Raw genomic sequence first — 57173 nt, forward strand, 5'->3', positions numbered from 1 at the left:
GAAGCCGTCCAAATGGCCGCCCATTTTGCCGTCTCGTTCCAAGCCAACACCTCCGACGTTCATGCGCACGGAGATTGGCCCGTTCAGATCACCAGCGGCAGGAGGGGATCAGCGTCGCGCTTACAGATGATCGGCGCATCGCCCACGCCAAAGACCATCACCGCAATCGGCATCCATGACAGCGGCGAGATCATGCGCAGGAACTGAAAGGCGGGGGTGGTGGCGGCCTCGGCCCGGCGCGAGGCCCCGACCAGCAGGCCCAAGGGCACGCCCACCGCCAGCGCCACCGCAAGCCCGATCAGCACCCGCTTCAGGCTGACCACGACATGCGGCCAAAGCGCACCCGACAGCATCAGGGTCCACAGCGCCGGCAGCGCGGCCGTGGGGGAAAAGCGATGCGCAAAGCTGGTCTTGGCCACCATCAGATCGGTCGCCGCCCACCACAGCGCCAGCAGCACCAGCAGGCCGGAAAGCCCATAGGCCAGCCCCGCCAGCCGATGCGGCGCGCCGCGCCCGGCCTCGCGGGTGCGGCCCTTGGGAATGGATTGATCGCTCACGCCTGCAGCACTTCCTCGCGGGTCCATGCGTCGGGCAGGCCAAAGGCAGCCAGCCCGCCGATGTCCTGCAGCGCCTTGCGCACGAAACGGTCATCGACCAGATCCTGCGCGGCAAAGGCCGGGTCCAGCGCATCTAGGAAAGCGCGGTCGCCCGCGACCTCGGTTTCCTTGAGCAGCCGCACCAGCTCCTCGGTATAGGAGGGGAAGGGATAGGGCTGAAAGTCGATCCGCCGCTCGCGCCATTCCGGGTGCCGGATCGCGCCCGAGGCGACATAGGCCGCCTCGTCGGCTTCGGCCGGGGTCAGCACGCGGGCCAGGATTTCCGGCGAATGCGGGGTGTATTTCTGCGGATTGGCCGAGGACAGCAGCTCGGCCGTCTCGGCGCGGTTGTCGCGGGTCCAAAGCTGGGCCTTGACCATCGCATTGACCACCTTTTGCGACCATTCGGGGCGGTTGTTCAGATCGTCCTCTTGCATGAAGACCAGACAGCAGGCGTGATCCTTCCAGACATCGCCGGTAAAGCGCAGCACCTTGCCGACCTGATTGACCTCGGCGGCGGCATTGAAGGGTTCGGCCACGATATATCCCGCGATCTGGCCCGAGGCGAGCGCCGGCACCATGTCCGAGGGCGACATCAGCACCAGATTGACCTCATCGGCCGCAGGCGTGCCCGAGGTCACCACCTTCAGCCCGTTTTCGCGCAGAAGCTTTTGCAGCACCGCGTTGTGGATCGAATACCAATAGGGGATGGCGACGGTCTTGCCGCCCAGTTCCTTGACCGAGCCGATGTCATTGGCCGCCGTCAGCCCCGAGCCCGAGGTGTGGTTCCAGGCGACGACCTTGGCCGGAACCTTGCTGCCATAGCGCGCCCAGACGGTGATCGGCGACAGCAGATGCACGACATTGACCTGTCCGGCCAGAAACGCCTCGACGATCTGCGACCAGCCCCGGAACAGCACCGGTTTTTCGACCTGCAGGCCCTCGGCCTCGAAAAAGCCCTTGCCATGCGCGACCAGCAGCGGCGTGGCATCGGTGATCGGCAGATAGCCGATCCGCACCGGCGCGTCGGGCTCGGCGGCCCGGGCCGCGCGGGCATTCAGCAGCGGCAGCGCGCCGCCCGCGCCCAGCAGGGCGGCAAGCCGCATCACGTCGCGGCGGGAAAACAGGCTGTCCTCGGTGGGCATGGGGGATACCTTCGCTTATGCGGTCTTTGACAGGGGGCGGATGGCCGCGCGCAGGCGGGCCACGATGTCGATGCGGATGCGGCCCAGTTCGGCCACCAGATCGTCGCGGGGGCGGGGCAGGGTGATCTGCCATTCGCCGATGCAGGCCGCGGGCGTGCCGCCCAGCAGCAGCACGCGGTCCGAGACCAGCAGCGCCTCGTCGATGTCATGGGTGACCAGCACGGCGGCGGTGCCGTAATCGGCCACGACCTTGACCAGCAGGGCCTGCATTTCGGCGCGGGTGACCTCGTCCAGCGCGCCAAAGGGTTCGTCCAGCAGCAGGACGCGGGGCTGGCGCGCCAGACAGCGGGCCAGGGCCGCGCGCTGCGCCATGCCGCCCGACAGCGCATCGGGGCGCAACCGGCGGGCATGGGTCAGGCCGACCTCGGCCATGGCGCGCGCCACCCGGTCGTGGCGCGTGGCGGCGTCCAGCCGGGGCTGGCTGCGGAAATCAAGGCCGAAGGCGATATTGCGTTCGACATCCAGCCAGGGCAGCAGGCCCGGCTGCTGGAAGGCCATCGCCAGTCGCGGATGCACCCCGGCCAGCGGCGCGCCCTGAAAGGCGATCTGGCCGGCATCGGCGCGTTGCAGCCCGGCCAGAACCCGCAACAGGCTGGATTTCCCGACGCCGCTGGGGCCAAGGATCGAAACGATCTCGCCCGCGCGCAGATCAAGGTCAAAGCCGCGCAGCACCGGCCGCGCCGCGCCGGGATAGCGCAGCGCGTTGGCCTTGGCCGTCAGGATCGGTCCGTCGCTCATGCCGCCATCTTGGCCGCCGCCAGCGCCGCGCGCAACTGCACGATGCTGGGGGTGATGACCGGGATAAAGGCCGACTCGCGCCAGCGGCGGGCAAATTCGCGCCCCGGCCCGGCAAGATAGCAGCGCCCGCCCCCGGCCTGCAGCTCCAGCGCCAGTGCCTGTGCGACCAGATCGGCCAGACGGATGCGCAACCGGAACAGCTCGGCCGGGGCGGTGACGAAACGGCGCTCGCGCAGGCCGCTGGCGATTGCCGCCGCCGCCTCGGCCAGATCGGTGCGGCGTGCGGCCAGATCGGCGGCCAGCACCGTGCGACCGGCGCCGCCGCTGGCCTCGGCCTCGTCCAGCGCCCGCTCGGCCAGCCCCAGCGCCATGCCGCATTGCAGGGCGATGAACACCGGGCGCACCCCGGGCAGCCAAGCCGGCGCATCCTCGGCGATGATGCGGTCGCGGCCGATGCGGATGCCCGCCAGATCCACCGCCGCCGTATCCGAGGAACGCATCCCCAAAAGCTCAAGATCGGCGCTGCGCGTCAGCCCGGCATCGTCCGAGGACAGGGCGATGACCCGCGCCGGCCCGCCTTCGGCCGGATCTGCCGCCGCCGCGACCCAGAACCCCTCGGGGCGCAGGTTGGTGACCCAGGGCAGCTTGCCATCCACCAACAGCGCCGCGCCCTGATCGCGCGTCCGCACCTGCAGCGGCTCCAGCCCGGCAAGATGTTTCATCGCATTGGACAGCGCCGAGGCCCCGGCCACCCGCGCCGCCAGCACATCGGGCAATTGCCGTTCGCGCAGCGCGGGATTGCTGCTTTGGACCAGAAACTCGACATAGCAGCGATGACCCCAGAGCACGAAGGCCGCGGCAAGGCTTTCACGCGCGACCCCGGCCACGGCGGCCATGGCATCGGCAGTGTCGCCGCCGGCGCCGCCCATGGTTTCGGGCACGCCGATCCGCGTCACCCCGGCCTTGGTCAGCTGCGGCAGGATGCCGGCGGCCGGGACGGCGCCCTGATCGATGGCGCAGGCATTGGCCGCAAGCCAGCCGCGCAGCCCGGCGTCCAGCCCCGCGCTCATGCCCCTGCGGTGGCCGGGGCCACCCCTTCCCATGCAAAGGGCGCAAGTTCGGGGTTCAGCTCGGACTGGCCGAGGTTGTTGGCAAAGTTGCACAGCGTCGCCAGACTGACGCCCAGCACGACCTCAAGCGCGGCCTGCTGCGTGAAACCGGCGGCCAGAAAGGCATCCAGATCGGCATCGGCGACATTGCCGCGCGTGGCGATCACCGCCTTGGTGAACTGCGCCACCGCATCAAGCCGCGCATCGGGGATGGTGCCGGTGGCGCGGATCGCCTTGACCACGGCGGCATCCAGCTGCGCCTTTTTCGTGGCGATGGCGGTATGGCCGGCCACGCAAAAGCCGCAGCCGTGGATGGCGGCGGCGGTGATCTGCACCACCTCGCGCTCGGCCAGCGTCAGCGAGGCGCGGGCATTGATCGCCGAAACCGTCTGATAGGTTTCCAGCGCGACCGGGGCATTGGCGAGCACGCGCACGAGGTTGGGAAGAAAGCCATTGTTCTGCAAGGCGGTCTGAAGGCGGGGACGGGCCTCTTCGGGGGCGTCTTCGATCGAGCGCAGCGGCAGCCGGGACATCGGGCAAACTCCTGAAACGGGGCCCGGACGATGGATCCCGCAGGGGGGCCGGGCCGAATGACGCGCCAAGACTATGCCAGATTTGCCTGACATACAATTGGACATACATCCTTTACCTGCGGGCCATGCAGTTTACGATTTCCCTGAAAGGGCGCGGTCTGTGGAACGGTGGTCTCTTTCGAAAGGTGGCCGGGTATGAGTGGGAAGGTGATTCGGATTCGGCTGCTGAGGGGATGCATACAATTTGGAATGAATGTATGTATAATCTCGGCAGCCCGAAGGGCGCGGATGCCCGCCGGCACCCGCACCCCCGGATGCCGGCTCAGAAACGTCCGCGCAGGGTCAGCGTCGCATTCCGGGGCTCGCCATACCAGTTGCCGCCGGTGGGGGTGCCAAGTGCGGCGTAATAATCCTTGTCAAAGAGGTTGTTCACGTTCAGGTCCATCTGCCAGCGGTCGTCGATGCGATAGCCGACATGTGCGTCCCAGACCGCATAGCCGCCCTGCCGGATGTCATAGGCTTGGGTCGTGCCCGCAATCCGCGCCGTGCCGGTGCTGGCCTGTGCGCTTTTCACCGTCACCCCGGCGCCAAGGCTCCATTTCGACCAGTCGCCGGGCAGGGTGTATTCGGTCCAGAGCTTCAGCATGTGGCGCGGGGTCAGGGCGCTGAACACCACGTCGTCGCGGGTATTCTTGTTGTGGTTCCAGGTATAGCCCGCGAACAGCTGCCAGTCCGGCGCGATCTCGCCCGACAGTTCCAGATCCAGACCCTCGCTGATGATGCGCCCTTGCGCGACATAGCAGCAGGACAGGCCGCTGTTGTCGCTGTCGGGCCATGCCGGGTCCAGCACCGCCTCGCCCTTGCGTTCGATGCGGTAAAGCGCGGCCGAGGCGTTCAGCGCGCCGCCAAGCAGGCTGGCCTTGGCGCCCAGTTCGTAATTGCGGCCGGTGATCGGGTCCAGCGGCCGGGCGCGCCCGGGCGGGCCCGACAGGTAATTCGCCTTCGGCTTGTAGATCTCGGTCAGGCTGGCATAAAGGCTGACATCGGGGCTGAGGTCATAAATCGCGGCGGCATAGGGGGTGAAGATGCCGGTATCCTTGAATCCGGTCTTGCTGGAGGACAGCAGCGCCCCCGTCTCGCTGTCGTAATAGTCATTGAGCGAACTGTAGTCGTAATTTCCGTAACGCCCGCCGACGATGATGTGCAGCCGGTCGGTGGCCTCGATCTGCAAGCGCCCGTAAAGCCCCTTTTGCGTGGCGCCATAGGCCGGAAAGGTGAACCACGGGAACAGCACATCGGGGCGGGCGCCGTTCAGCTGGTCGAAATCATCCAGCCCGATGGTGTCGGGGGCATGGACCTCGCTCAGCACATACATGTTCTGATGCGCGTCGCTTTTGCGCCAGTCCGCGCCGACCAGCAGCTTGTGCTCGCGGCCCCACAGGTTGAACCGGCTCTCCAGATTCAGGTCCGCCGCCTTGGAATGGTTGCCGGTTTCCTCAAAGCGCGAAAACACATCGGCAAAGGTGCCGGTCTCGCGCGAAATCGGGCCGGTCGGGTTGATGCGCAGCGTGTCGGAATCGAATTTCTGCCGCATGGCCGAGAATTTCAGCGTCCAGTCCGCGCCCAGCCGATGCTCGACCGAGGCAAAGACATCGGTGATCTTGCGGTTGGCATAGGCCCAGTCGGTGTTCAGCGCCCGGCCGCGATCAATGTCGAGCAGCCGGAAATCATCCCAGGTCGGCAGGCCCATGAACCATGTATTGCCCTTTTGCCGCTGCTGGCTGATTCCGGCGCTGATGGTCGTGTCGGGCGTCAGGTCATATTCCAGCACGCCGTAAAGCACCTGCTTGTCCTGATGGGCCGGGGCATAGAAGAAATCGCGCTTTTGCCATGCACCGACCAGACGACCGCGCAGGGCGCCGTCGCGGGTCAGGGGGCCGCTGATGTCGGCCTCGATGCGGCGGTTGTTCCAGCTGCCATAGGACAGGGCGACGCCGGACTGGAACTGCGAGGTCGGGCGCTTGCGCGCCAGATTGACGCTGCCCCCCGGCTCGCCCGCGCCCGAAAACAGCCCCTCGGCGCCGCGCAGCACCTCGACGCGGTCATAGATCGCCATGTCGAAATCGGGGCGGAACGAGGATTCATAGGCGGTGCCCAGACCATCGATCTGGTAATTGTTGATTTTGAAGCCGCGGGCATAGAAATTCGGCGCGCTGGTGGATTCGCGGTTGGCGACGATGCCGGGGGTGCGCGACATCGCCTGTTCCATCGTGGTCAGGTTCTGGTCGTCCAGCGTCTGGCGGGTCAGCACGGTCACCGATTGCGGCACCTCTTTCAGGCTGTCCGCGCCACGGGTGATGCTGGCCACGCCCGAGGTGTATGAGCCGCTGCCCTCGGTCGCGGCGCCGGCGGTCAGCACCACCGTATCCAGCACCACGCTGCCCTCGGCGGCGGCAGGTGTCGCGTCCGCGCCTGTGACCGAGATGGTGATGCCGTTTTCACCCACGCGCCGGGCCGAGGCGCCGGTGCCGGCCAGCATCCGCGCTAGCGCCTGATCGACGGAATAGCTGCCGCTGAGCGGGTTCGAGGTCAGGCGATAGGCGGCCTCGCCGCCATAGAACAGCTGCACGCCGGTTTGCCGCGACAGCGCCTCAAGCGCGCGTGGCAGGGGCTGGGCCGGGATCGACAGCCGGTATTGCCGCGCGTTTTGGGTCTGGGCTTGCGCGGGCGCGGCCAGCATCGCGGCCAAGGGCAGGGTGGTGCCGGTCAGCAGCACCGCCAGCAGGGGAATTCGGGAAGGAAACATCCGGGGCTCTCCAATGAAACTGGCCCTACGGCTGGCGGCGCGCTTGCGATGCGGGGTCTTATCGAACAGGACGCAGCCGGCGCGGCTTTCCCCCATCTGCGAGGTGAAGAAATCTGCGGTCCAGCCTGCGTCAGCGGATCACGGTCAGCGCGCCGGCCAGATGATGGGTCGAAAGGCCCAGCGTTTCGGCAATCAGACGGATCGCAGCATCGGGATCTGCGGTCGAAAAGGCGCCCGTTACCGGCAGCTCTGCCACCCGGTCGTTCAAAAGCAGGATCGGCCCGCGCCGATAGCGGGCAAGTTCGGCCACGACCTGCGACAGCGGCGTGCGGTAAAACACCATCCGGCCCTGACGCCATGCGGTGCGGCTGTCGGCGTCGAAGCTGCCGGGCGGGCTGATCCCGGCGTCGCGCAATTCGGCCTGTTGGCCCGGTGCCAGCGTCACCCCGGCGCCGCCGTGGCCCGGCAGCAGCCGGACCGAGCCCTCGACCAGCGCCACCCGGTCGCCCTCGGGCGTCAGGTCGATGTCGAAACTGGTGCCGGTCACGCGCAGGGCGCCATTCGGCATCTCGACCACGAAGGGATGGGCGGCATCATGGGCGACCTGAAAGAAGGCCTCGCCGCGCAGCAGCCGCACCCGGCGCTCGGCAGGGGTGAAATCGACCGCCAGCGCCGCGCCGCTGTTCAGATCGACCCGGGTGCCATCCGCCAGCGTGACCTGCCGGCGCTGCCCGGTCCAGGCGATATGATCGGCGCGCAGGCTGTCCCAGAGATCGGGCCCCTGCCACAGGCCCAGCCCGGCCAGCAGCGCCAGCACCAAGGGCAGCACGGCGCGGCGCGCGCGCCGGGGCCGCGCCTCGGCCAGCAGGGCGGCGATGGCTGCGGGATCGGGCAGAGCGGCGGGCGGCGCCAGCGCCTGCCACAGCGCCTGTGCCCGGTCAAAGGCGGGCAGGTGGCGCGGATCGGCGGCGATCCACCGCATGAAGGCGTCATGCGCGTCGGCCTCGGCCTCACGCAGGCGCAGGTGCCAGCGCGCGGCCTCGGCAAAGATGCGGTCGGCTTCGTCACGGTCGGATGTCATCGGCACTTCCCCTTGCGGACGGTCCCGACAGGGGGACGCGCGCCGGGGGGGCATCTCCCCATCCGCGCGCTCAAAATTCGCGCCCCGCTGCTTGCAGCGCCGCCCGGCAGCGCAGCATCGCCTTGAGCAGATGTTTCTCGACCGTGCTTTCCGAGACGCCCATCTGGCCGGCGATCTCGCGCATGCTCAGGCCGTGGTCGCGCGACAGCAGAAAGGCCACGCGGCATTTCGGCGGCAATCCGGCGATGGCGGCGCGCAGGATCGCAAGCTCGTGGCGCGATTGCAGGATCGTTTCGACCGGCGGCTGCGGGGCCGGGGCCTGATGCGCGGGGTCAAGCCCGGTCTGCACCACCGCCTCGCGCACGCGCTTGCGCCGCAGGTGATCCAGCGCCGCATTGGTCGCCGCCCGCGTCAGATAGTTGCGCGGTTGCTGGATTTGCGGCGCATCGCGGCGCAGCAGGTTCACAAAGACGTCCTGCACCAGATCCTCGGCATCGGTCTGGCTTTTCAGCACGATGCCGACCCGGCGCAGCAGCCGGCCGCGCTCGCTGCGAAACAGGGCGCCGATCTGAAGAGACAAGGGGACCATGACATGCCGATGCGGAAACTGCGCGCTGCATATCCCGAGAGATTTTGTAAAGCAATCGGCTGGCGGCCAGATCCGGGGCGCGCGCCGGCTCAGCCGAATTCCGCGCCCGCCTTCTCGCGCCAGCGGAAATCGGGGCGATAGATCAGTTCCAGCTGGGCGCGGGCATTGGCGCTGAGATCGGCGGGCGACAGTTTCGGGCCGCCGCGCTGCTCATGCGGCAATTGCAGGGTGCGGCCGGTGCGCTGGTTCAGCTCGGCCAGCATGCGTTCCAGCCCGTCCATGGGAAAGATGCGGTGGAAATAGCCCGGATCGCGGCCCAGAAAGCTGATCTGCGGTGCGCAATGGTGCCGGATCGAGGCCGAGAATTCGCGATAGATCTCGATCCGCTCGACAAAGGTTTCTAGATCCGGGTCTGGGATCGCCCCGGCCTTGCGCGCCTGTGCCGACAGCGCCTTTTCCGACAGCTCGCGGTGATGCAGCACGCGGTTGGAATAGCAGGACAGAAAACGCGCAATGGGATCGCGATAGATGGCAAAGCGCCAGAACCCCTCCAGCGGCCCTTGATCGACCCGGCCAAAGGGCACGGTGCCGTAGAAATTATGAATATGGAACATCTGCCCATGCCGGACCAGCGGCCTGAACGGCACCCCGTTCTCGATCTGGAAGAACAGGCTTTTGATCGAGGTGCAGGCCGATTTCGGCACCGGGAAATAGGCGATGCGCTGCTGGGGAAGGATGACGGGCATCAAGGGGGTTCCTTGCTCCCGGCATTGCTGCCGGGAGCGTGTGGTTCAGGCGACTTCGCGCTGCGCATCCACCGCGCCGCCGGCGGCGATATCGGCAAGATAGGCGGCGGGCTTGAGGCCGGTGCCGGTCAGGAATTCGATGTAGCGGGCGCATTTCATCGCCCGGAACTCGTCGTATTTCTGGCCGTCAAAGGGCAGCAGCTCGCGCAGCTTGGTCCGGGTCAGCGGTTGCGTCAGATCCGATGCGCGCAGGAAGGGCACGCCGGTTTCGTTGCACATTTCCTCGGTGCGGGTGTCGATGGTGACGGTGCAGGCCATGCGCTCGGCCTGAATGGCCAGCTGCGCGCCATGGAAACGCGGCCCGATCAGCAGGTCATAGCGGCGCAGCTCGTCCATCCAGGTGGCGACATCGTAATACGAGCGGGCGTAGTTCAGCGCCCAGTCCTTGAACTGCTCGGGCGTGTAATGCGGCACGGTGTGCTTGTGCAGGCGTTCCAGCGCCTCGGGCTCGATCTCGTCGAATGCGCCGCGCGACAGCTTGATCATGTTGCCCATGGACTGGACGATATAGACGCCCGGGAACTGCGGATCCATCATCATGCTGATGAGCTGCTGTTCGATATCGCGGGTGTTGCGCCAGGCTTCGTGACCGCCGGCGACCGCGATCCGCTGCGGCAGCGGATGCGCCTCCCAGTTCTTCTGGATGCGGCGTCCCAGATCGGGCCGCGGGTTGATGAAATGCGACGGGCAGCCATTCGCCACCGTCTGGGCGCCGGTCAGCTTTTCGATCTGCTCCGAGGTGTAGGGGCCACGGGTATAGATGTTCTGGATATTATGCTGACGACCGTTTTCGATCAGGACATCCAGCCACGCCCGGGTGCCTTCGGTCAATTCGACATCGGCTCCGAATTCCTTGGCCTGCGCGCCCAGCCCGATGGCGACGATCGGTTTGGTCACTTGCTGCAGGTTCTTGGCCAGACCGCCCAGATCCGTATGTTTGCCAAGCTGGTTGGCACAGGGGATCACAACGAAATCGACATTCTTGTTCAGAACTTCCGGCCGGACATGCCAGGGGTAATAATGAATCTCCGCGTCGATCTGACTGCGGACGGCATGCACGAATGCAAGGTTGCCGTTATTATGTCCGACCTTGCGATAAAGCGTCTCGAAATCGGAGTTCGAATAAAGTCCGCAGTTTTCACTTTCCCACAAAAGCCCGATTTTCATTCCCATTTCCCCTTGATTGGATGGTATCTGTCAAATTGAATTCAAGATCAGCCGACCTTTTTCAGGTCGCGCTCCTTTTTCAGATCCCGCTCGGCTGCAGGGGTGCAAACCCGCTCCCACTCGGCTTGGAAACCCGCCAGATCCAGCGGCGGTGTGATCCGGGCCTTGTGTTCCGCCAGAAGCTCGGCGTCGCCGTGGACCGACAGGATGGCGGCGGCCAAGGCGGCGGCGTCTCCGGTGCGGAACTGGATGCCCCAGCCGGCGGTCTTTTCCGCCATGCCGCCGATGTCCGAGGCGATCATCGGCGTGCCCGCCGCGCGGGCCTCCTGGATCACCACCGGAGAGTTCTCCCACCAGACCGAGGGGATGATGATCCAGCCATAGCCGCGCATGATGTCGACGCAGTCCTGCGGGCGATAACGGCCACGAAAGCGCACGCAGTCGGGCAGCTCCAGATCCGGCCACAGCCGGGCAAAGCCGGCCTTGTCGACGCCGTGGATTTCAATGTCCAGCGGCACCTCGCTTTCGGGAACCTGCGCCTCGATCAGGGCGGCGGCGCGGATCAGCACGTCCAGCCCCTTGGTCGGCGTGGCCTGCCCGAAGAAGGCAAAGCGGCCGCTTTTGCGCATCAGCTCTTGCGGCGTTTCGGCGGTGGCGGCGTCGGCATGGTCCAGCCCGTTCTCGATCACTGCGATACGGCCGGGCGCGACGCCCCAGTCCTCGAAGCGCAGGCGCAAGAATTCGCTGGGCGACAGCAGCTGGTCAAAGCCCTCCAGCATCTCCAGCATTCGCGCGCGGCGCAGCACGAAATCGACCGGCGGCCGCGCAAGGCAGGCGGCGCAGGCGACCTCGCTGGAACTGTAGCACAGCTCGCCCGAGCGTTTCACCATCTGGCCGTGATTGGCGCAGATCGCGGTCAGCTCGTGCAGGGTGCAGATGAAGCGCGCCTTGGGCAGGGCCGCACGCAGCCGGCGGATGGTGCCGGCGCCGATGTTCCAGAAATGGTGGAAATGATAGACATCGGCGCGAAAGGCCAACAGGAACTCGACCAGCCAATCCTCATCGGCGATGCGCGGCTGGTCCATGGTAAAGCTGTCCATGCCGCGCCCCTGCAGGCAGAAATCGCGCGGGCTGAAGCTGAGAACCTGCTGACTGCGGCCAAAGAACTTGTCGCTGTCCTCGGGGCCGATGGTCGAGCCGACGAAATAGGCGTCCTCTCCCAGGCTCAGCAGGTGCTGGAACTGGCGATAGGCCGCGACCTCGCCGCCGCCATAGCGCAGGTTGGGGTGGGAATGCGAGACGATGACGATGCGGGTCATGCGGCCAGAGCCTCCATCAGCTTGCGGCTTTCGGCATCGTAAAGATGCAGGTCCATGCCGCCGGGCAGCAGCCGGGCACAGGGCCCGCTGCGGCCGGTGAAATGCAGCGTGCCGGGCAGGGCCTCGGCCTCGGTCAGCCCGGCTTGCAGCAGGCGCTCGGCGACATGGCGCAGCCGCGCCTCTTCGGTCAGATAGGGGCGCGGGGCCTGGGCCAGCAGGGCCAGCAGGCTGGCGGTCGGGCCCAGCAGCGCAAAGGGCAACAGATCGCGCTGGAACCGTGCCGCCAGATCGCCGGGCGCGCCGCCGATGGCGCCGATGGCGTCCAGCGCGCACAGGTGGAAGGGCTGCGGCCCAAGCGGCTGGAACACTCCGGCCAAAGCCGGCAGCTGGAACAGGGTCGAGCTGCGGCCAAAAAGCAGCGTCTCGGCCCCGGCGCCGGGCAGGTCCAGCCCGGGCGCCGCACCACGCAGCCGCAGGCCATGCGGCAATTCGCGCGTCGCGCCCTCGATCGCCTCGACCAGCGGCCGGCTGAGTGCTTCGCGCAGCAGGAACAGCTCAATCGGGCGCTGCAGGCGCTGGCCGATGCGGCGCAGCACGTCGCGCAGGTCGTGATCGGCCAGATCATGGTCCAGAACCAGCAGCACCGACCCGCCGGGGCGCGCGGAGGGCAGGGACGCGGGCGGCTGCCAGCCGGGCAGCGGGTCCAGCATGGCGCTGCGCAGCCGGCGTTGCAGGGCCGGCACCGGCAGGTCCAGCCGCACCTGACACAGCTCGGCCGCGAAATCATCGGCGGGCAGGGTGGCGGCCGGGGCCAGCACGCCGGCGGCGTTTTCCTGTCCCGGCACGATGAACAGCATCCGAACCGGGCCGCGCAGCGGCTGGCGCAGCAGGAAACCGCCGCAATAGCCGTCATCGCCGGTAAAGCGATAGCGCGTGCCATAGGGCGCCAGATCGGCGCGGGGCAGGGCGCCGGCGAACAGCTCGACCCGGCAGATCTGCTGGTCGTCCATGGCCAGCGCCAGCAGCGGCTCGGTCTGGGCGATGGCGGGCAGGAACCAGCCCGACGCGAGTCCCTGTCCGGCGCCGTCGATCATGCAGCGATCGATGCCCAGACCGAAATCGTCGCTTTCGCGCGGCAACAGCGGCGCAAAGCGCAGCCGCGCCACCGCTGCCTGCGCCAGATCGCCTTGCGGATCGGCCAGCTCGCCCGCCGCCAGCAGGCGCAGCCAGGCAAAGAACAGCTCGTCCACGCCGATCTCGACCAGACGCAGCTGGTCGGTGACCAGACGCTCGGGGTGGATTTCCAGAAATTCGTGGCCGGATTTGATATGCACCGTGGCGCTGCCGGCAATGTCCAGCCCGTCAAGGTCAAAGACCGCCAGCACGCCGAATTTCTCGGCCGTGCGCAGGTCGCGCCGGGCGTGGCGGGTGACGAGGCGGGGGCGCAGCCGCGCCTCGTCCAGATACAGCTCCAGATCAAGCCAGAGATCGCTGCTCCAGCCCGCGACGATCAGCGCCGTCTCATCGGCAAAGCAGAAATCCAGGTTCAGGGCCAAGAGAGTATTCCTTTGTCGGGGGCCATGCCTGACCGGCATGGCCTTGGAGGGATCAGACCAGCGTGATGGCGAGGCCGCTCAGCAGCAGGCGGGCCGGCGGATGGCGCAGGTGGATGATGACGCGGTGGCCGCTGGTGCCCTCGTCCGGCTCGGGCAGCTCAATGCAGCACAGCGACAGCGCATCGCGGGTGATGCGCCATTCGCGATGGCCGCCGTCCTGCACCTGCCCGTCCTCATCGAAGCTGCGCAGGAACACATCCGCGACCAGCGGCGTATCGGCGCCGGCGATGCATTCGATGAAACATTTCGTGGCCGGTTCCGCGCTGTCGGGCAGCGGCGCCTCCAGCGTCATCCAGGTCAGGCCGGCGCCGCGCAGCTCGATGGCGGTCTCGCCATCGGTGCCGGGCAGGATGTCATAGCGCATGCCATCGGGCAGGCAGGCGCCAAAGGCGGGGGTAATGGCGTTATAGCCGCCCGTCAGGCCCAGTTTCGGGCGCCCGACCATGGCCGAGCGCGCCTCGTCCAAAAGGTCGATGCGGGCGGATTGCAATGCGGTCAAGACCGAGGCGGCAGCTTCGAAATTGCGCACCGCGGCAGCATAAAGCGTCGTCAATTCAAATCGTCCTTTCATGAGCGTTCATCTGCCGTTTCCTGCAGACCGGCTCCTCCCAATGTCCTGCCAGCCAGTCCAGCAGGGGCGCAGCACTGCTGGCCCAATCCCTGACGCTGGCCGAGGCAGTCTCTGACACCCGCCGCAACGATGCGCGGTCCGCGTGCAGCGCCAAAATGCGCTGGACGAAGGCCGCCTCGCAGTCCTCCTCGGGGATGACAAAACCGTTCACACCGTCCTCGATCGCCTCGCGCATGGCACCGACATCGGTGGCCAGCACGACCACGCCCAGCCGCTGCGCTTCCAGCACCGACAGCGGCAGGCCCTCGTAATGCGAGGGCAGCACCATCACATCGGTCTGCAACAGCAGCCCGGTCAGCGCGCGCGGGCCCCGCATCGCGCCCATCTGGCGGGTCTGCGGCGGCATGTTGATCTCGACGGGGTTGTCGACGATGGCCTGTCCGGCGATCGCCAACTGGATCTCGGGCAATTGCTGCGCCAGCCCGGCATAGATCGTGGCCAGCCGCGCCACGCCCTTTTGCGGGTCGAGCCGGCCCATGAACAGCACGCGCAGCGGGCTTGTCGCCACCGCTCTGCCGCGCTCTTCCAGCACGGTGCGCACCCGGTCGGGATCTATCGGATAGCCCGGGGCGTTCACCACCGGCATCAGCTTGTTGCGCGGCATGCCCTGCGCGTTCAGCCAGCCCGCCAGCCCGTGCGAGCAGGTCAGGAACAGGTCATAGGCATGCTCATAGGCCAGAGCCAGCTTGGGCGGGCCATAGTTGCGGCCATAGATGCTGCGTTCGACCAGATGCTCATGATCGATCATCAGCACGCCCTGCCGCCGCAGCCGGTCGGAGACCTTGTGCGTCGCGGCGGAATGGGCGTTGATGACCGCATCCATCGAGCCGAGCAGCCCGACCAGATCGGCGCGCTCCATGCCCTCGCCCCAAGCGGGTTCGGCGGTCCCCATGTATTCGGGCCCCGACCAGTCCAGCGTCGCGGGATCGGGCAGCCAGTTCACCGTCTCAAAGGATTGCAGCGCCCAGCCATCGCCATGGATCGGCCGGTCACTGGCCACGAACAGATGCAGCCGGTGCCCGGCCGCCGCCAGTTCGCGCGCAAGGCTGGCCGCCACCTTTTCGACACCGCCAAAGTCAAAGATCGGCAGCACCAGCCCGATATCCTTGCGGCCGGGCTGTTTCAGCAGCGGAAAGACCACACCGCCCGAACACAGCTTGCGCGGGATCTCGACCGCCATAGCGCGGCTGGAGGCGCCGCCCGGCTCGCGCCAGCGCCATTGTTGCTCCAGCGCCGGGCGAAAGCGGCTGCGGTGCATGGCCAGAAGAAAGCCGCGCATGAGCTCGCCCGCCGAATCTGTTTGCGGCGGCAGCGGCGACATGCCGTCGATCTCGATGCCCCAGCTGCTGACCGGATGCGGGTTCGGCGCGCGTTCGACATCGCGGATCCAGCCGATATCGCCCCAGCCGGCCAGCCGGCGCAGCCCGTCAAGCCCAAGGACCATGCCATCGGCAGGCCGTTCGGGATTGCCGCAATCATTGCTGATGACATGGCCGGTTTCCGACAGGTCCAGAAAGAACAGGTCAAGGTCCGATGCCACCCGCCGCGCCTGCCGCCGTTCGCAGATCCACAGGAAATTGCGCAGGAGCCGCGCCTGTTTCAGCCGTGCCGAAACCCCCTCGCGCAGCACGATCAACAAGCTGGGGGCGTGATGGGCATAGGGTTCGGCGAAATGCGCGAAATAGCGCCGCTCCAGCTCGGCCAAAGTGATCGGCTCGGCATGGTCGGGGTCGGTGCACAGGATCGCGCTGTTGCCCTCGATGATGGCATAACGGGGGAAACGCTCGGCTTCCAGCGCGAGCAGCTTGGGACAGGAAAACAGCCAGCGGTGCTTGCTTTCCAGAAACCGCCGCAGCTCGCCGTCCAGATCGTGGGAATGCGACAGCATGCTGGCCGGGCGCTTGCGGTAAAGCAGCACCGGCTCAGCCAGAGGCAGGCCGCGAAAGCCGGCGGCGGCGGCCGAGAGCCAGAAATCCCAATCCTCATAGCCTTTTTTCATCGCCTCGTCGAAGCGGATGCCGGCCTCGAAGACGCGCCGGCGGATCAGGCTGCCGGCCTCGCAGATGTTGAGATGGGCGTGAAACAGCAGGCTGGGATCGCGGTCGACGATATAATGGCCCTTTTGCCCGAAAAAGTCAAAATCGGGGTAGAACCAATCGTGGTCCGGGTGGCGGGCCAGCGCGCGCAGGCAGGCCGCCCCCGCGCCTTCGGTCAGGGTATTGTCGGCATCCAGCAGCAGGATCGCGTCGATGTCGGGATCGGCCGCCAGCGCGGCCTTGATGCCGCGATTGCGCGCCGCGCTCAGCCCGCCATTGGGGTAATGCAGCGCCAGCATCGTCTCGCCCATGATCGCCTGCCAGCTGGCGATGCTGGCGCGCGTCTCGTCATGCGTGCAGCCGTCGTCGATCACCACCAGCCGGCGGATGGCGCCCGAGGCCATTTCGCGATGCACGGCGGCGATGGCATCGTCGAGCAGGACCGGATGGCCCTTGGTCGGAATGATGACCGTGATCGGCGCGACTTCGGTTGCGGCGGCAGGCGGGACGGCAGGCATGGCAGGGGTCACTCGGCCGCCAGCGGCAGGATGTTGCGCCGGGTGATGCGGAAACCGCGAAACAGCCCCCAGCTGTGGTCATTGGCGCGGTCCGAGGCCAGCGACACCGCCAGCAGGATGTCGGCGCGCCCGACGATCGGCTCGACCGGGACGCAATGCGCCTGCGACCAGCCCTGCGGCGGCAGACCATGCACCCATGGGCCCATGCGGCGCTGCCAATAGCCATCTTCGTCCACCGCGCCATGCGGCGCCACGCCGACGCTGAAGTTCAGGCTGGGCGCGCGCGGATGGCCCACGTTCACCAGCGCCGACAGATGCGCCAGCGCCGGCAATTCGACCCCCCGGATCACCGCGCAGACCGCGCCATGGCGCGAAGGATGCACCATGACCGCATCCTCGTTTTCCCAGAACGAGGCCGAGACATGGTCATCGACCAGCGGCGGTGTGGCAAAGAGTTCGGGCTTGGGCAGGTCCGAGGGCGACAGGAAACCTGCATCCGAGGTCAGCGCCGGCAGATCGCCGCCAAGGATCGGCGTCGCCTCGGGCAGGCGCACGCCGGGCAGGGATTTCCAGATCCTGAGCGCCAGGACATGGTCCTGCGGCTCGGCCTGTTCCAGATGCGCGGCATAGGCGGGATCGGGCACGGCATTGCCAAGGCCAAGGGCCAGGGGCTCTTTGCCGGCCCAGCTGAGCCGCAGCGCGCAATCCTGTTCGGGCACCTGCAGGGGGGCGGGCAGCGAAAAGCGCACCCAGCCCGCGTCGATGCCGCCAAGCGTCGGCGTCGCCCGCAGCGTATGGCCCTGACCCGAGGCGCAGACCAGCCGGCAGTCCAGATGCGCCAGCACCTCGCGGGGGGCGGTGGGAAACCAGATGTCCACCGCCGAGATCGAGGCCGCGCCCACCGGCAGGTTCTGCAGCAGCGACTGGCCGGGGGCGATGGTGATCAGCCGGCCGACCGGATCCCAGGACAGCGCCCGCATCGCGCGCGGATTGCCGAGCGTATAAAGGAAATTCTCGACCGATTTCAGGTTTTCTTCCAGGGACTGGTTTTCACGCCGCAGAATCGAGGCCGAAAGCCGCGCCGAACCGGCATCCTCTTCGGCCCTTTTCAGACGGGCGGACAGCAGATCGATAATATTGGCGGCGAGTTTCGACGTATCGTCGGGGTCGAAATCCAGCCGGGGCAGGCGGCTGAGATGATGGGGCAGCGGCACCGATTTTCCGCGCGCGGGTTTGCGCGTCACGATCGCCAGCGGCGCCTCGCCCGGGGTCAGGGGGCTTTCGCTGCGCAGCCCGTCGATTTCGACGCAGGAAATCGCGTCGCATTGAATGATGGCGCGGACGTTATCCCGCAATCCCTGCTGAACGAGGACGATAGAGCGCATGCTTTGTGTTCTCCAAACAGAGCAGACTCCCGCAGGAATCGAAGATGGAACAACCGAAAGAGCGTAAATGGCACAAATGGGCGCGCAGGAATTGCCGCGATCAGGCCTGGCTGCTGCAATTGGCGGGCTGATCGCGAACTTAATGCACAACTGGAGGGGATAAAGTTCCCGCGCCCGATCGTCAATAGAGGTTAACGCGACTTATTTGTGACGTGGATCTGCCTGAAAACCGGAAAGTGGAATTTAAAGATCATTATGTCTTTATGTTCAGATGCGTGCCGAATAATCCGCAGGGCAAATGCGCATTTTGCCTGCCTTGATCGCAATGGGCGTGATGATGCCGGTTGTGGCAACTGCCTGATAGCGGCAACATCTGCCCGGAAAATCGGCAGCAGGCGAAGCGGCGGGCGGGCGCGGGGCTTGGGCGAGTTGCACTAATCGCGGGGCAGGGCGGGCGGCCGTGGCGCTGGCTGCGCGGGTGGCTGAGGGGGCTGTCTGCCCCCTCTTGCGGCTGCGCCGCAATTCACCCCCGAGAATATTTGACCACGAAAGAAGTCTGCCGCCCTGATCAGCAGGCTTTCGCGGGCGGGCAATCTGCGTTTAAAGGGGCGCGCATCGGTGGGGAGCAGGCATGGAGCGGCCAGAGACGGCCAGGTTCGAGATCCGCATGGACGGGCTGGGCTATGAGGTGGCCGGCCGGCCCGTGCTGGAGGGGCTGGAGCTGAGGGTTGCGGCGCGCCGGATCGGTGTGGTCGGGCGCAATGGCTCGGGCAAGAGCACGCTGGCGCGGATATTGGCCGGGCTGATCGCGCCGACATCGGGCCAGTTGCGGCTGGGCGGCATCGACCCCTGTGCCGATCGCCGCGCCGCGCTGCGGCTGGTGGGCATCCTGTTCCAGAACCCCGAGCATCAGATCATCTTTCCCCGCGTCGGCGAGGAGATCGCCTTTGGCCTGCGCCAGCAGGGGTTGGGCAAGGCCGAGGCGCAGGCGCGGGTGGCGGCGATGCTGGCGCAGTTCGACAAGCGGCATTGGCAGGATGCGCCCGTCGACGCGCTGTCGCAGGGGCAAAAGCATCTGGTCTGCATGATGGCGGTGCTGGCGATGCGGCCGCAGCTGCTGATCCTCGACGAGCCCTATGCCGGGCTGGACATTCCGACGCGGCGCCAGCTGGGCCGCTATCTGCGCGCTGCCGCCCCGCATCTGCTGCATATTTCGCATGAGCCCGAGGATCTGGCCGATTGCGAGCGGCTGTTCTGGCTGGATCGTGGCCGCATCCGTGCCGAGGGGCCGGCGGCCGAGATCCTGCCGGTCTTTACTGCCGAGATGGACCGGCTGGGAGAGCTTGATGATATCGCTGACCTCGCCGGTTAGGACGCGGGCGCAGGACTGGCCGGCGGGGGCCAAGCTGGCGGCGCTGTGTCTGGTCTCGACCGGGTTGTTTCTGGCGCGCGGCCTGCCGGTGCAGCTGGGCGCGCTGGCCGTGGTGGCGGTGCTTTATGCGCTGCCGGGGCCGGTCTTTTTGCGCGCCGGGCTGCGCAGCCTGCGGGTGGTGCTGCCCTTTGTCGTGGTGCTGCTGGTCTGGCACGGGGTGCTGGGCGATCTGCGCGGCGGGCTGGTGGTTGTGCTGCGCATGGTGGTGCTGGTGGCGCTGGCGAACCTGGTCACCATGACCACGGCGCTGGAAGAACTGGTCGATCTGCTGTCATGGCTGCTGACGCCGCTGCGCCGGCTGGGGCTGCGCACGCAACCCCTGGAGCTGGCGATCCCCTTGGTGCTGCGCTTTACCCCGGTGCTGGTGGCGCGGGCGGGCCGGCTGGCCGAGGCATGGCGGGCGCGCTCGCGTCGGCGGCCGGGCTGGCAGCTGATCCTGCCGATGACCCTGTTGGCACTGGACGATGCCGATCATGTCGGCGAAGCTTTGCGGGCGCGGGGCGGGGCCTTGCCGCCGTTGGATGACGATTGAAACGGAGACATCGATGGAACGCAATATTGCGCAGGTTGCCCTGTTTGCCGCGATGATCGCGGCGCTGGGGCTGGTGCCGCAGATCTCGCTGGGTTTTGGCGTGCCCATTACCGCGCAGACGCTGGGCGTGATGCTGGCGGGGGCCGTGCTGGGCGCGCGGCGGGGGGCGGCTGCGGCGGGGCTTTTGATGCTGCTGGTGGCGCTTGGCCTGCCGCTTTTGGCCGGCGGCCGCGGCGGGCTGGGGGTGTTTACTTCGCCCACCGCAGGCTTTGCGCTTGGCTGGCCGGTCGCGGCCTTCGTGACCGGGCTTTTTGTCGAGCGGGTGCGGCTGCGCTCGGCCGGGCTGGCAGCCGGGCTGGGGGCGGTGCTGGGCGGCATCGTCGTGCTGTATATCATGGGCGCGAGCGGACTTGCCATCGTCACCGGCCGTTCGCTGCCCGAGGCGTTCCGGCTGGTCGCGGTCTTTATCCCCGGCGATCTGCTGAAGGCCGGCATCACCGGTATGCTGGTGCAGGCGCTGGCACGGGTGCGTCCGGGCGCGCTGGCATGGCATCGCGGCGCTGCGACGGGTGGCCTGCGGCTGTGACCCCGACCGGGGACTGGTTTGCGCTGAACGGCCGGGCCGAGGCGATCGGCTGCGGCGCGCGCGGGCAGAACCGGGATGCGGTGCGCGCGCTGCTGGACTGTCTGGCCCGGCGGCTGCCGATCCATGCCAGCCTTGATGGTGTGCGCGCGGCCGAGGGCGCGGGGCCGTGGCTTTATTGCCAAAGCTCGGGCTCGGGCGGGCGGGTCAAGACCATCCGCCGCAGCCAGTCCTCGTGGATCGCAAGCTTTCTGGTCAACCGCGACACCTATGGGCTTGGCGCGGCGGATCGCTATGCAGTGCTGGGCCAGCTGGGCCATTCGCTGGCGCTTTATGCCAGCGTCGAGGCGCTGCATCTGGGCGCCGGGCTGGAGGTGCTGGCCAGCGACGGGCCGCGCCGCCAACTGGACGCGCTGGCCCGGGGCGTCAGCGTGATCTATGCCACGCCCACGCAATTGCAGCGCCTGCTGGGCGCGGCCGGGGCACCGCTGCCGGGCGTCGCACATGTGTTCTGCGGCGGCGGCCGGCTGGACCCCGCCTCACGCGCGGCGCTGGGGGAGCTGTTCCCTGCGGCCATGATCCGCGAATTCTATGGCGCCTCAGAGACGAGCTTCATCGCCATTGCCGATGGCGCGACGCCGCCCGGTTCGGTCGGGCGCGCCTATCCGGGGGTCGAACTGGACCTGACCGACTGCGCCGAGATCCGGGTGCGCAGCCCCTATCTGGCGGCGGGCTATGCCGAGCCGGACCTGAAGCTGGCCTTGCAGGATGGCTGGCTGGCCACCGGCGACGTCGGTGCGCTGGACGCGGCCGGCCATCTGTTCCTGCGCGGGCGGCTGGGGCGGATGGTGACGGTCGCCGACCGCAACCTGTTTCTGGAGGATGTCGAGGCGGCGATGCGCGCGGCGGGTGCCGGCCTTTGTGCGGCGCTGGCGCTGCCCGATCCTTTGCGCGGCCATTCGCTGCTGGCGGTGGTCGAGGGGGCGCCGGACGATGCGCTGGCCGCCCGGCTGCGCCGGCATTGCCGCGCCACGCTGGGCGATCACGCCGCGCCGCGCCGGGTGGTGTTTCTGGAGCGGCTGCCGCTTTTGGCCTCGGACAAGCCCGATCTGGCCGGGCTGGCCGCGCGATTCGCGGCGCCATGACCGCGCCGGTGATCGTCGCGGCCCGGCGCAGCGCGGTGGTGCCGCGGGGCGGCGCCTTGGCGCGGCTGGGGATCCATGATCTGGCCGCGCCCGTGCTGGCGGATCTGCTGCGCGACGCGGGGCTGGCTGCGGATCGGGTCGGCGAGCTGATCCTTGCCAATGCCCTTGGCGGCGGCGGTAATCCGGCGCGGCTGGCGGCGCTGGCCGCCGGCCTGCCCGAGCGCGTCGCGGGGCTGAGCCTTGACCGGCAATGTTGCGGCGGCATGGATGCGGTGCTGCTGGCCGATGCGCTGATCCGGGGCGGGTTGCATGAGGTGGTGGTGGCCGGCGGCGCCGAAAGCTATTCGCGCCGCCCGTTGCGGCTGCGCACCGATCCCGAGGGCGGCGCGCCTGTGGCCTATGACCGCCCGCCCTTTACCCCCTGGCCGGATCGCGACCCCGAGATGCCCGAGGCGGCCGAGGCTTTGGCCCGCGCGCTGGCGATCCCGCGCGCCGATCAGGACCAATGGACGGTTGCCAGCCATGCCCGGGCGCTGGCTGCGCGCGACCGGCTGCGGGCCGAGATCACGCCGCTGCTGGGGCAGGATCACGACGCCTTTGCCCGCGCCATCTCGCTGCGCACCTGCGGCCGGGCGCCGGTGCTCTGTGGCAGCGTCACCGCCGCCAATACGGCGGTGGCGGCGGATGGGGCGGGGCTGTGCCTGCTGATCCCCGGCGCGCGGGCGCGGCGGCTGGGACTTTCGGGGCTGCGGATCGTGCATGGCGTGACGCTGGGCGCCGATCCGGCGCTGCCCGGGCTGGCGCCGGTGCCGGCGATCCGGGCGGTGCTGGCCGAGACCGGGCTGGCGCCCGGGGCCTTTGCCGCCATCGAGGTGATGGAGGCCTTTGCCGTGCAGGCCATCGCCTGCCTGCGCGAAACCGGCCTGCCGCCCGAGCGGGTCAATCCGGGCGGCGGCGCCTTGGCACGCGGCCATCCCATCGGCGCCTCGGGCGCGATCAACGTGGTGCGGCTGTTTCACGAATTGCGCGAGCCGGGGCAATTGGGCCTGTGCGCCATTGCCGCCGCCGGGGGGCTGGGCACCGCGCTGGTGGTTGAGCGGGTCTAGAAGCCGCGAAAGCTGGCGTATTCGTCAAGCCCGGCGCGTTCGGTGCGCAGCCGGTTTTCCGGCGCATCCGGGTCGGCATGACCCAGCGCCACGCCGCAGACCACCAGTTGACCTGCGGGCAGGTCCAGCAGCCGATGCACCTGCGGCCCGTAATTGGCCAAGGCGCCGATGCCGGTCGCGCCCAGCCCCCGCGCCTCGGCCGCCAGAAACAGCGCCATCAGGCTCATCCCCAGATCCATGAAACAGCCCTTGCCCATGGCGCGGTCGATGGTCACGACCATGCCGACCGGCGCGCCGAAAAAGCCGTAATTGCGCAGGAATTGCTGCTGGCGTCCGACGATGTCGCGCCGCGCGATCCCCAGCGCCTGATACAGCGCATAGCCCGCCGCGCGCTGGCGCTGTTTCAGCACCGGCGGCATCGGGTCGGGGAAATAGGAATATTCGCTGGTCTCGGGGGTGCCGGCGCCGATCTCGGCCTGCAGGGCGCGGGTCAGATCGGCCAAAGGCGCGCCGGTCAGGACGTGGAAATGCCCCGGTTGCAGATTGGCACCGCTGGGTGCGGTGCGGGCCAGACGCAGGATCTCGGCCACGGTGTCACGGTCCACCGGCTGGTCGGTATAGGCCCGGACCGAGCGGCGGCCGCGCAAGAGCTGGCTGAATTCCTGCATCGCATTCCTTGCCATTTCGGGCCTCGTGCCATTTCCGACCTCGTCCCATGGCCGGGCGCGGGCAAATTGTCGGATGCCGGGGCGGGGGTCAAGCCGGGCTCAGAACCGCAGCACCAGATCGGCGGGCCGGCTTTCATGCGCCACCACGCGGCCATTGGGCAGATCGTTTTCCTGCAGCTTGAACGCAATCTCGGCCTCGTCCAGCCCGTGGCGCTGCCAGCGGCGCAGCAGGCGGCGGTGCAGCTCGTCCTCGGGCACCTCGATCATCGCTGTCAGATCGAAGCCGGCGCGCAGCCTGTCCCAGCCGGGGCGATCCAGCAGCAGGTAATTGCCCTCGATCACGATCAGCCGCGCCTCGGGCCCGATGATGCGGGCGCTGCCGCGCGAGATTTCCAGATCGCGGTCAAAGACCGGCACCGCCACCGCGCCCTCGGCCGGATCGCGCAGCCGCGCCAGCATCGCGCCAAGCCCGCCCAGATCGAAGGTGTCGGGCGCGCCCTTCCACGGCCGGCGGCCCATCTGGTGCAGCACCGCATCATCGTAGTGGAACCCGTCCATCGGCAGGATCGCCACCCGCCCCGGCGGGTCATCCAGCTGCGCGGCCAGCCGCTGGGCCAGCCGCGACTTGCCCGAACCGGGCGGCCCGGCAATCGCCAGCACCTGCCGCCCCGGTCGCGCCAGCAGCCCCTGGGCTGCGGCCACCAGCGGCGCAATATCGATCTGCGGCCGGTCGTCCCGTTCCTGCGCCATTCCCCGCATCCCTTGCTGTGGCGCGCCGACTATAGCGGCGCCTGTGCGCGCATCCAGAGCGGTCCTGCCTATACCCCACAGGAATTTTTCCGTGGGGTAGGAAAGTGCGCGGCATCGTGCTATACCCCACGGGAATATTCATGTGGGGTAGGATGCCCATGCAGAACCTGTCTCCGGTGGCGGTCGCGGCCTGGACCGACCTGCTGCGGCATTTGCGCGACGGCGCCGTGGCCGGGCTGCGCGGCACGCCGCGGCTGAAACAGGTCGGCCGCAAGAGCTATTGGTATGATCATTTCCGCATCGGCGCGCAGACCGTGGACCGCTATATCGGCGAGGACAGCCCCGAGCTGCAGGCCCGCATCGCCCGCGCCGAAACCCTGCGCGCCGCCATGCGCGAGCGTGAGCGTGAACAGGCCCGGCTGGTGCGCATCCTGCGCGCCGAGGGCTGCCTGATGACCGACCGCGCCACCGGGCAGGTGGTCTCGGCCATGGCGCGGGCCGGGGTGTTCCGGCTGGGCGGCACGCTGATCGGCACGCAGGCTTTCCGCTGCTACGAGGGCGAATTGGGCCAGCGCATCGGCTTTGATCAGGCGGCGATGACCGATGACGTCGACATCGCCAGTTTCGAGCGGCTGTCCATCGTCTTGCAGGATCAGGTGACCGAGCCGCTGACCGAGGTGTTCCAGGGTCTCAGCTTCGAGCCGCTGCCCTCGGTTGATGGCGCGCGGGTCTGGCGCTGGCGGCAAAGCAGCCAGCAGACGCTGGTCGAATTCCTGACCCCCGCCTTTGGCGCCGAAGAGGCGATTCGCGACCTGCCGGCGCTGGGGGTCTCGGCGCAGGCGCTGCATTACCTGAATTACCTGATCGCCGACCCGATACAGGTGCCGCTGCTGTATCGTTCGGGTGTGCTGGTGCAGGTGCCGCGCCCGGAACGCTTTGCCATCCACAAGCTGATCGTCGCCGACCGCCGCCGCGATGGCCCCGAGACGCTGAAGGCGCGCAAGGACCGCGCTCAGGCCGAATTCCTGATCCGCGCGCTGGCCGAGGACCGCCCCGAGGATCTGCGCGAGGCCCTTGAGCTGGCGCGCGACAGCGGCCCGGCATGGCGCAGCCGGTTGCAGGCGACGCTTTCGCGGATGCCGCAGGTGGCCGCCATGCTACAGGGGCTGGGCGCGTGAGCAGAGGGCGGCTTGACCCGGCCGCCACGCGGGACTATGCGCCGCGCCATGACCCGCAAGGCCCTGATCCTGACCAGCCGCTATTATCCGCTGCCCTGACGCAGCGGATGCCTTGCCATGCCACCGCTGTCCCTCTGCCAGCGGTCCGGCCCATGCCCTGAAAGCCCCTCGTGACCCTGGCGTTCTTTAGTAAAGGAAACCGCCATGATCACCCGTCCCGCTTCGACGCCCGCGCTCCAGCCCTCGCTGCTGCTGGTGGGCTTTGGCGCCTTTGGCCGGCTGTGCGCCCGGCTGCTGGCGCCGCATCTGCGCCTTGCGGTCTGCGACCCCGATCCGCAGGCCGGGGCGCTGGCGCGGCAGATGGGGCTGGCCCTGGCCGCGCCCGAGGCGGCGGGGGATTTCGATTTCGTGCTGCTGGCCGTGCCGGTCCCGGCGCTGGAACCCAGCCTGCGCCGGATCGCGCCGCATTTGCGGGCCGGGCAGATGGTGCTGGATGTCTGTTCGGTGAAAGAGGGGCCGGCGGCGCTGATGCTGCGGCTTTTGCCCGAATCGGTGCAGCTGCTGGCCACGCATCCGATGTTCGGCCCGCAAAGCTGCACCGGCGCGCCGGCAGGGGGGCGGGTCGTGCTGTGCCCCTTGCGCGGGGAATGGCGGCGAGTGGCGGGCTTTCTGCGTCGGCTGGGCCTGCGCCCGATCCTGAGCACACCGCAGGACCACGACCGCCACGCCGCCATGACGCAGGGGCTGACGCATCTGTTGGCGCGGGCCATGGCGGGGTTCGACCCGCATCCGGCGATCCGCACCCGCAGCTTTGATCTGCTGATGCAGGCGCTGGCGATGGTCGGTCAGGACGCGCCCGAGGTCTATGAGGCGGTGACGCGCGGCAATGCCCATGTCGCGCCGCTGCGCGAGCGGCTGATGCGCAACCTGGCGCAGGGTTAGGGCGGATTGGCCGAGGTTCGGGGACAGGTTTCGCAAAATCATTCGGGCGGCCGAAACCGGCCGCCCGCAAGGCGAAACATTCGCCAGAACAAATCGTTACAACAACAAACAGGCACTTGTTAACAACTGAAGGCCTTTTGCCAGACTTCGCGCATAAGGTGAACATGACCATTTGGACAGGATCGCTGTCGGGTGGTCTGGACCGGCCGGACAAGCGCGGTTGAAGCGGGCAGGGCAATCCGTCTAACTCGGCGCCGGGAGAAAATCGAAAGGGAGCCGCCGACCATGAGCCTGAAGCTGTTTGACCTGACCGGGCGCACCGCGCTGATCACCGGATCCTCGCGCGGGCTGGGCCGGGCCATGGCCGAGGGGCTGGCCGCTGCCGGCGCCCGCGTCATCCTGAACGGCAGCAATGCCGAGCGTCTGGAAAGCGCGGCGGCGGAAATGCGCGCCCAAGGCTTTGACGTGCTGACCGCCCCCTTCGATGTCGTGGACGAGGCCGCGGTTCTGGCCACATTCGCCCGCTTCGATGCCGAGGGGGTCGAGGTCGATATTCTTGTCAACAATGCCGGCATCCAGTTCCGCCGCCCGATGTTGGAGCTGGACACCGCCGACTGGCGCCGCGTTCTGGATGTGAATCTGACCGCCGCCTTTGTCATCGGCCGCGAGGCCGGGCGGCGGATGGCGGCGCGGGGGCGGGGCAAGATCGTCAACCTTGGCTCGCTGACCTCGGATCTGGCGCGGGCGACGATCGCGCCCTACACGGTCTCGAAAGGCGGCATCAAGATGCTGACCAAGGCCATGGCCGCCGAATGGAGCCAGCATAACGTGCAGGCCAATGCCATCGGGCCGGGCTATATGCTGACCGACATGAACCAGGCGCTGCTGGCCGACGCCGCCTTCGACGCTTGGGTCAAGGGCCGCACCCCCGCCCGGCGCTGGGGCCGCCCGGACGAGCTGGCGGGGCTGGCGATCTTTCTGTCCTCCGAGGCCTCGAACTATATCTCGGGGCAGATCATCTATGCCGATGGCGGGCTCAGCGCGGTGCTCTAGCCGTCACGGGGCCGGCCCCGCCTTGCCTTGCGCCGCCGCGCGGGGCTAGACCCAAGCCGCCGGCCGCCTGCGGCCTTTCGTCCGAAATGAGGTGCCCCTTGTCCCGCCCCGCCATCAGCGTCGATGCGCTTTTGTCCGAAGTGACCGAAATCCTGACCGGCGCCGGGTTCTGCGATGCGCAGGCCCGCGCGCTGGCTGCCACCATCGTCGCCGGCGAACGCGACGGCTGCAAATCGCATGGCATCTATCGGCTGGAAGGCTGCCTGCGCACGGTCAAGGCCGGCAAGGTCGATCCGACCGCACTGCCCGAACTGGCCGATGCCGGCGGCGGCGTGATCCGGGTGCTGGCCCATGACGGGTTCTCGCCCGCCGCCTTTGATCTTGGCCTGCCGGTCCTGTGCGAGCGCGCCCGCGATCTGGGGCTGGCGGCGCTGGTCATCAACGATTGCACGCATTTCTCGGCGCTTTGGCCCGAAATCGAGGCGATCACCGCCCAAGGGCTGGCGGGTCTGGCGATGTGCCCCAGCTATGCCACCGTCGCCCCGGCCGGCGGCAGCGCCGCGCTGTTGGGCACCAACCCGCTGGCCTTTGGCTGGCCGCGCGGCGATGCGCCGCCCTATGTCTTTGACTTTGCCACCTCGGTTGCCGCGCGCGGCGAGATCGAGCTGCACCGTCAGGCCGGCAAGCCGCTGCCCGAGGGCTGGGCCGTCGATGCGCAGGGCCAGCCCACCACCGACCCCGAGGCGGCGCTGGCCGGCGCCATGCTGCCCTTTGGCGCGCACAAGGGCTCGGCCATCTCGACCATGATCGAGCTGCTGGCCGGCGCGATGATCGGCGATCTGACCAGCCCCGAGGCACTGGACTATCTGGGCACCACGACGCTGGCGCCCCATCACGGCGAGCTGATTCTGGCCCTTGACCCGGCGAAATTCGCAGCCGGGCGCGCCGGCGATCCGATGGCGCGGGCCGAGGGCCTGTTCACCGCGATTCTGGGGCAGGGCGCCCGCCTGCCGTCGCAACGCCGCTTTGCCGCCCGTGAACAGGCGCTGACGCAGGGCATCGCGCTGACCGAGGCCGAGGTTGCGCTTTTGGCCCGGCTGCGCCGCCAGGGGCTGGATGCGGTCGATTGACGCAACGGACCGATGCGGCGGGTTGATGCGGCCGACCCCCCTTGCACTTGGCCGGACATGAGGGTTCATTCCTCTGGTCTGCCAGCGCAAAGGGATCGCCCATGTTCTCCAGCCAGCCTGTCGACGGTGACCTGACCGCCAATGCCATCTTCCTGACGCTGTCGTTGCACGGGGATGATGCGGCGCTGCAGGCCTTTCGCGATTTTTGTGCCGATCTGCCGGGGCTGATCCGTGCGGTCGGCTTTCGCAATGCCGGGGCCGGGCTCAGCTGTGTCCTTGGCATCGGCGACGGGCTTTGGGACCGGCTGGCCATGGGCGCGCACCCGCAGGGCCTGCACCCGTTCCGCGAGATCGCGGGCGTGCATCGGGCGCCTGCGACGGCGGGCGACATCTTGCTGCATATCCGCGCGACCCGGCCCGATTTCTGTTTCGAGCTCGCGACCCAGATCATGCGCCGCCTTGGCAGCGTGGCCACCGTCGAGGACGAGACGCAGGGTTTCAAGTTCTTTGACAACCGCGACCTGCTGGGTTTTGTCGATGGCACCGAAAACCCGGCCGGCGCGGATCGCAGCAGTGCCGTGCTGATCGGCGATGAGGATGCGGGTTTCGCCGGCGGCAGCTATGTCATCGTGCAGAAATACCTGCATGACATGGCCCGCTGGGAGGCGATGAGCACCGAGGCGCAGGAACAGGTGATCGGCCGCCACAAGCTGTCGGATATCGAATTTCCCGATGCCGAAAAGGCCAGCCACGCCCATAACGTGCTGACCAACATCAATGACGCCGAAGGCAATCAGTTGCAGATCCTGCGCGACAACATGCCCTTCGGCAGCCCGGCGCGCTGCGAATTCGGCACCTATTTCATCGGCTACGCCTGCGAGCCGGGCCGGATCGAGACCATGCTGACGAACATGTTCGTCGGCCTGCCGCCGGGCAATTACGACCGCATTCTGGACGTCTCGACGCCGGTGACGGGGGCGCTGTTCTTTGTGCCCTCGGCCGGTCTGCTGGACCGCATCGGCGCGGGCCAGCCGGCCCTGCCGCCCGCCGCGCCGAATGAACCCGACCCGCGCCCGCAGGGTTCGCTGGGCATTGGATCCTTGAAACAGGGGAACTGACATGGACAACCTTCACCGCAGCCTTGCCCCGATCAGCGATGCCGCATGGGCCCAGATCGAGGAAGAGGCCGCGCGCACGCTGAAACGCTATCTGGGCGCGCGCCGCGTCGTCGATCTGCACGGTCCCGAGGGGTTCGACCTGTCGGCCATAGGCACCGGGCATCTGCGCCCGGCCAGCGCGCTGGCCGAGGGCGTCGATTGCCGCCAGCGCGAGGTCAATCCGCTGGTCGAGTTGCGCGTGCCGTTTCGCCTGAGCCGCGCCGCCATCGACGATGTGGCGCGCGGCGCCAATGACAGCGATTGGCAGCCGCTCAAGGATGCCGCCCGCCAGATCGCGCTGGCCGAGGACCGGCTGGTGTTTCAGGGTTATGCCGATGCCGGCATCAAGGGCATCCTGCCCGAAAGCAGCAATGCCGCCGTGCCGCTGCCGAAGGATGTCGCGGATTACCCCGAGGCGGTGGCCCGCGCCGTCAGCGGGCTGCGGCTGGCCGGCGTCAACGGCCCCTATGCGCTGGTCCTTGGCACCGCCGCCTTTACCGAGGCCACCGGCGGCGCCGAGGACGGCTATCCGGTGCTGAAACATCTGGAAAAGCTGGTCGATGCCCCGGTCGCATGGAGCCAGGCGCTGGAGGGCGGCGCCGTGGTGAGCACGCGCGGCGGCGATTTCGACCTGTGGCTGGGTCAGGACATCTCGATCGGCTATCTCAGCCATGATGCCGCAGGCGTGACGCTGTATCTGCAGGAAAGCCTGACCTTCCAGATGCAGACCAGCGAGGCGGTGGTGGTGCTGAAGGCCTGATCGCCCGGCGACACGACCGATCAAAATGGCGAGAGTCTGCCAGACCCGGCTTTGCAGCAGCAAAATCGGGGAAAGACATGGACGCTGCTCGCCTGAGCGGTTACTGAGAGACACAAAACAGCGACCCGCGGGATTCTCGCGGGCCAGAGGATCGGACAGAACCGCGGTGCAGGCGCAAGGCAAGAACAATGGCGCGACGCGCAGAGTCGCGAGCGTGAAACCTTTGCAGGTCAGGGGCCGGTTCTTTACCGCCATCGCCCTGCATCTTACCGGGCGCGCCGATCAGGCCTTTTTCGACGCGCTGGATGAAAAGCTGCTGCAGACGCCGCTGTTTTTCGAAAATGCACCGCTGGTGCTGGATCTTGAGGAATCGCAGGGTCTGGGCGGTCCGCGCGATCTGGCCGATCTGGCCGAGGCGCTGCGCGCACGCAGGCTTTCGGTCTTTGGCGTGCAGAACGGCACAGCCGAACAGGCCGAGGCCGCGATTGCGGCGGGCCTTGTCGTGCTGCCGCCCGGTGGCGGGCGCAGCGTGCCGCTGGAACGCGTCTCACGCGATCACAGCCCGCGCGACCCGAAACAGGCACTGGCCGCCGCCGCAGCCGAGCCCCTGCCCACGACGCGGCTGATCACCCAGCCGGTGCGCTCGGGCCAGACCATCTTTGCCGACCGGGGCGATCTGATCATCATCGGCCCGGTCAGCTCGGGCGCCGAGATCATCGCCTCGGGCAATATCCATGTCTATGGCCGGTTGCGCGGCCGCGCTCTGGCTGGGGTGAACGGCGACACCACGGCGCGCATCTTCTGCAATGCGCTGGATGCCGAGCTGCTGGCGATCGCCGGGCTTTACACCACCAGCGAGGCTTTGGCCGCCGACACGCCGCGCCAGTTCGTCCAGGTCTTCCTGGAGGACGAGAAGCTGCGCGTCGAAACCCTCAAGTAACACACGGAAAGGAATCGTTTCGTGAGCAAGGTCATCGTAGTGACATCCGGCAAGGGCGGGGTCGGCAAGACCACCTCGTCGGCCGCCATCAGCGCAGGGCTCGCGATGCGCGGGCACAAGACGGTCGTGATCGATTTCGATGTGGGTCTGCGCAACCTCGACATGATCATGGGCTGCGAACGCCGGGTGGTCTTTGACTTCATCAACGTGATTCAGGGCGACGCCAAGCTGAAACAGGCGCTGATCAAGGATCGCCGGCTGGAAAACCTGTATGTCCTGCCGACCTCGCAGACCCGTGACAAGGACGCGCTGACCAAAGAGGGCGTCAAGAAGGTTCTGGACGAGCTGCGCGAGGATTTCGACTATATCGTCTGTGACAGCCCCGCCGGGATCGAGCGCGGCGCGCATCTGGCGATGTATTACGCCGATGAGGCGGTCGTCGTGACCAACCCCGAAGTGTCGTCCGTGCGCGACAGCGACCGGGTGCTGGGCCTGCTGAATTCCAAGACCTTCCTTGCCGAAAAGGGCGATGGCAGCAACGTCAAGGCGCAGCTGCTGCTGACCCGTTTCGACCCGGCCCGTTCGGCCAAGGGCGAGATGATGAGCGTTCAGGACGTGCTGGAGATCCTTGCGATCCCGCTTTTGGGCATCATCCCGGAAAGCACGACCGTGTTGAAGGCCTCGAACGAGGGCACGCCGGTGATTCTGGACGAGACCTCGGGCGCGGCCAAGGCCTATATGGATGCCGTCGGCCGTCTGGTCGGCGAACAGATCGAGATGAAGGTGACTTCGGGTGATCAGCGGCGCGGGTTCCTCCAGCGGCTGCTGGGGCGGACGGCCTGATGTTCAGTTCGCTTTTCCGTCCACGCAAGCCGAATTCGGCCCAGACCGCCAAGGACCGCTTGCAGATCCTGCTGGCGCATGAACGCGCCGGCGGCTCGGTCGCCAATCCCGATTTCCTGCCGATGCTGCAGCGCGACATCCTTGAAGTCGTGCGCAAGCATCTGGAAATCGACGGCGATGCGGTCGATGTGAAGCTGGAACGCAGCGATGATCTGTCCAGCCTTGAAATCAATATCGAACTGCCGGGCAATTCGCGTCAGCGCCCGCGCGCCTGATCCGCAACGACGGTGGGGCGGTTTCCCGCCCCGCCGATGCCGTTACACCGCCAGCGCGGCGACCATGCGCACGGCATTGGCCGCCTCGGCGCCCTTCTTGACGAAATGCTCGCGGTAGAAATGCTTGTGTTCGTCACTGGCATGGAAATGATGCGGCGTCAGGCTGACCGAGAACGTCGGCACGCCGGATTCCATCTGTGCCTGCATCAGCCCCGACACCACCGCCTGAGCGACGAAATCGTGGCGATAGATGCCGCCATCCACCACCAGTGCGGCGGCAACGATGGCATCATATTTGCCGGTCTGCGCCAGTTTCTTGGCCAGAAGCGGCATCTCGAACGCGCCGGGCACGTCGAAGGCCGCGACCGTGCAAGGCGTGCCGGCATCGGCCATATCCGAGGTAAAGCCTTCCAGCGCGCGATCAACGATATCTGCGTGCCAGCGGGCCTTGATGAAGGCGATATTGAGGGGTTTAGTCATGGTATCGGAACCTTTCCTGATCACAGAATGGCCCCAAGGCGATCGCAGGACAGGCCACGGCATGCCATGACCAGCCCCATTCTCTTTCATCCGGACTATGACCGTCGGCCCCGGAATTTCACCGGATCTGCTGACCCCCTGCCGGCTGGCAGGGGCGCTCGCGGGCTATCACCGCCGGTGGGGAGTCTCACCCCGCCCCGAGAACGTTGTATTTCTGGACCGGGCCCGGGGGAATGACAAGCCCCCGGACCCGGCTTTGTCACTTTCCTACCAGCGTCTTGACGCGGGCGATGGCATCCTCGGCGGTGATGCCGAATTCCTTGTAGAGCCGGTCGATCGGGGCCGAGGCGCCAAAGCCGGTCATGCCGATCACATCGTCTTCGCTGGCGACATAGCGGGTCCAGCCGAATTTTCCGGCGGCCTCGATGGCGACGCGCGGCGCATCGCCCAGCACGTCCTTGCGATAGGCCTCGGGCTGGGCGTCGAACAGCTCCCAGCTGGGCATCGAGACGACGGCGACCGACAGCCCTTCGGCGTGCAGCTTTTCGGCGGCCTCGACGGCGATGGCGACCTCGGTGCCGGTGGCGATCAGCGTCGCGTCGCGGCCCTCACCGAACTGGCGGATCACATAGGCGCCCTTGGCGGTCAGGTTCTCGGTGCCAGCCTCGAGCCGCAGCTGCGGCACGTCCTGACGCGACAGCGCCAGCAGCGAGGGCACATGGCGGTTGCGGATGGCGATGTCCCAAGCCTCCAGCGTCTCGACCGTATCGGCCGGGCGCAGAACGGTCAGGTTCGGGATGGCGCGCAAGGACGCCAGATGCTCGACCGGCTGGTGGGTCGGGCCGTCTTCGCCCAGACCGATGCTGTCATGCGTCATGACATAGATCGTGCCCACGCCCATCAGCGCCGACAGACGGATCGCGTTGCGGGCATAGTCCGAGAACACCAGGAAGGTGCCGCCATAGGCGATGAAGCCGCCATGCAGGTTGATGCCGTTCATCGCGGCGGCCATGCCGAATTCGCGCACGCCGTAACCGATGTAACGGCCGGGCGCCTCGCGGGTGTATTGGCTGTCCACCGCCTTGACGCGCGTCAGGTTCGAGCCGGTCAGGTCGGCAGAGCCGCCGATCATCTCGGGCAGGGCCGGCGTCAGCGCCTCAAGCGCCATCTGGCTGGCCTTGCGGGTCGCGGCCTTTTTCGGATTGGCGAACAGCTCGGCGCGGGCGTCTTGCAGCGTCGGCTCATAATCGCCGGGCAGGGTGCCGGACAGGCGGCGGTCGAATTCGGCGCGAGTGTCCTGCGGCTTTGCGGCCAGACGGGCTTCCCAATCGGCGCGGGCTTTCGCGCCACGGCTGCCGATGGCGCGCCACTCAGCGGCCAGATCGTCAGGGATGACAAAGGGCTCGGCCGACCAGCCGATGGCCTCTTTGGTCAGCGCAGCCTCGTCCTTGCCCAAGGGCGAGCCGTGGACGGCATAGCTGCCGGCCTTGTTGGGCGAGCCGAAACCGATCACGGTCTTCATCGCGATCAGCGAGGGTTTGGCGGTTTCGGCCTTGGCGGCGGTCAGCGCCTTGTCCAGCGCTTTGCCGTCATGACCGTCGCAGGACTGCACATGCCAGCCCATCGCCTCGAACCGGGCCGGGATGTTTTCCGAGAAGGAAACCGAGGTCGGCCCGTCGATGGTGATGGCGTTGTCATCGTAAAGCACGATCAGCTTGCCAAGGCCCAGATGGCCGGCAAGGCTGGCGGCCTCTTGTCCGATGCCTTCCTGCAGGCAGCCGTCGCCCAGCATGACATAGGTGTGATGATCGACCAGATCGTCGCCGAATTCGGCGGCCAGCCGGCGCTCGGCCAAGGCCATGCCGACGGCGGTGGCGATGCCCTGACCCAAGGGGCCGGTGGTGGTCTCGATGCCCTTGGCATGGCCGTATTCCGGGTGGCCGGCCGTGATCGCGCCCCACTGCCGGAAGTTGCGGATCTGCTCGATGGTCATGTCCTCATAGCCGGTCAGATGCAGCACGCTGTAAAGCAGCATCGAGGCGTGGCCATTCGACAGAACAAAGCGGTCGCGATCCGGCCAGTCGGGGTTTTTCGCGTCGAATTTCAGGTGCTTGCCGAACAGGACAGCGGCCGCATCGGCCATGCCCATGGGCGCGCCGGGGTGGCCGGAATTGGCCGCGTTCACCGCGTCGATGCTGAGCGCGCGAATGCAGTTGGCAAGCGCGAAATTCTCCGGGTCAAGCGCGGCCTTGGCAGCGATCTTCGGGTCTTTGGGCGAATCTAGGGGCATGGCAATCCTCCGGTTTTGCGGCTGCATAACCCGCTCTGGCAGCGATAACAACAATAATCACAAACGGTAATCACAATGTCACAAAAATAATGTTGCGAATTGCGTGGTTCGTGTTAGAACCGCGCCGAACAGGGGGGACTTCGGGTGAAGCGCGACGACCGCAGACAGGCGATCATGGATCTGCTGGCCGCCAGTCGCGCGGTCGAGCTGGACGCGCTTGCCGATCGTTTTGGCGTCTCGCGCATGACCATCCACCGCGATCTGGACGACCTTGAGCAGGCGGGCCTGCTGCGCAAGGTGCGGGGTGGGGCGACCATCGAGGCCGGAACCCAGTTCGAAAGCGATTTCCGCATCCGTGAATTGCAGGATGCCGATGCCAAGGCGCGCATGGCCCGCGCCGCGCTGGATCTGGTCGAACCGGGCATGACCGTCATGGTCAACGACGGCTCGATGGCGGCGCTTTTGGGCGCGCGGCTGACCGACAAGGCGCCGCTGACCGTCATCACCAACAATGCCGCCGTGATCGAGGCGCTGAAATCCGCGCCGCGCGTCACGCTGATCGCGCTTGGCGGCACGTTCAGCGCCAAGTTCAACGGCTTTTTCGGCGTCGTGACCGAGGATGCGCTGGCGCGGCTGCGCGCCGATCTGGCCTTTGTCTCGACCCCCGCCGTGGCCGGGCTGCACGCGTTCCACATGGACGATGCCGCCGTGCGGGCCAAGCGCGCGATGATCGCCGGCGCCGACCGCGCCGTGCTCATGGTCAATCACAACCGTTTCGGACGTTCGGCCCTGCATGAGCTGGCCGCGCTGTCCGATTTCCACGCCATCATCACCGATGCCGCCCCGCCGCCCGCCGATCGCGCCGCGATCGAGCGCGCCGGCCTGCGGCTGACCATCGCAAAGGACTGAAAGATGACCGACTTCTGGATCGGCACCAGCTGGAAGATGAACAAGACCCTGGCCGAGGCGCAGGCCTTTGCCACCGCGCTGGCCAGTGCCGACGCCGCGCGCGATCCCCGCATCCAGCGCTTTGTGATCCCGCCCTTTACCGCCGTGCGGCAGGTCAAGGAAATTCTTGCCAACACCTCGGTCAAGGTGGGCGCGCAGAACATGCACTGGGCCGACGACGGCGCCTGGACCGGCGAGATCAGCCCGCTGATGCTGACCGATTGCGGGCTGGACATTGTCGAGCTGGGCCATTCCGAACGCCGCGAGCATTTCGGCGAAACCAATGAGACCATCGGCCTGAAAACCGCCGCCTCCGTTCGCCACGGCCTGATCCCGCTGATCTGCATCGGCGAGACTCTGGCCGAACGCGAGGCCGGCCGCGCTCGCGAGGTGCTTGAGACGCAGGTGCGCGGTGCGCTGGCTGGCGTCGCTGACAGCGATGCCCCGGTCCTGCTCGCCTATGAGCCGGTCTGGGCCATCGGCGTGAACGGCATCCCCGCCACCTCGGATTACGCAGATGCGCGTCAGGCCGAGATCATCGCGGTGGCGCAGGAGGTTCTGGGCCGGCGCGTGCCCTGCCTCTACGGCGGCTCGGTCAATCCCGAGAACTGCGAGGAACTGATCGCCTGCCCGCATATCGACGGGCTGTTTATCGGGCGCTCGGCCTGGAAGGTCGAAGGCTATCTGGACATTCTGGCGCGGTGCGCCGCAACCATCGGAGACGTGAAATGAAACTGGCAATCGCAGGCGACAGCGCGGGTGAAGGTCTGGCCAAGGTTCTGGCCGATCACCTGAAAGACAAGCACGAGGTTGCCGAGATCTCGCGCACTGACGAGGGCCCGGACGCCTTCTATGCCGATCTGTCGGATCGGGTGGCAAATGCGGTGCGGGACGGCAAATATGACCGCGCCATTCTGGTCTGCGGCACCGGCATCGGTGTCTGCATCTCGGCCAACAAGGTGCCGGGGATCCGCGCCGCGCTGACGCATGACACCTATTCGGCCGAGCGCGCCGCGCTGTCGAACGACGCCCAGATCATCACCATGGGCGCCCGCGTCATCGGCACCGAACTGGCCAAGGCCATCGCCGATGCGTGGCTGGCCCAGACGATGAATTTCGATCCCAAAGGCCGTTCGGCCGGCAACGTCTGCGCCATCGAAGATGTCGAAGCCAAATACATGAAGGGCTGAGCGATGCTGAAGCTGCCCAATGATGGCCCGGCGCAGGGCCGCCTGCTTTCGGACGTGCTGACGGGGGATGGCCCCGCCGCCATCGTTCTGGCGGTCGCCGAGGCCCAGCCGCCCCTGGCCGCGCGCCTTGCCGCTGGCCGGATGCATGGCGACCCCGAGGCCATCGTCGGCACCAATGACAGCGGCGACAAGCAGAAGGCACTGGATGTCGCCGCCCACGATCACATGATCGAGGTTCTGCGCGCCGCCGGTGTCCGGCAGGTGCTGTCCGAAGAGGCCGAAGAGGTCATCACCCTGAACCCCGGCGGCGACTGGGACGTGGCCATCGACCCGATCGACGGCTCGGGCAGCATCGGCATCGGCGCGCCTTTGGGCATGCTGTTTTCCATCCTGCCCGCCGCGCCCGAGGGGTTCTTGCGCGACGGCCGCGCCGTGGTTGCGGCAGGCTATGCCAGTTTCGGCCATTCGGTCGATTTCGGCTGGTCGCTGGGCGATGGCACCCATATCGCCACCTGGGACGCCGAGGCCGGCGCCTTCCGCGTCACCCGCGAAAACGTCATGCTGAAACCCACGGCCTCGACCATGGCCTATAACGCCTCGAACGAACGGCACTGGGCGCCCGGCCTGCAAGCCTGGGTGGCCGATCTGCGCGCGGGCAAGGACGGGCCGCGCGGGCGCGATTTCAACATGCGCTGGCTGGCCGCCGCCGTGGGCGAATTGCACCGCATCCTGCTCAAGGGCGGGCTGTTCATCTATCCCGCCGACGCGCGCAAGGGCTATGAGAACGGCCGGCTGCGTCTGGTCTATGAATGCGTGCCCATCGCCTTTCTGATCGAGCAGGCCGGCGGGCTGGCCTCGGACGGCACGCAACCGATCCGTTACCGCAAACCGTTAGCGTTACATGACATGACGCCGCTGGTTTTCGGCGCTAAGGACGAGGTCGAAACGGTCCTCGACTATCTTTCCGGGCCCAGAAAAGGATAAGATTTCATGGCTATGATTACCCTGCGCCAGCTTCTCGACCATGCGGCAGAGAATGGTTACGCGGTCCCTGCCTTCAACATCAACAACATGGAGCAGGGCCTGTCGGTGATGACCGCGGCCGTGGCCACCAACAGCCCGGTGATTCTGCAGGCCAGCCGTGGCGCGCGTGCCTATGCCAACGATCTGGTTCTGGCCGGTCTGATCGAGGGTCTGTCGCGCGCCTATCCCGACATTCCGATCTGTATGCATCTGGACCATGGCAACGGTCTGGCGACCTGCGCCACCGCGATCCAGAACGGCTTTACCTCGGTGATGATGGACGGCTCGCTGAAGGCCGATGGCACCACCCCGGCCGATTACGCCTATAACCGCGACATCACTGCCAAGGTGGTCGAGATGGCCCATGCCTGCGGCGTCTCGGTCGAGGGCGAGCTGGGCGTTCTGGGCAGCCTCGAAACCGGCATGGGCGATCAAGAGGATGGCCATGGCGCCACCGAACAGCTGAGCCATGACCAGCTGCTGACCGACCCCGACGAGGCGGTGCGTTTCGTCAATGACACCCATGTCGACGCGCTGGCCATCGCCATGGGCACCAGCCACGGCGCCTATAAATTCACCCGCAAGCCCGATGGCGACATCCTGGCCATGCATGTGATCGAGGAAATTCACCGCCGCCTGCCCAACACCCATCTGGTGATGCATGGCTCGTCCTCGGTGCCCGATGATCTGCAGCAGATCATCAACAACTATGGCGGCGACATCAAGCCGACCTGGGGTGTGCCGGTCGAGGAAATCCAGCGCGGCATCAAATCGGGCGTGCGCAAGGTCAATATCGACACCGACAACCGGCTGGCGATGACCGCCGCGATCCGCAAGGTCTTTTCGGAAGAGCCGGCCGAGTTCGATCCGCGCAAATACCTCAAGCCCGCAATGGCGATGATGACCGAGATCTGCAAGGCCCGGTTCGAGGCCTTCGGCACCGCCGGCAATGCCTCCAAGCTGCGGCCGCTGCCGCTGGCCTCGATGGCGAAACGCTACAACGGCTGATCCGGCACCTGCGGGTCGCGCCCCTGCGGCCCGCGACACCCGGCAGCCTTGATCGGGGCGGGCCTTGGCCCGCCCCGTTTGCATCTTTCCGTGACGGCATGGCCGCTGCCCGGCGCTGGCGGAACCCGCGCCCGCAGACTAGGGTTGTGCCCCGACCCCTCACCAGCACGGAACATCACATGACCCGGAACGCCGCGCTTTTCGACGCCCTGACCCTTGGCGGGATTCATGCCCGCAACCGCATCGTCATGGCGCCCCTGACCCGTTCGCGCGCCACGGCGCAGGAAAACATGCCCACGGCGCTGAATGCCGAATATTACGCGCAGCGCGCGGGCGCCGGGCTGATCGTCAGCGAGGCCACCCAGATCAGCCCCGAGGGGCAGGGCTATGCCTGGACCCCCGGCATCTTTTCCGAAGATCAGGTGCGCGGCTGGAAACTGGTGACCGATGCCGTCCACGCGCAGGGCGGCAAGATCGTCTGCCAGCTTTGGCATGTCGGCGCGATCAGCCATGGCGTGTTCCAGAACGGCGGCGCGCCGGTCTCGTCCAGCGTCTGGACGCCGCAGGGCGAGGCCTTTGTCGGCGATCTCTTGGCCGATGGCCCGCTGGCCCCGCACCCCGAGGCCCGGGCGCTGCGGCTGGATGAAATCCCCCGGCTGCTGGCCGATTACCGCCACGCCTGCGAATGCGCCCGGCGCGCCGGTTTCGACGGGGTCGAGGTGCATGGCGCCAACGGCTATCTGATCGACCAGTTCCTGCGCTCGTCGGTGAACCGGCGCGAGGACGCCTATGGCGGCCCGGTCGAAAACCGCATCCGCCTGCTGGTCGAGGCGATCGAGACGGCGGCTGCCGTCTGGGGCGCCGATCACGTCGGCGTGCGTCTGTCGCCCACCGGCGGCCCGGGTGGCAGTTTCGATGCCGATCCGCATGGGCTTTATACCGCCGCCGCCGCCGCGCTGTCGGGCCGGGGGCTGGCCTATCTGCATGTGATCCGCCCCAACAGCCACACCGGCCCCGAAAGCGGGCGCGAGGACAGGATCGGCGATCTGGTCGGCGACATGCGCCGCGCCTTTGACGGGCCCTTCATCGCCAATGGCGAGTTTACCCCCGAAGAGGCCGCCGACTGGGTGCGCGAGGGGCGCGCCGATGCCATCGCCTTTGGCCGGCTGTTCATCTCGAATCCGGATCTGCCGCAGCGGATCGCGGCGGGCGGGCCCTATGCCAGCCCAAATCCCGCGACCTTCTATGGCGGCGGCGCGCAGGGCTATACCGATTACCCGGCGCTGGCGCAGGCCTAGGCGGGGTCACTCTTCGGCCAGGATCGCCCTGGCCGAGACCTCATCGGTGATCAGGCCCGACAGGCGGCCGCTTTTCAGCACCGCTTTCAGCGCCGCGACCTTGCCCGGCCCGCCGGCGATTGCCACGATCCGGCTGCCGGGCGGGCCATCCAGCCCCACCGACAGCGTGCGCGCGCTCAGCGCGGTTTCCAGCACGCGGCCATCCTTGTCAAAGAAATGGCCCAGAATCTCGCCCACGCCACCGGCGGCATTGATCTCGGCGATCTCATGGGGCTCGATCATGCCCGAGGAGACCAGCTGCGCGCTGGCATCGACCGCGCCCATGCCGGCGAATTTCAGCGTCGCGCCATTGGCCATGTCGAACAGGTCGCGCACCCCCGGCTGCGTCAGCAGCACCGCCAGATCCCGGTCGGAATTGGTGAAGAAGGGCACCGGCAGCACATAGGATTGCGCCCCGGTGCGCTGCGCCAGCGCATACATCACATCATGCGGGTTGGTGGCATAGTCACGGGTGAACCCGCCCAGCAGCGATACGAAGCGCGTGCCGTTCGCGGTGATGCGCGGCATCTGCTGCACGGCCGAGGCCAGCGTGCGGCCATGACCCAGCCCGATCACCGCATCCTCGCCGCGCTCGATCTCGCGGCGCAAAAAGGCCGCGCCCGCCAGTCCCAGCGCGCGCAGCGGCAGGTCGTCCTCGGCCAGATCGGGGGCGACCTCGCAATAGCTCAGGCCATAGCGGGCGCAAAGCTGGTCCTCAAGCGCAGCGCATTCGACGATCTCGCCGTCGATGGCGACCTTGACCACGCCATCGGCCACCGCCCGGGCGATCAGCCGATGCGCCTTGACTGAAGGCACGCCCAGCCGTTTCGCCACCGCCGCCTGCGTCAATCCGCCGGCGTAATGCAGCCATGCCGCGCGGATGGCGAGGCTTTGTTCGGGGTCGATGGGGCTGCGGCTCATGGCGCTGATCCTTTGGCTTTCGCCTCAGATATTCAGCTTATCCGCGCCGGTGTCGATATGCGGCGCCCAGAAGGCCACGCTTTCGGCGATCTGGGCGATGACCTGACGGTCGTTCGGCTCGCGTTCCTTGAAGCTGAGTTCAAGGCAGATCTCATTGTCCACGGCGCCACCTTCGGCGAAGGCTGCCAGCAGCGGTTCGGGCTGGATGCGGCCCTTGGCGTTGAACTCGGCGGTAAAGGGCTTGTGGCCGGATTTGTCCATCATCGACTGCTTGATGTGGATGATCGGGCTGACACGCGGTACGGCGCGCGCCCAGGCGTAGGGGTTGGTGTCGTCAGGGTTGGGGCTGGTCACGTCGCCATGGTCGATATCGGCCATCATCCACATCGGCACCGCCATTTTCGCCGCCGTCAGCCGATCTTGCAGCGCCATGGTCGCGGCGATGGTTTCGCCGAATTCGCGCCCCACGCTCATCGGCTCCCAATAGACATAGCTCAGGCCCGCCGATTTCGCATGCTCGGCCACCTCGGCCCAGCAGTCGATGGCGATCTGGATCAGTTCTTCGCGCCGCGCGGCATCGTCGAAATCGCGATAGGTAAAGATCGCGAATTGCGTGCCCACCGAGACCCCGCCCAGATCGGCGGTGATATCGGCGAAGGTCTTGAACCAGTCGACGTAATAGCGCCGGACGTCGCGGTCGGGATGGCCGAAGTGGTTCAGCCGCCCATAGGGCCCGGTCATGCCGCTGGTGACGCGCACCCCGGTCCGCGCCAGTGCCGCAGACATCTGGCGCGTCAGGCAGCGGATCACCGGGGCGGGCCAGCTTGGGTTGATGAATTCATGCGTCAGTTGCAGGTCGCGGATCTTCAGATCGCGCGCCACAGTGTCGATCAGGTCATCTGGGTCGGCAAAGCGGTTGACCAGCGGATTGGTGTTCAGCGAAAGCGTCAGGGCCATGGCGTCCTCAGGCAGCTTGCGCCAGATCCGAGCGGTCGAACCACTCGGCAAATTCGCGGCGCTGGTCTTCGGTCAGATGCAGGTAATGTTTGGTGCGGCGATACAGGATGTCGTCGGGGCGCAGCGCCCATTCGCGCGCGACCAGATAGCGCACCTCGGCCTCATAAAGATTGCCACCGAAATGCCGGCCCAAGCCTTGCAGCGACAGCGCGCCCGCCACCACGTCGCGGGTGCGGGTGCCGTAAAGCCGACCGTAATGCTGCACCAGCGGGCGCGGCATCCACGGATGCAGTTCGCGCAGCAGCTCGGCAAAGCTTTCGTAATCGGCATTGGCCATGTCGCCGCCGGGCAGGGGGGCGGTTTCGGTCCAGTCCGGGCCCATGGCCGGAAAGATCTCGCGCAGGCGGTGCATGCCGCGTTCCGCGAGTTCGCGGAAGGTGGTGATCTTGCCGCCGAACACGTTCAGCAGCGGCGCGCCGCCCGTCTGGTCCAGATCAAAGACATAGTCCCGCGTCACCGCCGAGGGGTTGCCCTTGCCGTCGTCAAACAGCGGCCTGACCCCCGAGAAGGAATGCAGCACGTCCTCGCGCCGCAGCTTTTCCTTGAAATAGCGGTTCACGGCGGCCAGCAGATAGTCGATCTCGGTCTCGTCCGCCGTCACATCCTCGGCCCGGCCCTGATAGGCAATGTCGGTGGTGCCGATCAGCGCCTTGTCGCCCTCATAGGGGTTGATGAAGATCACGCGCTTGTCGTGGTTCTGCACCAGATAGGCGTTCGATCCCGCCCACCATTTCGGCACGATGATATGGCTGCCCTTGACCAGCCGGACGTTGCGGCTGGAGTGCGAGCCGGCCACGCGACCGATCACGTCGCTGACCCATGGCCCCGCGCAATTGACGATGCAGCGGGCGCGGAAGCTGCGGATTTCGCCGGTGATCTCGTTGCGGGTCTCGACGGTCCATGCGCCATTCTCGCGCCGGGCCGAGATGCAGGGGCTGCGCGTCAATACCTCGGCGCCGCGCTCGGCAGCGTCCAGCGCGTTCAGCACCACAAGGCGGGCGTCATCGACCCAGCAATCGCTGTATTCGAAACCCTTGACGTATTGGTCCAGAAGCGGCGCGCCCTCGGGGTCGCGGCGCAGATCCAGCGTGCGGGTGCCGGGCAGTTTCTTGCGCCCGCCCAGATGGTCGTAAAGAAACAGCCCCAGCCGCACCAGCCATGCCGGGCGGTCCTGCGGCGAATGCGGCAGCACGAAGCGCATCGGCCAGATGATATGCGGCGCGGCGTTCAACAGCACCTCGCGTTCGATCAGCGCCTCGCGCACCAGCCGGAATTCGTAATATTCCAGATAACGCAGCCCGCCATGCACCAGTTTGCCCGAGCGCGAGGACGTGCCCTGCGCCAGATCGTCCTTTTCGCACAGCACGACCTTCAGGCCGCGCCCGGCAGCATCGCGGGCGACACCGGCACCGTTGATGCCGCCGCCGATCACGAAAAGGTCGATCATGTCCTGATCCTTGGTCATCTCAATCTCCTTTCGGGGCGCGGGCCTGTGCCAGCGCGTCCCATGCCGGCGGCAGGGCCTGCCTTGCGGCGGAAAATGCGGGGAAAAGCCGGTCATATGCGGCGACCAGGCCGGGTTCGGGCGGCTCGGCCGCGCCCAGCAGCGGCGTGACCCATTCGGCAATGCAGGCATCCATGTCGGGATAGGCGCCGATGGCGACGGCGGCCATCATCGCGGCGCCCGCGGCCCCCGCCTCATCGCGGGCCGAGACGCGCACCGGCGCGTTCAGCGCCGCCGACAGGATGGCGCGCAGCGCGCCGGAACGCGCAGCCCCCCCGGTCAGGCGCAATTCGCCGGGCAGGGGTCCCATGGCGGCGTAGCAATCGCGCATCGCCATGCCCAGACCTTCGGCCACGGCGCGCACCAGATCGGGATAGCGATGCCCCGCCGACAGGCCGACAAAGCCCGCCCGCGCATCGGCGTTCACAAACGGCCCGCGTTCGCCCGCGTCCGAGATATAGGGGTGGTAAACGATCTGGCCGGGGCGGGATTGCGCCAGCCAGCCGTCGATGCGCGCCACCAGATCGCGATGCGTCACCGGTTGGCCCATGTCGGACAAAAGATCAGCCGCCACGCCCAGAATCCAGTCAAGGTTCAGGGTCGCGGCCATATTGGTCTGCACCTGCGTCACGATGCCCGGGACCGGCAGGCAGATGACATAGCCGGTGCCCTGCGCGTTCAGATGCACGTCCTCGGCCCGCACGGCGCGCAGATGCACCCCGGTCGAGCCGACGGTGGAGCAGGCGATATCGCCCGCCGCCTGCCCGCCATAAACCCCGGCGCCAAGCGCGGTCATCACCATGTCCACATAGCCCAGACTGACCGGCGTGCCAGCGCGCAGCCCGGTCGCGGCTGCCGCCTCGGGGGTCAGCGGAGAGGTCTGGCGGGTGCCATCGACGATCTGCGGCAAGAGGTTGCGGCGGTGACCCAGCCCCAGCGCCTCGATCACCAGCGGGTCATACTGCCGGTCGCGGAAATTGCCAAAGGTAAAGCTCGCCTCGGACGGGTCGGTGGCGCGCACCCCGGTCAGGTTCAGATACAGCCAGTCCTTGCAATGCAGCGCCACCTCGGCCCCGTCCAGAAGCTCGGGGAAATGCGCATCCATATGCGCCATCTGGCTGCCCTGCTGGCAGGTGTTAAGCCCGGTGCCCGTCGCCTCGAACCGGGCGCGGTTCTGCGGATGGCCTGCCAGCGCCTGCACCGTGGGCGCGGCGCGCGCGTCCAGCCACAGCCAGGCATCGCCCACCGGCCCGTCGCGGCCCACGAGCCAGGTTCCGTCGCCCTGCGCCGTGACCGACAGCGCGGCGGTGCGCGCCGCCAGATGCGGCACCTTTTCGCCCAAGCCCCGCAGCGCGGCGGCGCAATCGGCCCAAGTCTGGGGCAGGGATTGGGTGGCCGCGCCGTCGCGGCCCATGTGATAGCGGTTGGCGACCGCAGCGGCGGCCAGTTGCCGCCCGGCCAGATCAAAGGCCACGGCCTTGATCACCGATGTCCCGGCGTCAATGCCGATCAGGATGTCAGTCCCGGACATGGTGCGACCTGCTGCCCGGATCGCTTGCGTGCTGGCGCATGGCTCTCCTCCTCGGCCGCCGGCCATGCGGCCGGGCGGCATGCCATCCCCGGTGGGCATGGCCAATTCCTCGGTCTGTTTCATAGCGCAGACTCACCGGCGCGGGAATGATTTTTTTTGCAGACACAGAAAAAAATTTCAGCTACCTTTGCCGTAACGACGGGATTCGGGCCGCACCCGGATCGCGCCAGATGACGAGGAGGACGCCGGGCTGATCGCCTGCCCGGCCGCATGACCAGCCAGAGGAGGGGCCGGAAAATGCACGGAATTTCCCAGGATCGCCTGTGCGCGGCCAAGGGGCGCGGCAGAATGCGCCGCCCCGGCCTGTGCTGATTCGCCGATCCGACTGGCCGGCCGCCCGCCGGTCCCAGCCCCACCCATAAGAACCGAGGCCCGAACATGGTCCAGAGCACTGCCCCCGCCGGCGCCGTCCCGAAGTCCACCACCCCGAAGACACCGGCCCCGAAGGCGCCGGCGCCCTCGCGCCGTGGTCTGATCATCGCTCTTGCCGCCGTCGCCGCCGTGGTGGCCGGCATCGCGCTGGATACCCGCGTCGTCCACATCGGGTCCGAGGCGGATGTGCGCCAGCAGGCCTTTTCCCCCGACGCTTACGGCCAGAAGGAATTCCCCCGCATCGCCGAGGCGATCAAGGCCAAGGCCGGCGCGGCGCCGGAACTGGCGGCCGCGATTGCTGCCGACAAGGATGCGGCCATCGCCAAATACGGCGCGCCCTCGACCACCGGCGCGATCATGTCGGTGCGGGTAACGGGCGTGGCGGGTGAGGCCAAGGCCGGGATCTATCCGCTGACCGTCGCCGGCATGCCGGATGGCGTGAATGTCCGCGTGCAGACCGGCCCGGCGATCAACGGCACCGACCTGCGCGATGCGCCCGGCGACATTGCCTTTGGCGGCTTCAAGAACCAGATCGAATATCAGAACGCCGGCGCTGGCATCAACCGCGCCATGAAGGCCGCCGTGCTGGACAAGATCGACGCTGCCAACCTGACCGGCAAGACCGTCGAGGTCACCGGCGCCTTCCGCCTGATCAACCCCAAGAACTGGCTGATCACCCCGGTCGAGGTGGTGGTGAAATGAGCCGCGCCCCCTTTACCAAGGGCGAGGTGGTGCTGGCGGCACGCCAGGTCGCCAAATCCTATGGCAATGTCCATGCGCTGAAAGGCGTGAATTTCGACATTCATCGCGGTCAGGTCACGACGCTGTTCGGCGAGAACGGCGCCGGCAAGTCCACGCTGATGAAGATCCTGTCGGGCGTCATCCAGCCCACCACCGGAGAGATCGTGCTGGACGGCCAGCCCGTCGCCTTCGGCAGCGCCAATGAGGCGCGCGACCGCGGCATCTCGATCATCCATCAGGAACTCAGCCTCGCGCCGAACCTATCGGTGCGCGACAATATCTTCATGGGCCGCGAGATCATGGGCCCGACCGGTGTGAACTTTGCCGAAGAAGAGCGTCAGGTCCGCCGCCTGATGGAGGAACTGGAAGAGGACATCGATCCGCTGACCCCGGTCGAGGAATTGCGTCTGGGCCAGCAGCAGATCGTCGAGATCGCCCGCGCCCTGTCCGTGGACAGCCGCATCCTGATCATGGACGAGCCGACCAGCGCGCTGTCGGCAAGTGAAGTCGAGGTGCTGTTCAAGGTCATCCGCGACCTGACCGCCAAGGGCGTTTCCATCGTCTATATCTCGCACCATCTGGAAGAGGCGCTGACAATCACCGATCATGCCGTGGTGCTGCGCGACGGCACCATGACCGCCTATGCGCCGCGCGCCGAGATCGATCTGGAATGGATCGTGCGCAATATGGTCGGCGAAAACTACGATCTGGGCGCGCCGCCCGCCACCACCTTTGGCGAGGTGGCGCTGTCGGTCCGCAACCTGTCGGTGCCCGATCCGGCGGGCTTTGATCTGGTGGACAAGCTGTCTCTGGATGTGCGCGCGGGCGAGATCGTCTGCATCTATGGCCTGATGGGCGCCGGCCGCACCGAGCTTCTGGAGACCTGCGCCGGACGTCTGACCGCCTCGGGCGGCGAGATCGTGCTGGAGGGGCGCGAAATCTCGCATCTGTCGATTGCCGAGCGTATCTCGCGCGGTCTGGCGCTGGTCCCCGAGGACCGGCAGCGCGACGGTCTGGTCCAGACGATGAGCGTGGGGCAGAACCTGTCGCTGGCCTCGATCAGCAGCTTTACGCGCGGGCTCTTCACCAGCCGCCGGGCCGAGCGGCAGCTGATCGAACATTCGATCAAGACCGTCACCGTCAAGACCGCCGGCGGCCATGCCGCCATCGGCTCGCTCTCGGGCGGCAACCAGCAGAAGGTGGTGATCGGCAAGATGCTGGCCACCAACCCCCGCGTCATCATGCTGGACGAACCCTCGCGCGGCATCGACATCGGCGCCAAGGCCGAGGTGTTCAAGCTGCTCGCCAAGGGCGCCGAAAGCGGGCTGGCCGTCATCTATACCACATCCGAAGTCAGCGAAGGCCTGTCCATCGCGCATCGGATCATCGTCATGCACAAGGGCCGCATCTCGGCCGAATTCGATTCCACCGTCACCAAAGAAAAGATCATGGCCGCCTCGGGCGAGTCCGTGGCCGCCTGACGGATCATGTGAGGGAGGAAAACCCATGTCCGCAACCACCGCCCCGGCGCATCCGGCCCGCAAGTCCAATTTCAGCATCGGCCGCATCCTGCTGGAAGGCCGCGCCTTTTTCGCCCTGATCGCCATCATCGCGGTCTTTTCGTTCCTGTCACCGAACTATTTCACCCTGTCGAACTTCCTGATCATGTCCTCGCAGGTGGCGATCTACGGCATCCTGTCCATCGGTATGCTTCTGGTGATCCTGAACGGCGGGATCGATCTGTCTGTGGGCTCGATCCTGGCACTGTGCGGCGTCGTCGCAGGCGCGATGATGCAAGGGGTCGAGCTGGACTGGGCAGGGGTCATCCTTTACCCGCCGGTCTGGGCCGTGGTGGTGCTGACCATCGCCGTTGGCGGGGCAGTGGGCGCGCTGAACGGGGTGCTGATCTCGGTCTTCAAAGTGCCGCCCTTTGTCGCCACGCTGGGGGTGATGTATGTCGCGCGTGGTGTTGCGCTGCTGATGACCAACGGCCTGACCTACAACAACCTGCGCGGCGCGCCCGAGTTGGGCAATACCGGCTTCAACTGGCTGGGCTTCAACCGCATCGCGGGAGTTCCAATCTCGGTCATCGTGCTGGCGACCATCGCCATCTTGGCCGGGCTGATGCTGTCGCGTTCGGCCTTTGGCCGCTGGCTTTACGCCTCGGGCGGCAATGAGCGTGCAGCCGAGCTGTCGGGCGTGCCGACGCGCCGGGTCAAGATCACCGTTTACACGATCTCGGGCGCGCTGGCGGCGATTGCCGGGCTGGTGCTCAGCTCGCAGCTGACCTCGGCCGGGCCCACTGCCGGCACCACCTATGAGCTGACGGCCATCGCGGCGGTCGTCATCGGCGGCGCGGCGCTGACCGGCGGGCGCGGCACGGTGCGCGGCACCATGCTGGGCGCCTTTGTCATCGGCTTTCTGTCGGCGGGCCTCGTCATCATCGGGGTGTCGTCCTACTGGCAGACGGTGTTCACCGGCGCGGTGATCGTCCTCGCGGTGCTGATGAACTCGATCCAATACGGGCGCGGTGGCCGCAAGAGCTGACGCGCAGACCTTTGCGCCGGGGCGGAACGGCCGCCCGGCGAAAGCCTGCCTTCGGGCAGTGAATTAACCCAAGGGAGTGAGACCAATGTTCAAACTGACCCGTCGCGCGCTGCTGGCCGCCGCTGCGTCGCTGCCGCTGATGGCCGCCGCCGCCTCGGCCGAAGGGCTGATCTCGATCATCGTCAACGACCCGGCGAACCCCTATTGGTTCACCGAAGGCGAGGTCGCCAAGAAGACCGCCGAGGAGATGGGATATACCGCCAATGTCGGCGCCCACCGTGGCGACACCAACGCCGAAAGCACCCTGATCGACACCGCGATCACCAACAAGTCGGTTGCGATCATCCTTGACCCGGCCAATGCCGATGGCTCGGTCGGTGCTGTGCAAAAGGCGGTCGATGCCGGCATTCCGGTGATCCTCGTCAATGCCGAGATCAACCAGGAAGGTCTGGCCAAGGCGCAGCTGGTGTCGAACAACGCCCAGGGCGCCGCGCTTGGCGCGCAGGCCTGGGTCGAGGCGGTCGGCGACAAGGGCAAATATGTCGAACTGTTCGGCGCCCCTTCGGACAACAACGCCCAGACCCGCTCGAACGGCTATGAGACCGTGCTGAGCCAATACCCGGATCTGGAAAAGGTGGGTCAGGAAGTCGCCGACTGGGACCGCACCAAGGGTTACCAGAAGATGCAGTCGCTGCTGCAGGCCAATCCCGACATCAACGGCGTGATCTCGGGCAACGACGAGATGGCGCTGGGGGCGATCGCCGCGCTGAAAGAGGCGGGCAAGCTGAACGCCGTCAAGGTCGGCGGCTTTGACGGCTCGCCCGATGCGGTCGCGGCAGTGAAGGCGGGTGAACTGCAATATACCGTGCTGCAGCCGGTTGCCGTGTTCTCGGCGGCGGCGGTCAAGCAGGCGGATTCGGTGATCAAGACCGGCAAGACCGGCGTGGATACCGAAAAGCAGCTGTTCGACTGCATGCTGATCGACCAGTCGAACGCCGACAAATACACGGCGCCCTTCGTGCTGGAACAATAAGACCACCATGGTGGCGCGGGCCCCCCTCGCGCCTCATTGGTCCCGCGCCTGCCTCCCCCCCGGGGCGCGGGACCACCCCGATGACCGGCCCGGCCCCGTCCGGGCACGACGAGGAAACCCATGCCCCTGCTTCTTGGCGTCGACAATGGCCTGACGGTCACCAAGGCGGTCGTCTTTGACGAAACCGGCCGGGTGCTGGCGCTGGCGCGCCGCCGGGTGCCCCAGATCATGCCCGCCCCGCATCATGTCGAACGCGACATGGATGTGCTTTGGACCCAGACCGCCGCCGCCATTGCCGAGGCGGTCGCCGCCTGTGGCCGCCCGGCGTCGGAAATCGCCGCCGTCGCCGCCACGGCGCATGGCGATGGCGTCTATCTGCTGGACGCCGCCCGCCGCCCGCTGGGCCATGGCATCCTGTCGCTCGACAGTCGCGCCGCAGCGACCGTGGCCGCATGGCAGACCGATGGCACCGCCCGCCGCGCGCTTATGCGCACCGGGCAGATGCCGCATGCCTCGGCCCCTTCGGCGCTGCTCGCGCATCTGCGCGATCATCAGCCCGACCGTTTTGCCCGCATCGCCCATGTGCTGGCCTGCAAGGACTGGCTGCGCTTTTGCCTGACCGGCCGCATCGCCACCGACCTGACCGAGGCCAGCACCTCGTTCACCGATGTCGCAACCCAAGGCTATGCGCCCGACATCCCCGACCTGTTCGGTCTGGGGGCGCTTTCGGGTGCCCTGCCGCCGGTGCTGGCGCCGGCCGGCATCGCAGGCCATGTCACGCCCGAGGCCGCCGCCCTGACCGGGCTGATCGCCGGCACGCCGGTCGCCGCCGGGTTGCATGACGTGACCGCCTCGGCGCTTGGCGCGGGCGGGCATCGCGCCGGCACCGTCGCCATCGTCGCCGGCACCTATTCGATCAACGAAACCGTCTCAGAGGCGCCGCGCGTCGATGAACGCTGGTTCTGCCGCAACGGGCTGGCCTTGGGCGAATGGAACAACATGGCGATTTCGCCAGCCTCTGCCGCCAATTACGACTGGTTCCTAGACACGCTCTGCGGCGCCGAACGCCGCGAGGCCGAGGCGGCCGGCCGCGCCTTTCACGCCGAGATCATCCCCGAGATCGAGGCCGCGATGGCCCGCCCCTCGACCGCGCTGTTCCATCCGTTCCTGTTCGGCTCGCCCATGGGCGCCGAGGCCAGCGCCGGATTCTTTGGCCTGCGCGGCTGGCAGGATCGCGGCGACATGCTGCGCGCGGTGATCGAGGGCATCGCCTTCAACCACCGCATCCATGTCGATGCCCTGCGCGACGGCTTTGCCCCGCAGGCCGCGCGGCTGACGGGCGGCATCTCGCGCAGCCCGCTGTTTGCGCAGCTCTTTGCCGATGCGCTGGCGATGCCGGTGTCAGTCAGCGCCACGGATGAGGCCGCGGCCTGGGGCGCGGCGCTTTGTGCCGGCGCGGCGGTCGGGCTTTATGACGATCCGCGCGCCGATCCGCGCGACATGGCGGCGCTTGTCACCACCTATTCCCCCGATCCCGACCGGGCGGCGGCACTGGCCGCGCGCTTTGACGTCTTTACCGAACTGGGCCGTGCGCTCGCTCCGATCTGGCCGCGGATCGAGGCGCTGGCGAAAGGAACCGCATGAGCGCCGCATCCCCGCAAGACATCGACGTGCTGATCCTTGGCGCCGGCATCAATGGCGCGGGCCTGTTTCGCGACCTTTGCGAACAGGGCGTCACCTGTATCATCTCGGACAAGGGCGATTTCGGCGGCGGCACCTCGGCCGCCCCTTCGCGGCTGATCCATGGCGGCATCAAATATCTGGAAACGGGCGAGCTGGGACTGGTCGCGCAATCGACGCTGGAACGCAACCTGCTGCTGAAAAACGCCCCACATCTGGTGCGGCCGCTGCCCACCGTGATCCCGATTTTCTCGTGGCTCAAGGGGATCCCCGCCGCGCTGCGCACGCTGATGGGCTCGACCACGGCGCCGCGCAGCCGGGGCGCGGTGCTGATGAAGATCGGCCTTGCCATGTATGATTTCTACGGCCGCCGCCACCGGGTCATGCCGCGCCATCAGCTGTGGTCGCGCCGGCGCGCGCTGCAGGAAATCCCGCCGCTGACCCCGCGCATCGTTGCTGCCGGGCAATATTACGACGCCACCGTCACCCAGCCCGAACGGCTGGTCTGGGAACTGATCGCTGACGGGCTGCGCGCCAACCCGGCCAGCCGGGCGCTGAACCACACCGCCATCGCCGGCAGCGATGGCACGCAGGTGACCCTCGGCACACCGGATGGCGCGCTGCCCCTGCGCCCGCGCCTGATCGTCAATGCCGGCGGTCCGTGGATCGACCGCATCAACGCCCAGTTTGGCCTTGCCTCGAAACTGATCGGCGGCACCAAGGGCTCGCATATCCTGCTGGACCACCCCGAGCTTCTGGCGGCCCTGAACGGCCGGATGATCTATTTCGAGGCCGATGACGGCCGCATCTGTCTGGTCTTCGACTATCTCGGCCGCGCGCTGGTCGGCTCGACCGACATCCGCGCCGACGATCCCGACAGCGTCACCTGCACCGAGGCCGAGATCGACTATTTCATGGCGGCGCTGGCCGGCCTGCTGCCGGGGCTGCAATTCGACCGCAGCCAGATCGTCTATGCCTATGCCGGCATCCGCCCGCTGCCGAATTCCGAAGGCGTGGCCCCCGGCCTGATCAGCCGCGATCACTCGGCCCCGGTCGCCGAACCCGAGGGCCAGCGTCGCTGGCCGATCATCTCGCTGGTCGGCGGCAAATGGACCACCTTCCGCGGCTTTTCCGAGGAGGTCGCCGATACGGTGCTGGCCCGCCTTGGCCACCCACGCCGCGTCTCGACCCAAGGCCTGCCGATCGGCGGTGGCCGCGACTGCCCCACGGAGGGCACCGCGCGTCAGCACTGGATCGACCAAACCGCTCGCGCCACCGGCGCCCGACCGTCGCGCGCGGCCCGGCTTCTCGACCGCTATGGCAGCACCGCCCATGCCATCCTCGCCCATGAAGGCGCGACCCCCACCATGCTGCAGGACGCGCCCGATTACAGCCTGCAGGAATTCGACTGGATGGTCCGCCATGAACAGGTCGGCCATCTCGCCGATGTCGTCATGCGCCGCAGCGCCATCGCCGTCACCGGCCAGCTTTCGACCCGCGACCTTGCCAGCATCGCTGCCCTCTGCGCCCGCGCGCTCGGCTGGGACAGCACCCGCGAACAGCAGGAACTGGCCCTGACCCGCGATCTGCTCATCGACCGCCACCGCATCCGGCTTGGCGCGGCCTGACGGCTTCTTTCGTGGTCAAATATCCCGGGGGAACGTTTTCCGCGCCCGTCGAGGGCATGGAAAACGTCGGGGGCAGAGCCCCCGGCCGCCCTCAGACATGCAGCGCCTGCCCCAGTGCCCGCAGACAGGCCTCGTGCAGTGCCTCGCCCCGGGTCGGATGGGCGTGCATGGTGCCGGTGATATCCTCCAGCCGCGCCCCCATCTCCAGCGCCAAGGCAAATCCGCCGGCCATCTCGGCGATGCCCGGACCCACGGCCTGAATGCCCAGCACCTCATGGGTATCGCTGCGCGCGGTGACGCGGACAAAGCCGCTGTCATCGGCGGCGGTCATCGCCCGGCCATTGGCGGCAAAGGAAAAGATCCCGGTCATTACCTCGATGCCCTGCGCACGGGCCTCGTCGGGCGCAAGGCCAAGGCTGACGATCTCGGGATCGGTAAAGCAGACCGCCGGGATCGCGCGCCGGTCCCAGCTGCGGCGGGTGCCGGCGACGATCTCGGCCACCATCTCGCCCTGCGCCATGGCACGATGCGCCAGCATCGGCTCGCCGGTGACATCGCCGATGGCATGGACGCCGCTCATTGACGTGCGGCAGCGCTCGTCCACCGCGATGAAAGGGCCGGCCATGGCCAGTTGCAGGCCCTCGATCCCCGCGCCGGTGGCGCGCGGGCGTCGGCCAACCGTGACGAGCACCTTGTCGGCGGCAATGTCCTCGGCGCCATCGACCCCGGCCACGCGCAGCGCGCCGGTTTCGGACAGGCCGCCGGCCCGCGCCCCGGTCAGCACCCGCACCCCCAGCGCTGCCAGCCGCTGCGCCATCGGCCGCGTCAGTTCGGCGTCATATTGCGGCAGGATGCGCGGCCCGGCCTCGATCACCGTGACCTGCGATCCCAGCTTGGCATAGGCGGTGCCCAGCTCCAGCCCGATATAGCCGCCGCCGACCACGGCCAGCCGCTCGGGCACCTCGGTCAGGGCCAGCGCCCCGGTCGAAGAAATCACCTTGCCGCCAAAGGGCAGGGTCGGCAGCTCGACCGGCTCCGAGCCGGTGGCGATCACCAGCACCTCGGTGCGGATGCGCACCGGGCCCTCGGGCGTGGTGATCTCGGCGGTCTTGCCATCGGTCAGCCGTGCCTCGCCCGTGATCAGCCGGATCCGCGCCTTGCGCAAAAGGCCGGCGATGCCGCCGGTCAGGCGGCTGACGATGCCGTCTTTCCATGCCATGGTCGCGGCCAGATCCAGCCGGGCGCCAAACGCGCCGATCCCCATCGAAGGATTCGAGGAAAGGCCGACAATCCGATGATATTCCTCGGCGGCATGGATCAGCGCCTTGGACGGGATACAGCCGGTGTTCAGGCAGGTGCCGCCGGGGCGGGCGGCATCGACCAGCACGGTGTCGACGCCCAGCTGCCCCGCGCGGATCGCGCAGACATAGCCGCCGGGGCCGGCGCCGATCACCAATAGCCTGCATTGGATCTCGCGCATCTCAGCCCTCCACGAAGATCAGCGCCGGGGTCTCCAGCAGCTCTTTCAGCCGCGCGACGAAGACGGCGGCATCCCAGCCGTCGACCACCCGGTGATCGAAGCTGCACGACAGGTTCATCATCTTGCGCGGCTCAAAGGCGGTGCCGTTCCAGAAAGGCCGCACCGCCAGCCGGTTGACGCCGACGATCGCCACCTCGGGCACGTTCAGGATCGGCGTGGTGGCGATCGCCCCCAAAGGCCCCAGCGAGGTGATGGTGATGGTCGAACCCGACAGCTCGTCGCGCCGGGCCTGACCGTCTTTGGCGGCGGCGCCCAGTCGGGCGATTTCGGCGGCAAGGCCGCGCAGGTCCAGCGCCTCGGCATGGCGCACCACCGGCACCATCAGCCCCTGCGGCGTCTGTGCGGCAATGCCCAGATGCACGGCGCCAAAGCGGCGGATCAGCCCAGCGGCGGCATCGTAATGCGCGTTCAGCATCGGCTGGTCCTGCACGGCGCGGATGATGGCGCGGGCGATGAAGGGCAGGGGATTCAGACGCAGCCCCGCTGCACCGCCTTGCAGCCGGGCGTTCATCCGCGTGCGCAGATCCTCAAGCGCGGTGGCGTCCAACTCCTCGACAATGGTGATCTGCGGCACCCGGTTTGCCGCCTCCATGCGCTCGGCAATGCGGCGGCGCAGGCCGATGACGGGGATTTCCTCGATCCTGTCATCGGGGCGCGGACCGCTGGGCGCGGGCAGGCCGCCGCTGGCGATGAAGGCGTCCAGATCCTGATGCGAGATGCGCCCCGCCGGACCCGAGCCGCGCACCAGCCGCAGATCCACCCCCGCCTCGCGGGCGCGGGCGCGGACCGAGGGCGCGGCGGTGGGCTTCTGCCCCTCGGGGCGCAGGGGGCTGGCGTTCGCGGTTGGGGGGGCGGTGTGGGGGGCAGGCCGGGGCGGTTCGGGGCGCGGTTCCGGTCTGGGGGCGGGGTCCGGGCGCGGCTCGGGCTGGGGCGGGCGCGGCTCGTCGGCCTGCGCCCCGACCTCTGCCCCGACAACGGGTGCCTCGCCCGCGACATTGCCGGCGCCGTCCACCTGCAGGCGGATCAGCTCGGCCCCGACGGCGATCATCGTGCCGGGCGTGCCGGCCTGCCAGACCACGGTGCCGGTGACGGGAGAGGGGATTTCCACCGTTGCCTTGTCGGTCATCACCGCGACCATCGGATCGTCCTCGCGCAGCACGTCGCCGGGCTGCACCAGCCATTCGGCGATCTCGGCCTCGGCAATGCCTTCGCCGATGTCGGGCATTCGGATTGCGTGGAGTCCCATCTCAGTCCACCTCGACCAGTTGACGCAAAGCCTCGGCCACCCGTGCGGGGCCGGGGAAATAGCTCCATTCATGCGTATGCGGATAGGGCGTGTCCCAGCCGGTGACGCGGCGGATCGGTGCCTCAAGATGCCAGAAACATTCCGCCTGCACCAAGGCCGCCAGCTCCGCGCCAAAGCCCGAGGTCAGCGTCGCCTCGTGCAGCACCATGCAGCGGCCGGTCTTGCGGACCGAGGTCACGATGGTTTCCATGTCCAAGGGCAGCAGGGTGCGCAGGTCGATCACCTCGGCATCGACGCCCGACTCGGCGGTGGCGGCCAGCGCGACATGGACCATGGTGCCATAGGTCAGGACCGTCACCGCCTGCCCGGCCCGGCGCAGCGCCGCCCGACCCAGCGGCACGGTATGGACGCCCTCGGGCACCTCGGCCAGCTCATGCGTCTTCCATGG

Annotated in this window: 52 protein-coding genes and 1 riboswitch (1 of these 53 running past the window's edge); of the genes, 26 read left to right on the forward strand and 26 right to left on the reverse strand. The window is 67.6% G+C overall.

Going from position 1 to position 57173, the window contains the following annotated elements; genetic code table 11:
- Positions 1–83 precede the first annotated feature (83 nt).
- From GL279_RS19265 to GL279_RS11570, 15 genes are all read right to left on the reverse strand, one after another.
- Positions 84–557, reverse strand: coding sequence for an ABC transporter permease (locus GL279_RS19265; protein ID WP_211371301.1), 474 nt, complete (start codon positions 555–557; stop codon positions 84–86).
- The gene (locus GL279_RS11505) at positions 554–1741 is read right to left on the reverse strand and encodes an ABC transporter substrate-binding protein (RefSeq protein ID WP_155064777.1); all 1188 of its coding nucleotides are present in this window, start codon (positions 1739–1741) and stop codon (positions 554–556) included. Before GL279_RS11505 ends, GL279_RS19265 begins: the two co-directional genes overlap by 4 nt.
- A gap of 15 nt (positions 1742–1756) precedes the next feature.
- Positions 1757–2539, reverse strand: coding sequence for an ABC transporter ATP-binding protein (locus GL279_RS11510; RefSeq protein ID WP_155064778.1), 783 nt, complete (start codon positions 2537–2539; stop codon positions 1757–1759).
- Positions 2536–3609, reverse strand: coding sequence for an acyl-CoA dehydrogenase family protein (locus GL279_RS11515; RefSeq protein ID WP_155064779.1), 1074 nt, complete (start codon positions 3607–3609; stop codon positions 2536–2538). Before GL279_RS11515 ends, GL279_RS11510 begins: the two co-directional genes overlap by 4 nt.
- Complete coding sequence (locus GL279_RS11520) at positions 3606–4181, reverse strand: carboxymuconolactone decarboxylase family protein (RefSeq protein WP_155064780.1); 576 nt, start codon at positions 4179–4181, stop codon at positions 3606–3608. The genes GL279_RS11515 and GL279_RS11520 overlap by 4 nt, the downstream gene beginning before the upstream one ends.
- A gap of 322 nt (positions 4182–4503) precedes the next feature.
- Entirely contained in the window at positions 4504–6987 is a 2484-nt protein-coding gene (locus tag GL279_RS11525) for a TonB-dependent siderophore receptor (protein ID WP_170293957.1), read from the reverse strand.
- Positions 6988–7117: 130 nt separating this feature from the next.
- The gene (locus GL279_RS11530) at positions 7118–8068 is read right to left on the reverse strand and encodes a FecR family protein (protein ID WP_170293958.1); all 951 of its coding nucleotides are present in this window, start codon (positions 8066–8068) and stop codon (positions 7118–7120) included.
- 70 nt (positions 8069–8138) lie between these two features.
- Positions 8139–8648, reverse strand: coding sequence for an RNA polymerase sigma factor (locus tag GL279_RS11535; protein ID WP_211371302.1), 510 nt, complete (start codon positions 8646–8648; stop codon positions 8139–8141).
- A gap of 98 nt (positions 8649–8746) precedes the next feature.
- The gene (locus tag GL279_RS11540; RefSeq protein ID WP_155064784.1) at positions 8747–9403 is read right to left on the reverse strand and encodes a sulfotransferase family 2 domain-containing protein; all 657 of its coding nucleotides are present in this window, start codon (positions 9401–9403) and stop codon (positions 8747–8749) included.
- A 45-nt stretch (positions 9404–9448) separates the two neighbouring features.
- The gene (locus tag GL279_RS11545; RefSeq protein ID WP_155064785.1) at positions 9449–10630 is read right to left on the reverse strand and encodes a polysaccharide pyruvyl transferase family protein; all 1182 of its coding nucleotides are present in this window, start codon (positions 10628–10630) and stop codon (positions 9449–9451) included.
- 47 nt (positions 10631–10677) lie between these two features.
- Positions 10678–11949 carry a glycosyltransferase gene (locus GL279_RS11550; protein WP_155064786.1) on the reverse strand — a complete coding sequence of 424 codons (1272 nt, stop codon included), beginning with the start codon at positions 11947–11949 and terminating at the stop codon, positions 10678–10680.
- On the reverse strand, positions 11946–13505 hold the full coding sequence (locus tag GL279_RS11555; RefSeq protein WP_155064788.1) for a hypothetical protein: 1560 nt from the start codon (positions 13503–13505) through the stop codon (positions 11946–11948). Before GL279_RS11555 ends, GL279_RS11550 begins: the two co-directional genes overlap by 4 nt.
- Positions 13506–13557: 52 nt before the next feature.
- Entirely contained in the window at positions 13558–14118 is a 561-nt protein-coding gene (locus GL279_RS11560; RefSeq protein ID WP_155064789.1) for a hypothetical protein, read from the reverse strand.
- Between the two features lies 1 nt (position 14119).
- Positions 14120–16750 (reverse strand): glycosyltransferase, encoded by a 2631-nt coding sequence (locus tag GL279_RS11565; RefSeq protein ID WP_155064790.1) that lies wholly within the window; start codon positions 16748–16750, stop codon positions 14120–14122.
- An 8-nt stretch (positions 16751–16758) separates the two neighbouring features.
- A complete protein-coding gene (locus GL279_RS11570) occupies positions 16759–18135 on the reverse strand; it encodes a DUF6212 domain-containing protein (protein WP_155064792.1) in 1377 nt (458 codons plus the stop codon).
- A 631-nt stretch (positions 18136–18766) separates the two neighbouring features.
- Between GL279_RS11570 and GL279_RS11575 the strand changes: the two genes are divergently transcribed.
- From GL279_RS11575 to GL279_RS11595, 5 genes are read left to right on the forward strand one after another with little or no spacing between them, the layout of a single operon-like run.
- Positions 18767–19507: an energy-coupling factor ABC transporter ATP-binding protein gene (locus GL279_RS11575; protein WP_155064794.1), complete on the forward strand. Its 741-nt coding sequence runs from the start codon at positions 18767–18769 to the stop codon at positions 19505–19507.
- Positions 19482–20099, forward strand: a complete 618-nt coding sequence (locus GL279_RS11580) for a CbiQ family ECF transporter T component (protein WP_155064796.1) — start codon at positions 19482–19484, stop codon at positions 20097–20099. The genes GL279_RS11575 and GL279_RS11580 overlap by 26 nt, the downstream gene beginning before the upstream one ends.
- A 13-nt stretch (positions 20100–20112) precedes the next feature.
- Entirely contained in the window at positions 20113–20685 is a 573-nt protein-coding gene (locus GL279_RS11585) for a biotin transporter BioY (protein ID WP_155064798.1), read from the forward strand.
- Entirely contained in the window at positions 20682–21827 is a 1146-nt protein-coding gene (locus GL279_RS11590) for an AMP-binding protein (protein WP_343039786.1), read from the forward strand. The genes GL279_RS11585 and GL279_RS11590 overlap by 4 nt, the downstream gene beginning before the upstream one ends.
- Positions 21824–22933, forward strand: a complete 1110-nt coding sequence (locus GL279_RS11595) for a thiolase family protein (protein WP_155064800.1) — start codon at positions 21824–21826, stop codon at positions 22931–22933. The genes GL279_RS11590 and GL279_RS11595 overlap by 4 nt, the downstream gene beginning before the upstream one ends.
- On the opposite strand, the gene GL279_RS11600 is transcribed toward GL279_RS11595, so the two are convergent.
- Together GL279_RS11600 and GL279_RS11605 are read right to left on the reverse strand one after the other, a co-directional pair.
- Positions 22930–23601, reverse strand: coding sequence for a nitroreductase (locus GL279_RS11600; protein WP_155064802.1), 672 nt, complete (start codon positions 23599–23601; stop codon positions 22930–22932). The two genes, GL279_RS11595 and GL279_RS11600, sit on opposite strands and share 4 nt — an antisense overlap.
- A 99-nt stretch (positions 23602–23700) precedes the next feature.
- Entirely contained in the window at positions 23701–24351 is a 651-nt protein-coding gene (locus GL279_RS11605; RefSeq protein ID WP_155064803.1) for a nucleoside/nucleotide kinase family protein, read from the reverse strand.
- A gap of 152 nt (positions 24352–24503) precedes the next feature.
- On the opposite strand from GL279_RS11605, the gene GL279_RS11610 reads away from it, so the two are divergent.
- The 9 genes from GL279_RS11610 to minE all read left to right on the forward strand — a co-directional run bounded on the left by GL279_RS11610 (position 24504) and on the right by minE (position 32629).
- Positions 24504–25529 (forward strand): nucleotidyltransferase family protein, encoded by a 1026-nt coding sequence (locus GL279_RS11610; RefSeq protein WP_246175287.1) that lies wholly within the window; start codon positions 24504–24506, stop codon positions 25527–25529.
- A 204-nt stretch (positions 25530–25733) separates the two neighbouring features.
- A complete protein-coding gene (locus GL279_RS11615) occupies positions 25734–26471 on the forward strand; it encodes a prephenate dehydrogenase (RefSeq protein ID WP_155064805.1) in 738 nt (245 codons plus the stop codon).
- Positions 26472–26756: 285 nt separating this feature from the next.
- Positions 26757–27524, forward strand: a complete 768-nt coding sequence (locus tag GL279_RS11620) for an SDR family oxidoreductase (RefSeq protein WP_155064806.1) — start codon at positions 26757–26759, stop codon at positions 27522–27524.
- A gap of 98 nt (positions 27525–27622) precedes the next feature.
- Positions 27623–28654 (forward strand): Ldh family oxidoreductase, encoded by a 1032-nt coding sequence (locus tag GL279_RS11625; RefSeq protein WP_246175288.1) that lies wholly within the window; start codon positions 27623–27625, stop codon positions 28652–28654.
- A gap of 101 nt (positions 28655–28755) precedes the next feature.
- Positions 28756–29772, forward strand: coding sequence for a Dyp-type peroxidase (locus tag GL279_RS11630; protein ID WP_155064808.1), 1017 nt, complete (start codon positions 28756–28758; stop codon positions 29770–29772).
- Position 29773: 1 nt separating this feature from the next.
- Positions 29774–30571, forward strand: coding sequence for a family 1 encapsulin nanocompartment shell protein (locus GL279_RS11635; protein WP_155064812.1), 798 nt, complete (start codon positions 29774–29776; stop codon positions 30569–30571).
- A 214-nt stretch (positions 30572–30785) separates the two neighbouring features.
- A complete protein-coding gene (gene minC, locus GL279_RS11640; RefSeq protein ID WP_343039787.1) occupies positions 30786–31511 on the forward strand; it encodes a septum site-determining protein MinC in 726 nt (241 codons plus the stop codon).
- Between the two features lie 21 nt (positions 31512–31532).
- Positions 31533–32354, forward strand: coding sequence for a septum site-determining protein MinD (minD, locus tag GL279_RS11645; protein WP_343039789.1), 822 nt, complete (start codon positions 31533–31535; stop codon positions 32352–32354).
- Positions 32354–32629 (forward strand): cell division topological specificity factor MinE, encoded by a 276-nt coding sequence (gene minE, locus GL279_RS11650; protein ID WP_155064814.1) that lies wholly within the window; start codon positions 32354–32356, stop codon positions 32627–32629. Before minD ends, minE begins: the two co-directional genes overlap by 1 nt.
- A 42-nt stretch (positions 32630–32671) precedes the next feature.
- On the opposite strand, the gene GL279_RS11655 is transcribed toward minE, so the two are convergent.
- Both GL279_RS11655 and tkt read right to left on the reverse strand, forming a co-directional pair.
- Entirely contained in the window at positions 32672–33109 is a 438-nt protein-coding gene (locus tag GL279_RS11655; protein ID WP_155064815.1) for a 6,7-dimethyl-8-ribityllumazine synthase, read from the reverse strand.
- Positions 33110–33183: 74 nt separating this feature from the next.
- Positions 33184–33318, reverse strand: a riboswitch (FMN riboswitch).
- Positions 33319–33368: 50 nt separating this feature from the next.
- On the reverse strand, positions 33369–35399 hold the full coding sequence (tkt, locus tag GL279_RS11660) for a transketolase (RefSeq protein ID WP_155064816.1): 2031 nt from the start codon (positions 35397–35399) through the stop codon (positions 33369–33371).
- Between the two features lie 144 nt (positions 35400–35543).
- On the opposite strand from tkt, the gene GL279_RS11665 reads away from it, so the two are divergent.
- The 6 genes from GL279_RS11665 (at position 35544) to GL279_RS11690 (ending at position 40866) form a co-directional block, all read left to right on the forward strand.
- The gene (locus GL279_RS11665; protein WP_343039790.1) at positions 35544–36308 is read left to right on the forward strand and encodes a DeoR/GlpR family DNA-binding transcription regulator; all 765 of its coding nucleotides are present in this window, start codon (positions 35544–35546) and stop codon (positions 36306–36308) included.
- A gap of 3 nt (positions 36309–36311) precedes the next feature.
- A complete protein-coding gene (locus GL279_RS11670; protein WP_155064817.1) occupies positions 36312–37079 on the forward strand; it encodes a triose-phosphate isomerase in 768 nt (255 codons plus the stop codon).
- A complete protein-coding gene (gene derI / locus GL279_RS11675) occupies positions 37076–37537 on the forward strand; it encodes a D-erythrulose-4-phosphate isomerase (protein ID WP_155064818.1) in 462 nt (153 codons plus the stop codon). The genes GL279_RS11670 and derI overlap by 4 nt, the downstream gene beginning before the upstream one ends.
- A 3-nt stretch (positions 37538–37540) precedes the next feature.
- A complete protein-coding gene (locus GL279_RS11680; RefSeq protein ID WP_155064819.1) occupies positions 37541–38521 on the forward strand; it encodes a class 1 fructose-bisphosphatase in 981 nt (326 codons plus the stop codon).
- A 6-nt stretch (positions 38522–38527) separates the two neighbouring features.
- The gene (gene fba / locus GL279_RS11685; RefSeq protein WP_155064820.1) at positions 38528–39568 is read left to right on the forward strand and encodes a class II fructose-bisphosphate aldolase; all 1041 of its coding nucleotides are present in this window, start codon (positions 38528–38530) and stop codon (positions 39566–39568) included.
- Positions 39569–39747: 179 nt separating this feature from the next.
- Positions 39748–40866, forward strand: coding sequence for an alkene reductase (locus GL279_RS11690; protein WP_155064821.1), 1119 nt, complete (start codon positions 39748–39750; stop codon positions 40864–40866).
- A 6-nt stretch (positions 40867–40872) separates the two neighbouring features.
- On the opposite strand, the gene GL279_RS11695 is transcribed toward GL279_RS11690, so the two are convergent.
- Genes GL279_RS11695 through GL279_RS11710 form a run of 4 tightly spaced genes read right to left on the reverse strand, consistent with a single transcriptional unit; the run spans position 40873 to position 45878 of the window.
- Positions 40873–41826 carry a sugar-binding transcriptional regulator gene (locus tag GL279_RS11695; protein ID WP_155064822.1) on the reverse strand — a complete coding sequence of 318 codons (954 nt, stop codon included), beginning with the start codon at positions 41824–41826 and terminating at the stop codon, positions 40873–40875.
- A gap of 24 nt (positions 41827–41850) precedes the next feature.
- The gene (locus GL279_RS11700; protein ID WP_155064823.1) at positions 41851–42783 is read right to left on the reverse strand and encodes a sugar phosphate isomerase/epimerase family protein; all 933 of its coding nucleotides are present in this window, start codon (positions 42781–42783) and stop codon (positions 41851–41853) included.
- A gap of 7 nt (positions 42784–42790) precedes the next feature.
- Positions 42791–44308 carry a glycerol-3-phosphate dehydrogenase gene (locus GL279_RS11705; protein ID WP_155064824.1) on the reverse strand — a complete coding sequence of 506 codons (1518 nt, stop codon included), beginning with the start codon at positions 44306–44308 and terminating at the stop codon, positions 42791–42793.
- Position 44309: 1 nt separating this feature from the next.
- On the reverse strand, positions 44310–45878 hold the full coding sequence (locus GL279_RS11710) for an FGGY-family carbohydrate kinase (RefSeq protein ID WP_155064825.1): 1569 nt from the start codon (positions 45876–45878) through the stop codon (positions 44310–44312).
- A gap of 438 nt (positions 45879–46316) precedes the next feature.
- On the opposite strand from GL279_RS11710, the gene GL279_RS11715 reads away from it, so the two are divergent.
- The 6 genes from GL279_RS11715 (at position 46317) to GL279_RS11740 (ending at position 53939) form a co-directional block, all read left to right on the forward strand.
- Positions 46317–47012, forward strand: coding sequence for a DUF2291 family protein (locus tag GL279_RS11715; protein WP_155064826.1), 696 nt, complete (start codon positions 46317–46319; stop codon positions 47010–47012).
- On the forward strand, positions 47009–48532 hold the full coding sequence (locus GL279_RS11720) for a sugar ABC transporter ATP-binding protein (RefSeq protein ID WP_155064827.1): 1524 nt from the start codon (positions 47009–47011) through the stop codon (positions 48530–48532). The genes GL279_RS11715 and GL279_RS11720 overlap by 4 nt, the downstream gene beginning before the upstream one ends.
- 25 nt (positions 48533–48557) lie before the next feature.
- Positions 48558–49598 carry an ABC transporter permease gene (locus tag GL279_RS11725; protein WP_155064828.1) on the forward strand — a complete coding sequence of 347 codons (1041 nt, stop codon included), beginning with the start codon at positions 48558–48560 and terminating at the stop codon, positions 49596–49598.
- An 85-nt stretch (positions 49599–49683) separates the two neighbouring features.
- Positions 49684–50631, forward strand: coding sequence for a D-ribose ABC transporter substrate-binding protein (locus tag GL279_RS11730; protein ID WP_155064829.1), 948 nt, complete (start codon positions 49684–49686; stop codon positions 50629–50631).
- Between the two features lie 120 nt (positions 50632–50751).
- Positions 50752–52275: an FGGY-family carbohydrate kinase gene (locus GL279_RS11735; protein ID WP_155064830.1), complete on the forward strand. Its 1524-nt coding sequence runs from the start codon at positions 50752–50754 to the stop codon at positions 52273–52275.
- Complete coding sequence (locus tag GL279_RS11740) at positions 52272–53939, forward strand: glycerol-3-phosphate dehydrogenase/oxidase (protein WP_155064831.1); 1668 nt, start codon at positions 52272–52274, stop codon at positions 53937–53939. The genes GL279_RS11735 and GL279_RS11740 overlap by 4 nt, the downstream gene beginning before the upstream one ends.
- Before the next feature lie 91 nt (positions 53940–54030).
- Here the strand turns inward: GL279_RS11740 and lpdA are convergent, their stop codons facing one another.
- The 3 genes in view from lpdA to GL279_RS11755 are tightly spaced (at most 1 nt apart) and all read right to left on the reverse strand, a layout consistent with a single transcriptional unit that may run on beyond the window.
- Complete coding sequence (gene lpdA / locus GL279_RS11745; protein WP_155064832.1) at positions 54031–55419, reverse strand: dihydrolipoyl dehydrogenase; 1389 nt, start codon at positions 55417–55419, stop codon at positions 54031–54033.
- A gap of 1 nt (position 55420) precedes the next feature.
- Positions 55421–56725, reverse strand: a complete 1305-nt coding sequence (locus GL279_RS11750) for a dihydrolipoamide acetyltransferase family protein (protein ID WP_155064833.1) — start codon at positions 56723–56725, stop codon at positions 55421–55423.
- A 1-nt stretch (position 56726) separates the two neighbouring features.
- Positions 56727–57173, reverse strand: the final stretch of a protein-coding gene (locus GL279_RS11755) for an alpha-ketoacid dehydrogenase subunit beta (protein WP_155064834.1). 570 nt of this gene lie beyond the right edge of the window; only the last 447 of its 1017 coding nucleotides appear in the window; its start codon lies off the right edge, out of view; it ends in the stop codon at positions 56727–56729.

It is taken from the genome of Paracoccus limosus (assembly GCF_009711185.1).
Classification (GTDB): Bacteria; Pseudomonadota; Alphaproteobacteria; order Rhodobacterales; family Rhodobacteraceae; genus Paracoccus; species Paracoccus limosus.

Excerpts from the sequence above, each read along its gene's own strand:
- GL279_RS11505 (WP_155064777.1), bottom strand. The coding sequence starts at position 1,741 with ATGCCCACCGAGGACAGCCTGTTTTCCCGCCGCGACGTGATGCGGCTT.
- GL279_RS11510 (WP_155064778.1), bottom strand. The coding sequence starts at position 2,539 with ATGAGCGACGGACCGATCCTGACGGCCAAGGCCAACGCGCTGCGCTAT.
- GL279_RS11515 (WP_155064779.1), bottom strand. The coding sequence starts at position 3,609 with ATGAGCGCGGGGCTGGACGCCGGGCTGCGCGGCTGGCTTGCGGCCAAT.
- GL279_RS11520 (WP_155064780.1), bottom strand. The coding sequence starts at position 4,181 with ATGTCCCGGCTGCCGCTGCGCTCGATCGAAGACGCCCCCGAAGAGGCC.
- GL279_RS11525 (WP_170293957.1), bottom strand. The coding sequence starts at position 6,987 with ATGTTTCCTTCCCGAATTCCCCTGCTGGCGGTGCTGCTGACCGGCACC.
- GL279_RS11530 (WP_170293958.1), bottom strand. The coding sequence starts at position 8,068 with ATGACATCCGACCGTGACGAAGCCGACCGCATCTTTGCCGAGGCCGCG.
- GL279_RS11540 (WP_155064784.1), bottom strand. The coding sequence starts at position 9,403 with ATGCCCGTCATCCTTCCCCAGCAGCGCATCGCCTATTTCCCGGTGCCG.
- GL279_RS11545 (WP_155064785.1), bottom strand. The coding sequence starts at position 10,630 with ATGAAAATCGGGCTTTTGTGGGAAAGTGAAAACTGCGGACTTTATTCG.
- GL279_RS11550 (WP_155064786.1), bottom strand. The coding sequence starts at position 11,949 with ATGACCCGCATCGTCATCGTCTCGCATTCCCACCCCAACCTGCGCTAT.
- GL279_RS11565 (WP_155064790.1), bottom strand. The coding sequence starts at position 16,750 with ATGCCTGCCGTCCCGCCTGCCGCCGCAACCGAAGTCGCGCCGATCACG.
- GL279_RS11570 (WP_155064792.1), bottom strand. The coding sequence starts at position 18,135 with ATGCGCTCTATCGTCCTCGTTCAGCAGGGATTGCGGGATAACGTCCGC.
- GL279_RS11575 (WP_155064794.1), top strand. The coding sequence starts at position 18,767 with ATGGAGCGGCCAGAGACGGCCAGGTTCGAGATCCGCATGGACGGGCTG.
- GL279_RS11580 (WP_155064796.1), top strand. The coding sequence starts at position 19,482 with ATGATATCGCTGACCTCGCCGGTTAGGACGCGGGCGCAGGACTGGCCG.
- GL279_RS11585 (WP_155064798.1), top strand. The coding sequence starts at position 20,113 with ATGGAACGCAATATTGCGCAGGTTGCCCTGTTTGCCGCGATGATCGCG.
- GL279_RS11595 (WP_155064800.1), top strand. The coding sequence starts at position 21,824 with ATGACCGCGCCGGTGATCGTCGCGGCCCGGCGCAGCGCGGTGGTGCCG.
- GL279_RS11600 (WP_155064802.1), bottom strand. The coding sequence starts at position 23,601 with ATGCAGGAATTCAGCCAGCTCTTGCGCGGCCGCCGCTCGGTCCGGGCC.
- GL279_RS11605 (WP_155064803.1), bottom strand. The coding sequence starts at position 24,351 with ATGGCGCAGGAACGGGACGACCGGCCGCAGATCGATATTGCGCCGCTG.
- GL279_RS11610 (WP_246175287.1), top strand. The coding sequence starts at position 24,504 with ATGCCCATGCAGAACCTGTCTCCGGTGGCGGTCGCGGCCTGGACCGAC.
- GL279_RS11615 (WP_155064805.1), top strand. The coding sequence starts at position 25,734 with ATGATCACCCGTCCCGCTTCGACGCCCGCGCTCCAGCCCTCGCTGCTG.
- GL279_RS11620 (WP_155064806.1), top strand. The coding sequence starts at position 26,757 with ATGAGCCTGAAGCTGTTTGACCTGACCGGGCGCACCGCGCTGATCACC.
- GL279_RS11630 (WP_155064808.1), top strand. The coding sequence starts at position 28,756 with ATGTTCTCCAGCCAGCCTGTCGACGGTGACCTGACCGCCAATGCCATC.
- GL279_RS11635 (WP_155064812.1), top strand. The coding sequence starts at position 29,774 with ATGGACAACCTTCACCGCAGCCTTGCCCCGATCAGCGATGCCGCATGG.
- minE (WP_155064814.1), top strand. The coding sequence starts at position 32,354 with ATGTTCAGTTCGCTTTTCCGTCCACGCAAGCCGAATTCGGCCCAGACC.
- GL279_RS11655 (WP_155064815.1), bottom strand. The coding sequence starts at position 33,109 with ATGACTAAACCCCTCAATATCGCCTTCATCAAGGCCCGCTGGCACGCA.
- tkt (WP_155064816.1), bottom strand. The coding sequence starts at position 35,399 with ATGCCCCTAGATTCGCCCAAAGACCCGAAGATCGCTGCCAAGGCCGCG.
- GL279_RS11670 (WP_155064817.1), top strand. The coding sequence starts at position 36,312 with ATGACCGACTTCTGGATCGGCACCAGCTGGAAGATGAACAAGACCCTG.
- derI (WP_155064818.1), top strand. The coding sequence starts at position 37,076 with ATGAAACTGGCAATCGCAGGCGACAGCGCGGGTGAAGGTCTGGCCAAG.
- GL279_RS11680 (WP_155064819.1), top strand. The coding sequence starts at position 37,541 with ATGCTGAAGCTGCCCAATGATGGCCCGGCGCAGGGCCGCCTGCTTTCG.
- fba (WP_155064820.1), top strand. The coding sequence starts at position 38,528 with ATGGCTATGATTACCCTGCGCCAGCTTCTCGACCATGCGGCAGAGAAT.
- GL279_RS11690 (WP_155064821.1), top strand. The coding sequence starts at position 39,748 with ATGACCCGGAACGCCGCGCTTTTCGACGCCCTGACCCTTGGCGGGATT.
- GL279_RS11695 (WP_155064822.1), bottom strand. The coding sequence starts at position 41,826 with ATGAGCCGCAGCCCCATCGACCCCGAACAAAGCCTCGCCATCCGCGCG.
- GL279_RS11700 (WP_155064823.1), bottom strand. The coding sequence starts at position 42,783 with ATGGCCCTGACGCTTTCGCTGAACACCAATCCGCTGGTCAACCGCTTT.
- GL279_RS11705 (WP_155064824.1), bottom strand. The coding sequence starts at position 44,308 with ATGACCAAGGATCAGGACATGATCGACCTTTTCGTGATCGGCGGCGGC.
- GL279_RS11710 (WP_155064825.1), bottom strand. The coding sequence starts at position 45,878 with ATGTCCGGGACTGACATCCTGATCGGCATTGACGCCGGGACATCGGTG.
- GL279_RS11715 (WP_155064826.1), top strand. The coding sequence starts at position 46,317 with ATGGTCCAGAGCACTGCCCCCGCCGGCGCCGTCCCGAAGTCCACCACC.
- GL279_RS11720 (WP_155064827.1), top strand. The coding sequence starts at position 47,009 with ATGAGCCGCGCCCCCTTTACCAAGGGCGAGGTGGTGCTGGCGGCACGC.
- GL279_RS11725 (WP_155064828.1), top strand. The coding sequence starts at position 48,558 with ATGTCCGCAACCACCGCCCCGGCGCATCCGGCCCGCAAGTCCAATTTC.
- GL279_RS11730 (WP_155064829.1), top strand. The coding sequence starts at position 49,684 with ATGTTCAAACTGACCCGTCGCGCGCTGCTGGCCGCCGCTGCGTCGCTG.
- GL279_RS11735 (WP_155064830.1), top strand. The coding sequence starts at position 50,752 with ATGCCCCTGCTTCTTGGCGTCGACAATGGCCTGACGGTCACCAAGGCG.
- GL279_RS11740 (WP_155064831.1), top strand. The coding sequence starts at position 52,272 with ATGAGCGCCGCATCCCCGCAAGACATCGACGTGCTGATCCTTGGCGCC.
- lpdA (WP_155064832.1), bottom strand. The coding sequence starts at position 55,419 with ATGCGCGAGATCCAATGCAGGCTATTGGTGATCGGCGCCGGCCCCGGC.
- GL279_RS11750 (WP_155064833.1), bottom strand. The coding sequence starts at position 56,725 with ATGGGACTCCACGCAATCCGAATGCCCGACATCGGCGAAGGCATTGCC.